Raw genomic sequence first — 40,978 nt, 5'->3', positions numbered from 1 at the left:
TCTACGGACGCACGCCCCCACTCACCGGCCCCGGAGGTCCGTCACCGCACCCACAAACCACCCGGCCCGCCGCAGGCGCAACGGCGAGCAACAACCACGGCGGGAAAGCCGAAAACGTGGGGAAAAAGGGGCTAGGCCCGCGTCCGCCCGCCGTACTGCACCGCCAGCACCACGAGCCCCGCCGCCAGCCAGACCCCGCCCACGAGCTGTGCGGTGGCGGACGCCTCGACGACCACCGCGATCACCACCGCCAGCCCCAGCAGCGGCACCAGCGCATGCCACAGCACGCTCGGCGCCCCGGCCCCGTCCCCGGCCCCGTCCCCGGGCGCCCCGCTTCGCCCCGGCCGGCGGTCTCCCCGCCGTCCCCGGATCCAGAACCAGCCAAGCACCGAGGCGTGCAGCAGGCCGAACGCCGTGAGCGCGCCCACGTTCACGATCGACGACAGCTGGTCGAGCCCGTCGTCCCTGCGGGCCGCGCCCACCGCCGCCACCAGCGTCACCAGGGCCGCCCCCAGCAGTGCCCGGCGCGGTGCCCCGCTGGCCGAGTCCACCTTCGACATCACCCCCGGCAGCCGCCGGTCCCGGGCCATCGCGAACAGCAGCCGGCCGGCCGCGGCCTGCCCCGCCAGCGCCGCGAACGCCGCGCCGACCGCCTTGCTCACCGCCACCAGATCGCGCAGCCACCCGCCCACCGCCGCGTCGACCGTGGCGTAGAACGCCGTGCCCTGCTCCGCGGGCCGGGCCGCCAGATCCGCCGCGCTCACCGGCATCAGCAGCGCCGCCAGATACGTCTGCACCGCGAACAGCACCCCGGCCACCACCAGGCAGCTGAGCAGCGCCCGCGCCACCCGGTCCGGCCCGCCCCCGGCCTCCTCCGCGAACGAGGCGATCGCGTCGAAGCCCAGATAGGACAGCACCGCCACCGACACCGCGGACAGCACCGCCCCCACCGAGAAACCGCCCTCCCCGGTCAGCGGCGCGGCCCACCCGCGCTGCGCCCCGTGCGCCACCAGCACGACGACCGCCGACACCACGAACACCGCGAGCACCACGATCTCCATCGCCAGCACCGCGAAGCCGACCCGGGCCGCGGTCCGTACGCCCGCCAGATTCAGCAGCGTCGTCACCACCACCGCCAGCGCCGTCCACACCCACGGGTGCACGGCCGGCACCAGCGCATGCAGCGCGATCCCGGAGAACAGATACGCCACGGCCGGAATCAGCAGGTAGTCCAGCATCGCCATCCATCCGGCGACGAACCCCGCACCCTCGCCCAGCCCCGCCCGCGCATACGCGTAGACCGACCCGGCCCGCGGGGCCACCCGCACCATTTGGGCGTACGAGGAGGCGGTGCAGGCCATCGCGACGGTCGCGACCAGGTAGACGGCGGTGATCGCACCGTGCGACCTGGCCTGGAGCGTGCCGAAGATGCCGACCGGCGCCATCGGGGCGATGAACAGCAGGCCGTAGACGAGCAAATCCCGGAAGGTCAGCGTCCGCCGCAGCGCCCCGGGAGCGCCGGAGTCCGCGCCCCCGCCGGTGGCGCCGTCCTCCCCGCCGTCCTCCGCCCCCTCCGCCTCACTGCCGCTGGTGCCCGGCATCCGTGCCTCCTCGCTGCGTGCCGCCCTCAGTCTGGGCCAGCGGCCGATCTTCGGGGCGAGGGCCACGCCCTTACGATGGGACGCATGACTTCCTCGCCCAGCCCGACTCCCGCCACCACCCCGGGCGAAGCCGCTTCGCGCCGCAGGGTCCTGCTCGCCGCCCCGCGTGGCTACTGCGCGGGCGTGGACCGCGCCGTCATCGCCGTCGAGAAGGCCCTTGAGCAGTACGGCGCGCCCGTCTACGTTCGCCACGAGATCGTGCACAACAAGTACGTCGTGAAGACCCTGGAGAAGAAGGGCGCCATCTTCGTCGAGGAGACGGAAGAGGTACCCGAGGGCAACATCGTCATCTTCTCGGCACACGGCGTCGCCCCGGTCGTCCACGAAGAGGCCAAGCGCGGCAAGCTCGCCACCATCGACGCGACCTGCCCGCTGGTCACCAAGGTCCACAAGGAAGCGGTCCGCTACGCCAAGGAGGACTACGACATCCTCCTGATCGGCCACGAGGGCCACGAAGAGGTCATCGGCACCAGCGGTGAGGCGCCCGAGCACATCACCCTCGTCGACGGCCCGAAGGACGTCGAGAATGTCGAGGTCCGCGACCCGGACAAGGTCGTCTGGCTCTCCCAGACCACCCTCTCGGTCGACGAGACCATGGAGACGGTGGATGCCCTCAAGGGCCGCTACCCCAACCTCCTCTCGCCGCCCAGCGACGACATCTGCTACGCCACCCAGAACCGTCAGACCGCGGTGAAGCAGATGGGCGCCGAGGCCGATCTGGTCATCGTCGTCGGCTCCAAGAACTCCTCGAACTCCGTGCGCCTCGTCGAGGTGGCGCTGGGCGCCGGCGCCCGCGACGCCCATCTGGTCGACTACGCCGAGGAGATCGACGAGTCCTGGCTGGAGGGTGTCGGCACGGTCGGCGTCACCTCCGGCGCCTCCGTCCCCGAGATCCTCGTGGACGGCGTCCTGGAGTGGCTCGCCGCACGCGGCTACGAGGACGTCTCGACCCTCACGGCCGCCGAGGAGTCCATCCACTTCTCGCTGCCCAAGGAGCTCCGCCGGGACCTGCGCGCCGAGGCCAAGTCCGCCACCGAGGACTGAGCCTCCCGCCGGTTCGCCACCCGGGGGCCACGAGTCGTCGCATCCCGGGGGCGAGCCGCCCCGTCCGCGCCTAGCCTTTTCCCATGAGGGTCTTCGGTGTGGACATCGGCGGATCGGGCATCAAGGGTGCCCCGGTGGATCTGGCGCGCGGCGATCTCGCCGAGGAGCGCCACAAGGTACTGACCCCGCACCCGGCCACCCCGGAAGCGGTCGCGGACTGCGTCAAGGAGGTCGTGGACCACTTCGGGTGGACGGGGCCGGTCGGTGCGACCTTCCCCGGTGTGGTCGCCGACGGCACGACCCGTACGGCCGCCAACGTCGACCAGGGCTGGATCGGTCTCGACGCCGACGCCCTGCTCACCGGACGGCTGGGCGGCGAGTCCGCCGGCCGCCCGGTCACCCTGCTCAACGACGCGGACGCGGCCGGCCTGGCCGAGATGCGCTACGGCGCGGGCCGCGACCGCACGGGCACGGTCATCGTGCTCACCCTCGGCACCGGCATCGGCAGCGCGGTCTTCATCGACGGCCGCCTCGTGCCCAACACCGAGCTCGGCCATCTGGAGCTGCACGGCCATGACGCCGAGAAGCGCGCCTCCACCAAGGCCAAGGAGGACGAGGGGCTGAGCTGGCAGCACTGGGCCCACCGGGTCCAGAAGTACCTCGCCCATGTGGAGATGCTCTTCTCGCCCGAGCTGTTCGTGATCGGCGGCGGGGTGAGCCGCAAGGCGGAGAAGTTCGTGCCGCTGATCGAGGGCATCAGGGCCGAGATCGTGCCGGCTCAGCTTCAGAACAATGCGGGGATTGTGGGGGCCGCGATGGCTGCGCACGCCGCTCGGGCTGGCGAGCCACCTGCCGCGGACGGTTCCCGGGCCGCGGCCGCGGCCGGTCGGCAACCCGCGACGCCGGCCGGTTCCGCTGCCCGCGCGGTCCGCTCTGCGGTCGACTCACCGGTCGGCTGGCCCGACGCCGCGCGATGAGCAGCGCCCGCCGGACGAGCGCGAGCAGCGCGCAGACCAGTGTGCCCGCGTAGAGCCAGCCCGCGTTCAGCGCGAGGACGGTGAAGAGGCCCATCAGCAGCCCCTCGAACCCGTCCCCGCCGTGCTGGATCGGCAGCGCACCCAGCGCGAAGGCGATCGGCAGGGTGACCGGCGCACAGATCAGGTCGTACGGCCTGATCCACAGCGCCGCGCCGACGCCCACCAGCAGGTACCAGACGCCGTAGGGAGCCGGTGCGCCGCCGAACAGCAGCCGGTCCACGAAGGCGAACGCCAGCAGCGCCAGCGTCGCCAGCAGCCAGCAGCCGAGCCCGGTCAGCTTGGCGGCCGGCAGCCGGCGCCGCGGGACGTCCGGCGGACCGTCCGCCGGGCGCCGGGACCCGGCCCGGTAGACGGCGGAGGATTCCGCGCCCGCCGGTGGGGCCGGGGCGTGCCCGGGGGCCGGGGAGGCCGGGGAGGCTGGGGAGGCCGGGGAGGCCGCCGGACGGGCGGGCGCCCGGAGGGCCCCGGCCGGGGAAGGCCCGCGCGGCGGGGCATGCACGGCGGCCGTCGCGGAGGAGGCCGGTACGGACGCGAACCCGGAGGCCCGCATCGCGGAGAGAAAGGCGTCGTCGGGATCGGGGGTCACGGCCTCCGCGGGGCGCGGGAGCCGGGCGTCCTGGCCCGCGGGCGGCCGTCCGGACCGCGGCGGGCTGTGCTGGGGCGTGCGCGCTTCGTGTTGCTCCACCCGGCCACGGTAGGCCGCTAAGTGGTATTAACCGGTCGCGGGACACGCGCTTTCGCCGAGCTTGCGGCCGAGTTCGCTACGGGCCGGGGCGCGGGCCGGTCCTGGGGGCGGCCACCCCGCCCCCACCGCCCCGTAGACTGGTGGATCGGCCCTCCCGGGGCCGTGCCCACCCCACCACCTCGCTCGGAAGTCGAGTCGCCACGTGTCGCTCACGATCGGAATCGTCGGTCTGCCGAATGTCGGCAAGTCGACCATGTTCAATGCCCTGACCAAGAACGACGTGCTGGCGGCCAACTACCCGTTCGCCACCATCGAGCCGAACGTCGGTGTCGTCGGCGTCCCCGACCCCCGCCTGGCCAAGCTGGCCGAGATCTTCGCCTCCCAGAAGATCCTCCCGGCCACCGTCGACTTCGTCGACATCGCCGGCATCGTCCGCGGCGCCTCCGAGGGCGAGGGCCTGGGCAACAAGTTCCTCGCGAACATCCGCGAGTCCGATGCGATCTGCCAGGTCATCCGCGCCTTCAAGGACGAGAACGTCGTCCACGTCGACGGCAAGGTCTCGCCCAAGAACGACATCGAGACCATCAACACCGAGCTGATCCTCGCCGACCTCCAGACCATCGAGAAGGTGCTGCCGCGCCTGGTCAAGGAGTCCCGGATCAAGAAGGACGTGGCCCCGAAGGTCGCGGCGGTCGAGGCGGCCAAGGAGATCCTGGAGAAGGGCGACACCCTCTTCTCCCAGGGCATCGTCCAGGGCTCGGGCAAGGAGGAGCTCCTCCACGACCTCCACCTCCTCACCACCAAGCCCTTCCTCTACGTCTTCAACGTCGACGAGGACGAGCTGATCGACGAGGACTTCAAGAACGAACAGCGCGCCCTGGTCGCCCCCGCCGAGGCGATCTTCCTGAACGCCAAGCTGGAGGCCGACCTCGCCGAGCTCGACGAGGACGAGGCCCTGGAACTCCTCCAGTCCGTCGGCCAGGAAGAGCCCGGCCTCGCCACCCTCGCCCACGTCGGCTTCAACACCCTCGGCCTCCAGACCTACCTGACGGCCGGCCCCAAGGAAACCCGCGCCTGGACCATCAAGAAGGGCGCCACGGCCCCCGAGGCAGCCGGTGTCATCCACACCGACTTCCAGAAGGGCTTCATCAAGGCCGAGGTCATCTCCTTCACCGACCTGGTCGAAACCGGCTCGGTGGCCGAGGCCCGCGCGGCCGGCAAGGCCCGCATGGAGGGCAAGGAGTATGTGATGCAGGACGGGGATGTGGTGGAGTTCCGGTTCAATGTGTGAGCGGATGAAATAACACCACGTTGGGGACCTGGTAAAGATGCAGGTCAAATGGGGTCGGCTCCTCGGGGAGCCGACCCCATGCTGTTTCCCGTGCCGGGTTTCCTGATGGCCGGTCACTCACTTGGTCCGACTCGAGGAGGTCGCTAGTGGTACGTTATTCGGTACCGCTTGATGTAGGGAGTCAGCCAATGTCCATAACCGCGAGCGAAGCCCGCAAGGCTCTCTTTCCGCTGATCAAGAAGGTCAACGACGATCACGAGGCCATCGAGATCGTCTCCAAGCACGGCAACGCCGTGCTCGTCTCGGCCGAGGACTACGCCGCACTGCGCGAAGGCTCGTACCTGCTGCGCTCGCCTGCGAACGCAAGGCGGTTGCTCAAGGCGTACGAGAACGCCCTGGGCAACATCAACGTGTCCGAGCGCGAGCTGATCGATCCGGACGCAGTGGACCCTGCTGCAGGTGCTGCGTGAGGCTCGTCTTCGAAGACCAGGGCTGGGAGGATTACACGTCATGGCTCAAGAACGACCGCAAGATGCTCGCTCGGATTAACAAGCTCATCGAGGACGTCAAGCGTGACCCCTTCACAGGAATCGGTAAGCCCGAGCCCCTCAAATACCACTTGCCCGGAGCGTGGTCGAGGCGGATCGATGATGAGCACCGCCTCGTCTACCTGGTCACGGACAAGGAAATTGTGATCCTCGCAGCTCGCTATCACTACTAGACGCATCGCTCTCGACGGGGCACATCCTGTGTCGGACCTGCTCCTTCAGGTGATGTTGGCGGCAAGGGCTGCGGAGGTGGCGAGCTGCTGCGCGAAGTCGGCGACCGCCATCCTGTCCAGATGTGCGACCCCGTCACCGAGTCGGTCTTCCCAGTCGGGACGGAATTCATATGTCAGCAGATGCCCTTCCCGGTGAGTGGACAGTCTGACGTTGAGCAGGGTCTCCAGCCCAGGCGCCGGCAAGACCACAGGGGTCTGGAAGATCTTGCGCTCCGCGGCGCCGGGGGCGAACAGGCTCTGGCCGAGCAGCAGGGCCGGATCCACCAGCCGCCCGGCTTCCTCGCACCAGATGGTCACGTGCCCGCGGACCTCTCCGTCCGGTAGGGCCATCGGCTGCTGTTGCCAGCCCGGCAGATCGAGTGGGTCCTCTTCACCCCGTGCCACCTGCAACCTGGTCGGGAGCAGCCTGCATTCCAAGCCCATGGAGCGCAGCGCCGCGGCGAACGCCAGGGCGAGGAAGGCAGAGGAGGGCGCCGCCTGCCCGCCCAGGTGATAACTGGTGGCTCCGAGCAGGCCGTACACCAAGCGCGCATCCGGGGGAACGGCCCGGGTCAGGGCCACGGCGTCGCGCCAGGAGTATTCGGACATCCGGTGTGCACCGCTGCCGCCCGACGGTGGCAGCGGGACACGAGGAGGCCCATCCTCGCCCACCGTTTCGGAGGGTTCGCCATGGGAGCTCTGCTCGTGCAATTCCAGGAACTGGCGTGCGTTGATCGCGAGCGGTACATGGGCCTGTCCCGCCGCCTCGAACAGTTCCAGACTCTCGCGCATGAGAGCACGGCACAGGTCCGGATCTCCGTCCGGATGTCCCAGCGGATGCCGAGTCCAGGCGAGAACCGCGCGCCGATTGACGACATAGGCCAGTACGTCCGGCCCGGCTTCGGTGTGAGCTCTGAGGAGGGTCTCAGCCCGGTCGATCAATGACTCCGCGGCCTGCAGGATCCAGACGTCAGTGGTCAGCTCGTGCTTCTGCCGGTTGAGGCTGCCGACCATCACAGCATGGGCCGCGTCCACCATGTGGTCCGCATGGTGGCGCATGATGTTGATGGCTACCCGCTCGGCGGGCTCGGGGACACGGGATCGTCCACCGCCCCCTCGTCGGCGTGTTCCACGATCTCGAGTGCTTCGCGCAACAGCGCCTCGCTGCGCACCAGGTCGCCGTGGATGTTCGAGATCGCTCCCGCGACGTTTGCCAGCAATGCCACGGTGTTGCCGTCCGCGTGGCCGCTGCCGATCACGTGATGCGTCACATGCACCGCATGCTCGATCAGTGCGGCTGCTTCGGTCCACCTGTGCTGCTTCTGGCAGTCCACCAACCGTTCCACCAGCTCGTACTGGAAGCGTCCTTGCATCATGTCGACGGTCTCGCCGTCCATCAGCGCGCGGACTACCTCTTGGACGATGCTATGGATTGCCAGCATGCCGTCGCGAGGATCGACCAGGGAGAACCTGCGCAGCTCCGCCACGGCACTGTAGACGCCCGACCCGGTCGGAAGGTCGAGCGTTGCGAGGTGAAGCGGAATGAAGTCCGGGGCGAGCAGGGCGCAGCGGGCGAGCAGGCCGGCGGCGAGATGCCGTCCCGAATTCTCGGGCGAGTGCAGCGACTGAGCGAGGACCTTCCCGACGCTGAGAGCCACCGCCGCCGTCAGCGTCGCACCCTCCCGGTAATCGAGCGGCACGAAGCCGGAGCCGTCGAGCAACCGGGCCCGGCAGTCGGCGAGTTCTGCTAGATAGACACCAACCGGGCATTGAGTCGCCGCGATGTAGCCGGTGGCCTGGGCGATGCCGAGCGGGATGCCCTCCACCGCGTCGACTAGTTCGGACACTTCGGTCTTGGAGACGTCCGGCAGTCGCTCCCTGGCCCAGGCGGTTGCCTCCTCAGTAGTCATCCGTTCCACGACCAGTCCGCCGTCAGCCGTGGCCCAGGCCGAGTCACGGGTGGTGATCAGTATGTGCGTGCCCTCGCAGGCTGGCAGCATCCTGCGCAGCAGCTCCCGGTTCGCGACGTTGTCGTAGACGAGCAGCAGTCGCGTGCCCAGCTGTGCGAAGAGGAGGTTGACCTGGGCGAGGACCTCCCCTTCCGTGGCCGACTCGGCTCCGTGCCGCTCCTCGGCGAGGATTCGCCGATAGGCGGCGAGTACCTCCTCCCGGGTGTCGGAGGGGATCCACCAGACAAATTCGTACTGGTCTCGGTAGCGGTGGGCATACAGGCTGGCGATGCTCGATTTGCCCATGCCCCCCCAGTCCGGACACGACCACGCGGACCTTCCCCGTGTCGCGGTCTCTTTCGAACCGCTCCCGCAGCGCACTCAGTTCCTGCTCCCTGCCGCGCACGCCCGCGGCCGAGGGGACCCCGCGGAACAGGGCGCGGCCTGGTCCCGACAGCTCGCCCGACTTCGCCCCAGGCACGGTCCGGTGTCCACGCAGGAGCCCCGGAAGCGCGTCCAGCCGAAGCGTACGTCGGGCGAGTCGACGGTCCGCAGACCACTCAAACATCTTCACGAACAACGCGTCGATGGTGCCGTCGACCTCGGCCGCTGCCATGGCGGCGGGGGACATCCGCAACAGCTCCAGCCGGGCCTGGTCGAGGACCTGTTCCCACGGGCCGATCCGGGTGTCGATCTCGAGCCGTCGCAGGAGAGCGTGGTCGTCGGCGGTGAGCGTGATCGAGGTTCGCAGGCCCGCGCACTTGGCCAGCCACCGGTCCGGTTCCGGAACGGTGCGGGTCAGTGCAGCCGCATCCCGCACGGCCTGCCCCGACGACGGGTGCACTGGAGCATCGGAAAGAAACCGCAACACCGCCGTACCTTCCGGATCGGCCTCTCCCCATCGACGGGCGAGCCGCATCAGCTCCGGGCCGGACCACGAGCCCGGCTCGATCCGAGTCTTGGCCTGGGCCGGCAAGAGCGGCTGCCCCTGTGCGTCTCGCACTTCGAAGTCGATGGCTTCGTCGGCGCCCTCAACCCGAAAGGCGTCGGCCTCCGGATACTGCCCCGGGGTGCGAATCAGTTGCAGAATGGCGCATGCTGTCTGGAACCCCATGCCCCGCGCTGTGTCAACTCCACCCACCTTTCCCCCCTCTGCCCTGAGCTGCCTCCAGGATGCAGGACCCCACTGACAGTCCTCCCCACGATCCTCGAACACCTGGGACTGATGTCGTGCGGTCGTGCAGAAGGCCATGCGGTTCTCGCCCCTGATGTGGCTGCCCAGCCTTCGAAGGAGGCAAGCGCGGTTGCCTGTACGCAAGCTGGTGTCGAGGTGTGTCTGAGCCCTGCCGTGCTGGGATGCCGCTCCCGTGTTGGACAGCGGCGGCATCTGCCCTACGACGGCTGCCGTCGGCCACGGATGAAATGCCGGGCAGCCAGGACGACGGCCGTCACCACGGCCACGGCCACCATCGCGAGCATCCAGTTGCCCCAGTAATCCAGCGGCAGCACCGAGGAGTTGGCCCTCGGTCCCGGGCGCAGCAGTACCGGCAGGGCGACCATGGTCAACGCGCCCGCGACCGTCAGGGCGCCACGGACCGGGCCGCGCACGCCATCGCGCATCCCTCCGCGCACACCACCGCGCACCACCACCATCCCCACCAGCAGCACCACCGGCGCGATCAACGCGTCGTGCAGCACTACCGCTCCGCCCAACCAGGCCAGCACGCCGGTCACTTCACGGACGTCCGTCAGCAAGGACGCCCCGACGCCCATGAGCGCCAGTCCGGTCACGCCCGCGAGGGCACGCAGGAGCTTCATGCCAGGACCTCCAGTCGGCCGACCCACTTGGTCTGGAGTACGCCGGGGCGGTTCGGGGCGATGAGGCGTGCCGGGTAGCCGTGGTCGGGGGCGAGTTCCGCGCCGTTCAGGCGTAGGGCGAGCAGGGTCAGGGGGTCGCGGGCGTGTTCATGGCCCATCTCTGACACCCGGTAGCCGCCGCGCAGTTGCAAGGACGTTACCCGGACCCGCGCGTGCGGTGGTGAGCCCGCCCGTTCCAGCAGGTCCGCGACCCGCACACCCGTCCAGTGCGCCGACTTGCTCCAGCCCTCCACACAGGCGATCGGCAGCTCCACCTCGTGCTGCGGCAGCGCGCGCAGCTCGTCCAGCGTCAGGGTGTAGCGCTGCGGACCGTCCACCACCAGGCGGTACTCCTCGTCGGCGATCCGGCCGACGCCGGCTGCGGCAGCCGTGCGGTTGACGGGCAAGGACTGCGGGCCCTGGTCCGGGTGGCGCGGTGCGAAGAGGGTGAAGTCCTTCAGCGGGGTGACGGACTGGCCCACGGTGGTCAGCGTGACGGCGCCGACCGCGGCGCCCACCGCGGCCAGCAGGGAGCGCCGGTCGGGTCCGTCCTCTACGGGCAGGGCGAGCGTCCCGGGCGACCGCCGGCTCCAATGTGCCCGGATCTCCGGGGCCTTGACCGCGAGGTGCAGCACCATCGCCCCGACGACCAGCCACCCCACGGCGTAGTGCACCGGCACGAACGAGAACGGCCACGGGTACCACTGGGCCGTGTTCAGCAGTCCCGTCGCCAGCTCGAAGACGGATCCTGCCACCAGCACGGCGATCGACAGCCGCTCCAGGGCGTGCCGGACCGACCGTAGTAGCGGCCGTTCGAACAGCCGTGGATACACGGTCCACAGTTTGGCCAGCAGCAAAGGGATCGCCGCGATGCCGGAGGCGACGTGCAGGCCCTGGGTGAGGCGGTATCCCCACGACGGGCGGCTGGGGATGCTGTTGGCCAGCCAGTCCGGCGGATGCTGCATGAGGTGGCTGATCAGTCCGGTGACGAAGCACACCGCGAACGCCGACCCCAGCCACCGGCCGATCGAGGTCGCCGTGCGGGCGTCATGGAGTCTGCCCTTGAACACCGGAGGAGAGAGACGGGATTTCATGTGTCTCAATTTCATGTGTCCCATCACAGCCGCCGTATGGGTGCTGTGGAATGCCTCGCCTCCTTACGGAACACGGACATCGGCTTGCTGTGCCCGGGCGGACACTCGGTGTGGCCTCACTGGACGACGGGGTGCGGAACCCGGTCCGGTTCTACGGGCGCTCACCAAGTGACGAACCGTCAGGACTGGCTGGGTGGCCGGATCCAGCCCAGTGCGCGCTCGACCGCCCGCTTCCAGTTCTCGTACTCCGACTGCCGCCGCTCGGGGTCCATGTCCGGCAGCCACTGGGCGGCCCGGTGCCAGTTGCGGCGCAGGACCTCCAGGTCGGGCCAGTAGCCGGCGGCGAGGCCGGCGGCGTACGCGGCGCCCAGGGAGACCGTCTCGACGGCCATGGGGCGCACCACGGGCACGTCGAGCACGTCGGCCAGGAACTGCATGAGGAGGTTGTCGGACGTCATGCCGCCGTCCACCTTGAGCACCTTCAGGGCGAGCGAGGAGTCGGCGTTCATGGCGTCGACCACCTCCCGGGTCTGCCAGCCGGTGGCCTCCAGCACGGCCCGCGCCAGGTGCTCCTTGGTGATGTACGAGGTGAGGCCGACGATCACGCCGCGGGCGTCGCTGCGCCAGTGTGGCGCGTACAGCCCGGAGAAGGCCGGGACGATGTAGCAGCCGCCGTTGTCCTCGACGCTGCGCGCGAGAGTCTCGATCTCGGGAGCGGTGCTGATCAGCCCCAGCCGGTCGCGGAACCACTGGACCAGCGCGCCGGTGACGGCAATCGGGCCTTCGAGGGCGTAGACCGCGGGCTGGTCCTCGATCTTGTAGGCGACGGTGGTGAGCAGTCCGTGCCGGGACCGTACGAGGTCGGTGCCGGTGTTGAGCAGCAGGAAGCTGCCGGTTCCGTAGGTGCACTTCGCCTCGCCGGGGGCGAAGCAGGTCTGGCCGAACAGCGCCGCCTGCTGGTCACCGAGTGCCGCGGTGATACGGACGCCCGGGAGGACGGAACGGGCGACTCCGTAGGTCTCGGCCGAGGAGTGGATCTCCGGGAGCATCGGGCGCGGGACCCCGAAGAACTCCAGCAGTTCCTCGTCCCAGTTGAGCGTGCTGATGTTCATGAGCATGGTGCGGCTGGCGTTGGTGACGTCGGTGAGGTGCAGACCGCCGGCCGGCCCGCCGGTGAGGTTCCAGATCAGCCAGCTCTCCATCGTGCCGAACAGCACCTCACCGTCCTCGGCGCGCTGCCGCAGCCCGTCGACATGGTCGAACAGCCAGCGGATCCGGGGGGCGGAGAAGTACGTGGACGGGGACAGGCCGCAGCGGCGGACGAAGAAGTCGTCCCCCGGCCGGCTGCTGAGCTCCTCGACCAGCGGGGCCGTACGGGTGTCCTGCCAGACGATCGCCCGGCCCAGCGGGGTGCCCGTACGCCGGTCCCACAGCACGGTGGTCTCGCGCTGGTTGGCGATCCCGATGGCGGCGACCTCATGGGTGCTGACCTCGGCGTGGGACAGCGCCTGCGGCACCACGCGCTGAAGCGTGTGCCAGATCTCGACGGCGTCGTGCTCGACCCACCCGGGCCGGGGGAAGTGCTGCTGGTGCTCCCGCTGGGCGACCGACACCAGCCGCCCCTGGTGGTCGAACAGGATGCATCGGGTGGAGGTGGTGCCCTGATCGATGGACATCACATACCGCTCAACCATGATCAGCCTCCCGTCGCGGGGCGTGCGGGCCTCGGGGTCTACCAGCGGGCGGCCCCCAGGTCTCTGGAGATCGCCTGGGCGGCGTGGCGCACCTGGCTGACAAGGGCCGGCAGCGGGACCCCTTTGGCGTCGCAGATCCGCTCGACCGTTCCCGAGGCGCCGATGGCGCCGACCACCAGGCCACCGTGGCCCCGTATCGGCGCGGCGATGCCGGCCTCGCCCATGGTCATCTCCTGTACTTCGGCGGCCCACCCGAGGTCCCGGACCTCGGTGAGCGCCCGGGTGAGGCGCTCCGGGGCGACCAGGGTGTGCCGGGTGCACGCCTCCAGCCCGGTCTCCACCGCCGGCTCCAGTGGCACGCTGCCGAAGGCCAGCAGCACCTTGCCGAGCGAGGAGGCGTGCAGGGGCAGCAGCGCGCCCACATCCAGGGTCTGGAGGGTGTCGTCGGGGCGGAAGACGTGGTGGACGATGAGCACCTTGCCCTCCAGGGGCGCGCCCAGACGGACCGCTTCCCCACTACGGGCGGCAAGGGCGTCGGCCCAGTTGATGGAGCGCGACCGCAGCTCGTTGACGTCGAGGTAGCTGGTGCCCAGGTGCAGCAGCGCGGCCCCGAGGTGGTACTTCCCGGTCGCCGCGTCCTGCTCGACGAAGTCGACGTTCTGGAGGGTGCGCAGAATGCCGTGGGTGGTGCCCTTCGCCAGACCGAGCGACGCGGCCACCTCACCGAGCCCGAGCCGACGGGGCCCACTGGCGAGCAGACGCAGGATCGCCGCCGCCCGTTCGATCGACTGGACCGGGCCGGCCATGAGGCAATGGTAGTCCCGCGGTCGGCAGCGGCCGGAAGGAAAGGACCCTCGGAATCCGGCGTTCGGTAATGCCGACCGCCGTTCATTGACCGCCTCCACCGTCCGCCATAGCGTCCCTCTCAGGCCCGGCGTCCAGCCGGCACCGGCCTCGGAGGTGGAGGCATGACGGCACAGCTTGACCTGGTGGTTCCGGAGGCGGACGGACACGTCTGTCCGCTGCCGCACATCCCCGAGGCCGTCTCGGTCGTACGCCGGAGGGTGCGTACGGTCCTGGCCGACTGGAACCTGGCCCCGGACGTCGCCGAGGACGCGCTCCTGGTGATCTCGGAGCTGATCACCAACGCGGTCGTGCACGCCCTGCCGCCGGCGGTGCTGCGGCTGTCACGGGCCGGGACCGGCGGGCGCGGCGCGCTGCGCGTAGAGGTGACCGACGCGGGGCCTGCGGCGGCGGACGGGCGGCCGGTCGTCGCCCCCTGCCCGGCCGAGCACGGCCGCGGGCTCGACATCGTCACCGCCCTGGCGGCCGAGTGCGGCACCCGGGTCCACCCGGGCGGCATCACCTGGTGGGCGGAGCTCCCCGCGGCCTGAACCGGCAGGCCCCGGCGCAGACACCAGCAGGCCACGGCAGACCCGGGCAGCCCCGGCAGACCCCGGCAGGAGTCGGCGGCCGTGCTCGCGCCGCCGCCCAATCCCCAGGTCAGGACGGCGCCCCCGACAGCACCTCCACCTTGCCGGTGTCCAGGGAGTAGTAGGCGCCGATCACGGCGAGGGTCCCCTTGCGTACGAGGGGGGCCAGGTCCTGGTTGGAGCGGAGGTTGGCGGCGGTCAGGGTGACCTGGGCGCGGGCCATGGTGTCGACCGGGTCGCTGCCGCCTTCCCGGACCGTCTGTTCGTAGGCCGGCCGCAGGGCGCGGGCGATGGCCTCCAGGTTGCCGGGCAGCGGCTTGCCGTCGCGGAGGGACTTGTACGACGCCTCGACGGCGCCGCAGCGCTGGTGGCCGAGGACCACGATGAGGGGGGTGCCGCTGGTCATCGGCCCGTACTCCACGGAACCCGTGACCACCGGCCCGACCGCCTCGCCGCCCGTGCGCATCACATAGAGGTCGCCCAGCCCGGTGTCGAAGAGCAGCTCCGGCGGCACCCGGGAGTCGATGCACGCGAGGACCGACCCGAAAGGCGTCTGTTTCTGGGCCACGAACTCGCGCCGGTCCGGATCCCGGTCGGGGTGCTGGAGGTCGCCGCTCACCCAGCGCTGGTTGCCCTCCATCAGGCGGGTGAAGGCCGCTTCCGGGGTGGTCGGCCGCGCGGTGGGCTGCATGGTGGGCCGCGCCTGCGGCGAGGCACCGGCTGCTGCCGGGGCGGTGCTCGTCGAGGAGCACCCCGTGAGTGCCGCCGTGGCGGCGAACAGTCCGCCGGCCAGCAGGGCTCTGCGGTCCGGCTGTCTCGCTCCGTCCATCGGTCGTTCCCCTCAGTCCGCTGAGACGTCTGCATACGTCCTGGTCAGGGGGCGATTGTTCCGGGCGGGGCGGGCGCCCGGCGGGAGGCGCAAGCGGGTGCGGCCCGCTGTGCCACCGACGGCCCACAGAACGGGCCCGGTCGGCGGCGGCCCGGCCCACCCGCTACGCCCTGTCGGTCTTCTCCCGCATGACCGTGTCCCTCGCGGAGGGCGGCGCCGGGCTCGGAACGGTCAGGGACCGGCGGACCGCGCTGCGAACGCTGCGGGAGACGGGCTTCGGCGAGGTGGTCGGGACACGGGAGGGGCCCGGCGACGTCCTGAACATTGCCTACGTGGCCCGGCAGAGGCGGTGAGCGGACGGCCGGCAAGGGGCCGGTGGCAAAAGGGGGTTGATCCATTCTGACCCGGATCGGGCGGCCGGGGCATCCTTTTTGCGGATGATCTTGTAGCCCATTTGCGGCCCTAGCGTGAGGGCATGACGAAGAGCGCGGGCGGGGATCTGGTGTGTGTGGCGGCCGACGGCGTGGAGCTCGCCGTGCGGGATCACGGCGGGGACGGCTCCGCGGTGCTGTTGCTGCACGGTGCGGGGCGGACGCTGGCGGACTGGGCGCGGGTCGCCCCGCTGCTGGCCGGGCGGCACCGGGTGTGGGCGATGGATCTGCGGGCGCACGGGCGGTCGGGGGACGGCGCGGTGCCGTGGACCTTCGAGGTGGCCGCCGACGATGTGACGGCGGTACTGACGGCGTGCGGGGCGAAGGACGCCGTGGTGGTGGGTCATTCACTGGGCGGCATGATCGCCGCGCGCTGCCTGGAGCGGGACGGCGGCGTGCCGGCGGCGGTGAATCTCGACGGCCACGGGATGGGGCGGCCGGAGCAGTACCTGGGACTGGACGCCGCGACGGTGCGGGAACGGCTCGGGGAGGCGCGGGAATTCGCCGAGGAGGCCGGCGGACGGCCCTTCCCTCCCGAGGCGTTGGACGCGGTCCTGGGTTATCAGACCGCGATGGCGGCGGAGTTGGGGATTCCGGCGGAGCTGATGGAGGCCGGCGTACGACGGTCCTTGGGGGAGACGGCGGACGGGCAGCTCTTCCTGCGGCCGGGGCGGCGGCAGGCGCGGGAGACGCAGGAGGCGATGGCGGGCATCGATCTGTTCGCGCTCTACCGGAGGGTGACCCGGCCGCTGCTGATCGCCCGTGCGCTACGTCCCAACCCGTCGGTGCCGGGCATGCCCCCGTGGTTCGACGCAATGATGGCGGCCTATGTACGGGGGCTGGCGCGCGACCTGGCCGAACTGGCGCGGACCCGGCCGCGGGTGACCGTCGCCGGAGTCGACGGGACGCACGCGATGCTGCTGGAACGGCCGGAGGAGGTCGCGGGGCTGGTGTCCGGCTTCGTCCGCGGGCTTCCCGGCAGGCCGTGAACCTCAGCGGGGGAAGAGCTGGAAGAGGGTGGCGGGACGGCCCCGGTAGCGTTCGCCGCCGTTGCGCAGCGTCTGCTCGATGAAGCTGCGGGCGTAGGCACGGGGGTCCTGGCCGGCGCCGCCCAGGCCCTTGATGTAGGTGCTGTGGGCCGCCAGCGAGTCGACCGCGCGGTCGATGCCGGGGCCGACCTCGGCGGCGTGCGTGGGGTACGGGGAGCCCGCCACGGCCACCCAGCGCACCCCGTTCCAGGGCGCCAGGCCCTGGGCGCCGGCGAGCTCGGGGAAGATCCAGCGGTTGCCGGCGTCGCCCGCCGCGTCCAGGACGGCGCGCCCCACCACCCGGTGGTCCGCGCTGTTCCACTGGACGCCGCCCCAGGTGTCGTGGTGGTTGAGGGTGACCAGGAGCTCCGGGCGGTGGCGGCGGATGGCCGCGGCCAGATCGCGGCGCAGCGCCGGGCCGGCCTCGATGACACCGTCGTGGTGGCGGTCGAGGAACTCGACGGTGTGGACGCCGACGAGCGCGGCGCCGGCCCGTTGCTCGGTCTCGCGGATCGCGGCGCACTCGGCGGGTGCGAGCCCGTCGATACCGGCCTCACCGCGGGTGACCAGGAGGTAGCTGACCTGACGGCCGCCGCCGGTCCATTCGGCGATGGCGGCCGCGGCGCCGTATTCGAGGTCGTCCGGGTGGGCGACGACGGCGAGCGCCCGCTGCCAGTCCCGGGGCATGGGGGAGAGGTGGGGTTCGGCGGGCATGGGGTCCCTTCCTTCCCGTCCGGATGCCGCGTTCCGCGTTCCTGGTGCGGCGTCTTCGTGCCGGGCCGTGCCGTGTCCGGTATGCCGTTTCGGACGTGTCCTTCGAACGTGGTCCCGTTTCGATCGTGACATGTATGGGTCGCGTCCACCCGGGTGGAAAGAACCAGTGGGGTGGCGCGGGGTGGGGATGCGGGGCCTGGTGGAGCCTGATCTCGCCTCATACACCTGCTGAGCTGGGATTCATCACATCAGGTGAACATCTGGCCCAAGGTTGCGGTCGGCAACACGCGGTTGCCACGCTGTTGCTGACTGTCAAGCTGTTGGGAGGGGCATGTGCCTTTCGGTGAGCAGCCCGCGTACCTCCGCGTCGCCGGCGACCTGCGCCAGAAGATCGTCGATGGGGTGCTGCCCCCGCACACCCGCCTTCCCTCCCAGGCGCGCATCCGCGAGGAGTACGGCGTCTCGGACACCGTCGCCCTGGAGGCGCGCAAGGTCCTGATGGCCGAGGGGCTGGTCGAGGGCCGCTCGGGGTCGGGGACCTATGTGCGCGAACAGCCCGTTCCGCGCCGTATCGCCCGCGTCGGCTTCCATTCCGCCGGTGGCTGTACGCCCTTCCGGCAGGAGCAGACGGACGAGCGGGTGCGCGGCACCTGGGAGTCCAGCAGCGAGCAGGAGGCGGCCGGTTCGGTGATCGCCGCCCGGCTGCGCATCCCGCACGGGGCCAAGGTGATGCGTACGCGCTATGTCTTCCGGGCGGAGGGCGAGCCGTCGATGCTCTCGACCTCGTGGGAGCCCCTGGAGGTGACCGGGCGGACGCCGGTGATGCTGCCGGAGGAGGGGCCGCTGGCGGGCCGCGGGGTGGTCGAGCGGATGGCGGCCATCGATGTGGTGGTGGACAACGTCGTCGAGGAGGTCGGTGCGCGGCCGTCGCTGGCGGAGGAGGCGATGACGCTGGGAGGGGTGCCGGGGCATGCGGTGCTGGTCGTCTCCCGGACGTATTTCGCGGGCGGCCGGCCGGTCGAGACGGCCGATGTCGTCACCCTCGCGGACCGCTATCGGGTCGCCTACCACCTGCCTGTGAAGTAGATGGTGTGGTGGTTCGGTGCCCTGTGTGTGTCGCCTAGACGCGTACAGCGCGCCTTTGGTTCTCAGGTTCGCGCCCCATTTCGCCCACTTTCTTGGCAAATACCGCCCGCAACCCGGTGTGGGATACCCCACAGACGTTCAACTGGGCGCGATTTTTGGCCGAGTGGGGGAAGTCGACCGTCCGATTCGCTCTTACGATGGCGAAGTTTGTGCACGGCACGGGGGAAGACCAGGAGACCAGCACGTGAGCTCGACGAAGACCCCGAGTGCGGAGCAGGGCGCGCACTCGAACTACCGTCGGTCCCTCGGGACCATCGCCCTGACCGCCACTGGTCTCGGGTCCATCATCGGTTCCGGCTGGCTCTTCGGAGCCGAGCGGGCCGCCGCCATCGCCGGCCCCGCCGCGATCCTCGCCTGGATCATCGGAGCGCTGGTCGCTCTGACGATCGCCCTCACCTACACCGAGCTCGGCTCGATGTTCCCCAAGGCCGGCGGCATGGTCCGCTACGGCCAGTACTCCCACGGCTCGCTCGCCGGCTACCTCGCGGCCTGGGCGAACTGGATCGCGATCGTCTCGGTCATCCCGGGTGAGGCCACCGCCTCCGTCCAGTACATGAGTTCCTGGGACTTCGGCTGGGCGCAGGCGCTGTACGACGGCAAGGAGCTGACCGGCACCGGTGTCGGGCTCGCCAGCGTGCTGCTGATCTTCTACTTCTTCCTCAACTGGTTCGCGATCTCGCTGTTCGCGAAGACCAACACCGCGATCACGGTCTTCAAGGTCGTCGTCCCGGCCATGACCGCGGGCGCGCTGATGCTGGCGCACTTCGACACCGGCAACATCGTTCACCACGGCGGCTTCACGCCCAACGGCTGGAGCTCGGTCTTCACCGCGGTGGCCGTCTCCGGCATCGTCTGGGCCTACAACGGCTTCCAGTCCCCGCTGAACCTCGCCGCCGAGGCCCGTAACCCCGGCAAGTCGCTGCCCAAGGCCGTCATCTGGTCGATCGTGATCGCGCTGGTCATCTATGTCGCGCTCCAGGTCGCGTTCCTGATGGCGGTGCCCGGCGACAAGCTGGCCGCCGGCGGCGGCTGGGCCGGTCTCGGCTTCAACTCGCCGCTCGCCGACCTCGCCATCGCCTGGGGCCTGAACTGGCTGGCGCTGCTGCTGTACGCGGACGCCTTTGTCTCGCCGTCCGGCACCGGCATGATCTACGCGGCCACCACCTCCCGCATGATCCACGGTGTGCAGGAGAACGGCCATCTGCCGGGCATCTTCGGCAAGGTGGACAAGAAGACCGGTGTGCCGCGCCCGGCGCTGCTGCTCAACCTCGTGATCGCCTTCCTGTTCCTCGCCGTCTTCCGCGGCTGGGGCTCGCTCGCCGAGATCGTCTCGGTGGCCACGGTCATCTCGTACATCACCGGCCCGGTCGCGGTGATGTCGCTGCGCCGCGTCTCGCCGGACCTCAAGCGCCCGGTGCAGCTGAAGGCGATGCCGGTGATCGCGCCGATCGCGATGATCTTCGGCTCGCTGGTCCTGTACTGGGGCCGCTGGCCGCTCACCGGCAAGGTCATCCTGATCATGGCCGTCGGACTCCCGGTCTGGGCCTGGTACGAGATCGGCAAGCCGCTGACCCAGGGCCGCAAGCCGTGGGCCGCGCTGCGCCCGCATCTGAAGGCCGGTGCCTGGATGGTGGCGTATCTGCTGGTCATGGCCGCGGTCTCGTACATGGGCGGCAAGGAGTTCGGCGGTAAGGGCTATCTGCCCGAGGGCTGGGACCTCGCCCTGGTCGCCCTGATCGGACTGGCCTTCTACTACTGGGGCGTGCGCAGTTCCTGGCGCAACCCGACGCTGGTGCAGGCCGAGGCCGAGATCCGCGCGGCGGAAGAGGCCGAAGCGGCCGAGGAGACCGAAGGGGACAAGGTCTCCGTCGGGGCCTGAGCCCCGCTCCCGCGCCGTCGGCGCCGATACACACGCCCGAGCCCCTCGGGCCCCACCGGCCACTCGCAGGCCGCTTCCGGTTCGCCGGGGCCCGCGGGTGGCCGGTTCGGTACCTCTTTGTGTAAATCCATATCCGCTGAGTGAAGGTCGGGCGTACGCTCGGGCATATGCGGATTGCGATTTCGGCATCAGCAGACCAGGAGCGCGTGACGGCGCGCTATCCGGCGGACGGAGGGGCGCAATGACTGAGGGTGGAGCCGTGCTCCCCTGGCTCGTCATCCGCCAGGACGAAGGGGGCAACCGCTATCGCGTGGGCCGGTATGCCACCCGAGCGGAGGCGGAGCGGGTGGCCGACCGGTTGGAGACGCGCGGCCGCCAGCAGCTCTACGTGGTCGAGAAGGCCGACCGCGCGGCGACCTGAGCGGCGACGGGCGGGAAGCGGGACCAGGGCGGGGGACGTAGGCTGCCGCGCATGACGACCGTGCGCGTAGTGGTGGGCGGAGCGGTGTGCGAGCGCGGGCGGCTGCTGGCCGCACGGCGCAGCGCACCGCCCGCGCTGGCCGGCCGCTGGGAGCTGCCCGGCGGCAAGGTGGAGGACGACGAGACACCCGAGCAGGCGCTGGAGCGGGAGCTGCGCGAGGAGCTGGGTGTCGAGGCCGCGGCCCTGGAGCGGATTCCGGGCGAGTGGATACTGCGACCCGGCTATGTCCTTCAGGTGTGGACGGCCCGTCTGCTGTCCGGGGAGCCGCGGCCGCTCCAGGACCATGACGAACTGCGCTGGCTGCTGCCCGGCGAGGAGAACCAGGTCGACTGGCTGGACCAGGACCGCCCGGCGGTCGCCGAGGCGATGCGCCGGCTGGCGACCCCGGCCGGGGCGACGGGCGTACGGCGGTAACGAGCCGCAGCCGGCCCCGCCCTGCCCGCCTCTGCCTGCGCTCTGCCCATCCCTTCCTGCGCCCTGCCCGGCCCCTGTTCGCGTCCTGCCCGCGTACACCCGGCCCGCCGGCATCCGGCCTCGCCCGCCACTCGGAGTACCAGCCCCGCAATATGTTTCATTTGTGCCACAGTGCACCGCCCTAGGCGATATGCGGGGCGGGATACCGGGTATGTCCAGATTGACCCCATCGACGCACACAAGACGACGGGGATGCCATCGGGCTGGGATGTGATCGGCGTGAGCGACAGCGCAGCGGCAGGCGTCCCTGGGCCCGGCTCCGGCAGCGCTCGCAGGCGCAGCAAGGCCGCCGGCGCAGCCACCGCTGAATGGAGCTTTCCGGCCGACCCCGGAGCGGTGCGCACCGCCCGCACGGCCGTCCGGCGGGTCATGGACGACTGGGGCCTGAACGGCGCCGCCGATATGGCCGTACTACTCGTCAGCGAGCTCGTCACCAACTCCCTGCGCCATGCGAGCGGCCCCATCGGCGTCCGTATGGTGCTGCTCAGCGCCGACGGGCTGCTCGTCGAGGTCTCCGATCCGCTGCCCGACCCGCCGCGGGAGCGTGACGCCGCTCCCGATGACGAGGGAGGCCGTGGATTGCAGCTGGTCGCATGCAGTTCGCGACGTTGGGGGACCCGGCGCGGAAAGAGCGGTAAGACAGTGTGGTTCGAGCTGTCGGTGGCTGGTTAGGAGACAGATGAAGTCCTGATCGTTGCCATCTCATCGACATTCCGTCGATGAGCTGCGATCGAGACTGTGCTGTGATCGTGAAGACCGTGTTCCGGATAGCCGGGGTATTGGATACTCGAGCTGGTCCGGTCCGGGCACGATGAGCTGGAGGGGACGGGGCTCGTGAGCAAGATGTCATCTGGCGGGGCAGAACCCGCGCAGGCCGAAGGTCAGGGCGGTGCGGACAGCCCCGGCGACCCAGGTGGCCATCCGCCCCTGCGCGAACTGCCCGGTCCGCCCGTATGGCAGAGCAGCCGGCCCGGATCGATCTACGACTACATCCGGGTGGCCTCCTTCTCGCTCGGCCCCGACGGGCGGATCGAGCAGTGGAGCGAGCGCGCGGAGCAGATGCTCGGCATCCCCGCCCGTTACGCGCTCGGCAAGGACCCCGTAGAGGCGTTCGTCCCACGGGAGTTGCGGGAGACCGGGCACCGCAAGGTGTCCGAGATACTCGACGGCCGGGAGTGGACCGGCCTGGTGCCCTACCGCAGGGAAACGAACGGCGCGGCCGACGGCCTCGCCGAGATCTATGTGATGCCGTCCCGCAACGAGGACGGTGAACGCGCCGCGGTCTGCCTGGTCGTCGATGTCCGGGCGCTGCGCGGCATCGAAACCGACCTCGCCGCCTCACAGGCCGTTTTCGGTCAATCTCCCATGGGTTTCACCCTGTTCGGCACGGACCTGAAGCTGCTGCGGGTCAACGAACGGTTCGCCTCGGTCTTCGGCGGCCCGGCGAGCAAGTACCGCGGCTGCGGTCCGCACGACTTCCTGCCCCGGTCCGAGGCCGAGCGGATGACCGCCGCGCTGCGCCGCGTCCTGGACACCGGCGAGCCGGTCGCCGAGATGCAACTGGTCGGCCTGGCCTCCGGCGACGAGGACCGCCGCCGCTGGTCGGTGTCGCTCTACCGGCTGCACGGCGCCAGCGGCCGCCCCATCGGCGTCGCGGCGCTGGCCGCCGATGTCACCGGCCGGCGCCGGGCCGAGCGCGAGGCCGCCAACGCCCGCCGTAACCTCGCCCTGCTCAACGAGGCCGGCGCCCGGATAGGCAACTCCCTCGACCTGGAGACCACCGCCCGCACGCTGCTGGACGTCGCCGTCCCGCAGTTCTGCGATCTGGCCTCGGTGGACCTCTACCAGGGCCTGCTCTCCGGTGACGAGGCCCCGCCCGGCACCAGCGACGGCAGCGCCGAACTGCGCCGGGTCGCCTTCGCCAGCGCCGTCTCGGACGCCCCGCTCGCCACCGCCCCCGGTGTCCTGGGCGACGCGCCCGGCCCGGTCGCGGTCGGCGCCGTCCACCGCTACCCCTTCAACTCCCCCTGCGCGGCCGCCCTGCGGACCGCCCGCGCGCAGATCATCCCGGGCCGGGAGAGCGACGACGGGCCGGAGCTGGGCGCGGTGGTGCACTCCACCCTCGCCGTGCCGATGGTCGCCAGGGACACCGTCGTCGGGCTGGTGCAGTTCTCCCGTACGAAGGGCAGCGAGCCGTTCGGGGAGCGCGACACCGCGCTCGCCGTCGAGCTGGCCGCGCGCGCCGCGGTCTGTATCGACAACGCCCGCCTCTACCGCCGGGAGCACGAACGCGCGCTGATATTGCAGCGCAGTCTGCTGCCGCCCGGCGACCCGGAGGCGGCCGGCCTGGACATCGCCTGCCGCTATCTGCCCGGCACCACCGCCACCGAGGTCGGCGGCGACTGGTTCGATGTCATCGAACTCCCCGGCCACCGCACGGCCCTGGTCGTCGGCGACGTCATGGGGCGCGGACTGCGCGCCGCCGTGGCCATGGGCGAACTGCGCACCGCCGTCCGCACGCTGGCGCTGCTGGACCTGGAACCGGCCGAGGTGCTCTCGGCGCTGGACGAGATCGCCCGCGGGCTCGGCGGCGACGGCAACGGCCGGTCCCAGTCCCGGTCCGCCCGCGGCCGGTCCGGAGCCGCCGAGCCCGCGCCCGAGACGGGGCGCTCCGCCCGTACCGCCGATCTCTCCGAGGTCTACCTCGCCACCTGCGTCTACGCCGTCTACGACCCGGTCACCCGGCGCTGCACGATCGCCAACGCCGGGCATCTGCCGCCGGTGCTGGTCGAGGACGGCGAGGACGCGCTGCTGCTCGACGTCCCCCCGGGGATGCCGCTGGGCGTCGGCGGGGAACCGTTCGAGGAGATCGAGGTCGAGCTGCCGGACGGTGCGCTGCTGGCGCTCTACACCGACGGCCTGGTGGAGTCCCGCCACCATCCGCTGGACGAGGGGCTGCGGGCGTTCCGTACGGCCCTCTCGGGCGCCGACCGCCCGCTGGAGGACGCCTGCGACCACGTCCTCAACGCCCTGGACACCTCGCACGGCGAGGACGACATCGCGCTGCTGATGGCGCGGGTGCAGGGGTTGCCCAAGGACGCGGTGGGCGACTGGAATCTGGCGCCGGAGGCGCGTTCGGTGGCCCGCGCCCGGGAGCTGGCCCGCGACCAGCTCACGGACTGGGGCCTCCAGGACCTGGTCGACACCACGGAGCTGCTGGTCAGCGAGCTGGTGACCAACGCACTGCGGCACGGCCACGGCGAGATCCGGCTGCGTCTGCTGCTGGACCGCTCGCTGGTCTGCGAGGTCTGGGACGCCGACCTCGCCCAGCCGCGCCGCCGCCGCGCCCGCGACACCGACGAGGGCGGCCGCGGACTCCAGCTGGTCGGGCTGCTGAGCGAGGGCTGGGGCAGCCGCCGTACCCCGCGCGGCAAGACCGTGTGGTTCGAACTCGCCCTGCCCGACGGGGAGTCGACGGCGGTGGATCCGGCGGAGGCCCTGCTGAGCCTGTTCTGAGAGGCTGAGCCTGTTCTGAGACCCGGGCGGACACGGCGCGGGGGCCGGCGGTGACACCGGCCCCCGCGCACCGCTACCGGATCATTCGGTACGGCGCCGGATCTTGTTCCCGAGCCACACCAGCGGGTCGTACTTACGGTCCGCGGCGCGTTCCTTCAGCGGGATCAGCGCATTGTCGGTGATCTTGATGTTCTCGGGGCAGACCTCGGTGCAGCACTTGGTGATGTTGCAGTAGCCCAGCCCGTGCTCGTCCTGCGCGGTGGCCTTGCGGTCGATCCCCGACGCCGGCGCCGCGTCCAGCGGGTGCATATCGAGCTCGGCGATCCGCATCAGGAAGCGCGGACCGGCGAACGCCGCCTTGTTCTCCTCGTGGTCACGCACCACATGGCAGGTGTCCTGGCACAGGAAGCACTCGATGCACTTACGGAACTCCTGCGAGCGGCCGACGTCCTCCTGCTGCATCCGGTACTCACCGGGCGCCAGCTCCGCTGGCGGCACGAACGACGGGATCTCGCGGGCCTTGGCGTAGTTGAAGGACACATCGGTGACCAGGTCACGGACGACCGGGAAGGCCCGCAGCGGGGTGATCGTGAGGGTCTCCGTACGCTCGAAGACCGACATCCGGGTCATACACATCAGCCGCGGCCGCCCGTTGATCTCCGCGCTGCACGAACCGCACTTGCCCGCCTTGCAGTTCCAGCGCACCGCGAGATCGGGCGCCTGGGTCGCCTGGAGCCGGTGCACGATGTCCAGCACCACCTCACCCTCGTGCACCTCGACGGTGAAATCCGCCAGGTCCCCGGCGTCCGCGTCGCCCCGCCACACCCGGAAGTGCGCCTGGTAGCTCCCGGACTGCTGCTCTGTCTGCGCCTGGCTCACCGGCTCAGCTCCTCGTCGGTCAGATACTTCGCCAGCTCGTCCTTCTCGAACAGTTCCAGCAGATCGCGGCGGATCGGCGGGTTCTCCCGGCGGGACAGCCGGATCTGGCCCAGCGCCGGGTCGGCGGCCCGGGAATCGCCCTGCGGATCGGCGAGTTCACAGACCAGGTTGAGCTGCCGCCAGTGCCGGTCCATCGCCGGATGATCGTCGCGGGTGTGCCCGCCCCGGCTCTCCTCGCGCTCCAGCGCCGCCCGCGCCACACACTCGCTGACCAGCAGCATGTTCCGCAGATCGAGCGAGAGATGCCAGCCCGGGTTGTACTGCCGGTGCCCCTCGACGCCGGCCCGCCGGGCCCGTACCCGCAGATCGGCCAGCCGCTTGAGCGCCTCGAACATCTCGCTCTCCCTGCGGATGATGCCGACCAGGTCGTTCATCGCCTGCTGGAGCTCCTGGTGCAGGGTGTACGGGTTCTCCGCCGGGACCCGGCCGGCGCCCACTGTATCCCCGATGGCCTCGGTGTCCTCGGCGCTGAACGGGCGCAGCGCCTCCGCCTCCGCCGCGTCGATCTGGACCGGATCGGGCACCGGCCGGTCGGCCTGCGACGCCGCGTACTCGGCCGCGTGCAGCCCGGCCCGCCGGCCGAAGACCAGCAGATCGGACAGCGAGTTGCCGCCCAGCCGGTTGGAGCCGTGCATCCCGCCGGCCACCTCACCGGCCGCGAAGAGCCCGGGCACCCCGGTCGCCGCCGCGGTGTCCGGATCGACGTCCACCCCGCCCATCACGTAGTGACAGGTCGGGCCGACCTCCATCGGTTCGGCGGTGATGTCCACATCGGCCAGTTCCTTGAACTGGTGGTGCATCGAGGGCAGCCGACGCTTGATCACCTCGGCCGGCATCCGGGTGGAGACATCCAGATAGACACCGCCGTGCGGGGAGCCGCGGCCCGCCTTGACCTCGGCGTTGATGGCCCGCGCGACCTCGTCGCGGGGCAGCAGCTCGGGAGGGCGGCGGTTGTGCTCGGGGTCCTCGTACCAGCGGTCGCCCTCGTCCTCGGTCTCCGCGTACTTCTCCTTGAAGACGTCCGGGATGTAGTCGAACATGAAGCGCTTGCCGTCGCTGTTGCGCAGCACCCCGCCGTCGCCGCGGACGGATTCGGTGACGAGGATGCCTTTCACGGACGGCGGCCAGACCATGCCGGTGGGGTGGAACTGCACGAACTCCATGTTGATCAGCGGCGCCCCGGCCAGCAGCGCCAGCGCATGGCCGTCGCCGGTGTACTCCCAGGAGTTCGAGGTCACCTTGAAGGACTTGCCGATCCCGCCGGTGGCCAGCACCACCGCGGGCGCCTCCAGCACGAAGAAGCGGCCGGACTCCCGCTCGTAGCAGAAGGCGCCGGACACCCGGTCGCCGTCGGGGGACTTCAGTACCCGGGTGACCGTGCACTCCTGGAAGACCTTCAACCGGGCGTCGTACGCGCCGAATTCCTTCTCGTCCTCCTGCTGAAGCGAGACGATCTTCTGCTGGAGGGTGCGGATCAGCTCCAGGCCCGTACGGTCGCCGACATGCGCCAGCCGCGGATACTCGTGGCCGCCGAAGTTGCGCTGGGAGATCCGGCCGTCGGCGGTGCGGTCGAAGAGCGCGCCCCAGGTCTCCAGCTCCCACACCCGGTCGGGAGCCTCCCGGGCGTGCAGCTCGGCCATCCGCCACTGGTTGAGGAACTTGCCGCCGCGCATGGTGTCCCGGAAGTGGACCTGCCAGTTGTCATGCTCGTTGGCGTTGCCCATGCTGGCCGCGATCCCGCCCTCGGCCATCACCGTATGGGCCTTGCCGAACAGGGACTTGCAGATCACGGCCGTCCGCATACCGGCTTCGCGGGCCTCGATCGCGGCCCGCAGTCCGGCGCCGCCGGCGCCCACCACGACCACGTCCCATGCCTGCCGGTCCACATGCGCCATCAGGGGGCACACCTTTCCTTAGGAGTTGTTGTCGTCAGAAGAAGCGCGGGTCCGTGAACGCCCCGCTCGCCAGCAGGAAGACATAGAAGTCCGCGGCGGCCACGCTGATCAGCGAGGACCAGGCGAGCAGCATGTGCCGCTCGTTGAGCCTGCCGACCCAGCCCCACATCCGGTAGCGCACCGGGTGCTTGGAGAAGTGCCGCAGCCGGCCGCCGATGATGTGCCGGCAGGAGTGGCAGGAGAGGGTGTACGTCCAGATCAGCACGATGTTGACGAGGAAGATGAGGGTGCCCAGGCCCATGTGGCCCCAGGCGTAGTTCTCGTCACGGAAGGTCAGCGCGGTGTCGTAGGTCAGCACGCCGGCCACCAGCACCGCGAAGTAGAAGAAGTAGCGGTGGATGTTCTGGAGGATCAGCGGGAAGCGGGTCTCACCGGTGTACTTCTTGTGCGGTTCGGCGACCGCGCAGGCCGGCGGCGAGGCCCAGAAGCCGCGGTAGTAGGCCTTGCGGTAGTAGTAGCAGGTCAGCCGGAAGCCCAGCGGGAAGATCAGGATCAGCAGGGCGGGGGACAGGCCCCACCAGCTGCCGAAGACCTCCCAGTTGGGGCCGCCGCGCATGGTGTGGCAGTTCTCCGCCAGACAGGGCGAGTAGAACGGCGAGACATAGGGCGCGGCGTAGTAGTCGGCGTTCGCGAAGGCCCGCCAGGTCGAGTAGACGATGAACGCGAGCAGCCCGGCGGCGGTGCAGGCCGGCGCCAGCCACCAGCGGTCGGTGCGCAGATGACGGGCGGGGATGGCGGCGCGCGAGGCGGCGTGCACGCCGGTTGCGCCCGCTTGCGATGAGGGTTCGGTGCCAGTGGCCAACGTCGGTCTCCGTGAAGGGCGCTCCGGCCGAATGCTCCATGCTTTCACCGGGGCGGCAACGGGGTAGGGGTCTGAGTGGGGCGAAGCCACCCCCTAGGGGTCCTCCACCAGGGGTTTTCCCCTACGGCGCGTGGCCGTGCCTGGAGCCGAGTCCCTCGTCCTGAGCGTCGGTCCACAGCGCGGAGTTGTAGGGGGCGTCGGAGATCGGCACCATCTCGACCTCGGGCGTGCGCCGGTGGGCGGGGGGAGCGGCCGCCACGCTCTGCTTCAGCAGGGTGAGACTCTCGCGCAGATGGTCGGTGTCCGTACGGACCCGGCGGATGTCCAGGCCGGCGCCGAGCTGCGTCTCCAGTTTTCCCACCGACCGGATCAGGTCGTCCAGGCTGCGCTCAACCGCCGTCATTGCGTCCTGTAGGGACATATAACGTGCCCTCACTTTTGAAGGTGTGGTGGGCGATCTCATGCGCCCGAGAGTGTCGCGCGTCACAGTAGGCGTTGGGAAGGGGTCCAACGCGATTACGACTCGAACCGGTGCGTTCCGGCAACCATGCGCCCCGGCGTAGGTCGAACGCCGTTACGAGAGCGGGCGGCGGCGGACGGCGGCCGGCACCCCCGCGACCCCCGCCGTGACCCGCGCCGGGAGCCCCGTGTTGGGCCGGGCGGGTGGCCTTGGTGCGGTGGCCGCCGTGTCGGACTGCCGGTCCGGGCGCGGTCGCTTTCAGTAGGGGTGCCATAGATGTGATGAGCCGCAAAGTCGGCCGAACGTGGTGCGCCGGTCAGCCCCAGGCGGTGCTCGGCGCGGCGCGGGCGAGCCCGGAGGTAACCGTCATGACCGACCACGATCACCTTGCAGGCCGCCGCGCGGTGTGCCGCGGACGCCGCTGTGCCGCGCTCATCGCGGCGGGGGTGCTGCTCCCGCTGCCGGCCCTGACCGGATGCAGCGAAGACGGCCGGGAGGCGTCCGTCGCGGCGTCCCAGGACATCGCCCCGGCACCTCGCGGCGACCTGAAGAGCGGCGGCACCCTGCGCTGGGCCGTCGATGCGATGCCCGGCACCTTCAACGCGTTCCAGTCCGACGCCGACGCGACCACCGCGCGGATCGCCGGTGCGGTGCTGCCCAGCATGTTCACCATCGACGCGAGCGGCAGACCGCAGCGCAACGCCGATTTCCTCGATGCCGCGGACGTCAGCAGCCGGGACCCCAAGCAGGTCGTCACCTACAAGATCAATCCCAAGGCGCGCTGGAGCGACGGTTCGGCGATCACCGCCGCCGACTTTGTCGCCCAGTGGACCGCGCTGCGCGGCAAGAACAACGCCTACTGGACCGCCCGTAACGCCGGCTACGACCGGATCGGCAAGGTCGCCCAGGGTGCGAACGCCCATGAGGTCAAGGTCACCTTCGCCCGCCCCTATGCCGACTGGCGGTCCCTGTTCACGCCGCTTTACCCGAAGAACGTGATGGGCAGCCCCAACGCCTTCAACGACGGCGCCCGGGAGCAGCTGAAGGTCGGCGCGGGCCCGTTCCTCGTCCAGCAGCGGGACGCCAAGGAGGGGCGCGTCGTCCTCGTCCGCAACCCGGGGTGGTGGGGCGACCGCGCCAAGCTCAAGCGGATCGTGTTGCAGTCCCTGCCCGGCGACAAGCGGGCCGCGGCACTGGCCGAGGGGAGCGTCGATGTCGCCGCGGTCGACCAGGTCGCCGCGAAGCGGGTCGCCTCCGCCCGGGGACCGGCCGCCTCCGGCTCGCCCAGGACGTCGGCCGACGGCCACGCGGGCCCGCAGGGCGAGGGCGCCCGTACCGGCGCCCGGGCCGCCGCGGCGGAGAACACCGCCCTGCGCGGCTACACCATCCGCAAGGCGCTGGAGCCCGCCTACACCCAGCTCGCCCTCAACGGCAGCAGCGGGCCGCTGGCCGACGACCGGGTGCGCCGGGCGGTGGCCCGTGCCCTGGACCGGCAGGCGCTCGCGGACACCGTCCTCAAGCCGCTCGACCTGCCCTCCAAGCCGCTCGGCAGCCATCTGCTGATGGCCGGGCAGTACGGCTACGCGGACCACAGCGCCGCGCTCGGCGAGCCGGACTCCGGGGCGGCCAAGGCGCTGCTCGCGGACGCCGGCTGGAAGAGCGACGGCGCCGGCCACCAGCAGGCCGGCGAGAATCCGGGCGCGCCGGCGTCCGACGGATACCAGGACGAGGACGGCGAGGGGCAGCCCGACGACCGGTACGCCGAGGACGGGTACCGGGACGACTCCGCGGAGGACGGGCCGGACGGCTCCGACGACCGCAACCCGGCCCGGGCCGGCCGCGGCCACGCCGGTGCGCCCGTCCGGGGCGACCGGCCCGCCGCCGCCGAGGCCCCGCTGTCCTTCACCGGCGCGGTCGGCTCGGAGGTCCAGCAGTCCGCCCTGCTGCGGCAGAGCGCCTCGTTCTACAAGCAGGCGGCCGCCAGTGAGAAGGCCGACGCGGACGGTGACACCGGGTCCGCGGCGTACGCCAAGTACAAGCGGTACAAGAAGCGGGCGGCGGAGGCGCTCGGTGCCGCCGAGCGGGTCGAGACCGGACAGACCGGGCCGCTGCCGGGGTCCGGCGGGCACCCGGGTGCCCGGCACGCCGCCGTCGAGCGCGCCGCCGACGCGGCGGCCGCACCGCAGCCGGCCGACGGCAAGACGTCCCGGATCGCCGCCGTCAAAAAGAACGGCAAGCCGCTCACCCTGCGCTTCGTGCTCCCCGACGGCGCCGGCTCCGAGCAGCTGCGCACCGTCGGACGGCGGATCGCCTCGATGCTCGGCAAGATCGGCGTCCAGACCTCCCTCCAGCGGGTCTCCGACGCCAGCTACTTCCAGGACCACATCGCCTCCGGTGACTACGACCTGGCGCTGTACTCCTGGCCCGGCACCGCCTACCCGGCGACCGACGCCCGCCCGATCTACGCCAAGCCGCAGCCCGCGCCCGACGGCTCGCTGACCGTCGAGCAGAACTACACCCGGGTCGGCACCGACCACATCGACCAGCTCTTCGACCAGGCCGCCTCCGAGCTGGACGAGGGCGCCTCGCACACGCTGGTGGCGCAGGCCGACGCCCGGATCTGGGCGGCCGCCGGTTCGATCCCGCTCTACCAGCGGCCCGAGCTGGTGGCCGCGAAGAAGTCGCTCGCCAACGTCGGCGCCTTCGGCTTCGCCACGCCCCGCTTCCAGGACATCGGCTACCAGAAGTAGGGGTGGAGTGCGGGCGAATAAATGGTAAGAACCCGCAGGTCATAGCGCATATGTACGGGCCGCGGCGGCCAATGCTGCCGCGGCCCCGTACGATGGGGTGAGGCCGTGGCTTCGTTATGCCCGGCGGGCGCGCGTACCGAATGGACGCGTCGCCACCCACGATTCCGGGAGAAGCGCCGCCAGTATGCCCACCCGCCACGACATTCGTAACGTCGCCATCGTCGCCCACGTCGACCACGGGAAGACCACCCTCGTCGACGCCATGCTCAAGCAGGCCGGTTCGTTCGCCGAACACGCCGCCGAGAAGCTCGACGACCGGATGATGGACTCCAACGACCTGGAGCGTGAGAAGGGCATCACGATCCTCGCCAAGAACACGGCGGTGAAGTATCACCCCAAGGACGGCGGGGACCCGATCACGATCAACATCATCGACACCCCCGGCCACGCCGACTTCGGTGGCGAGGTCGAGCGCGGTCTGTCGATGGTCGACGCGGTCGTCCTGCTGGTCGACGCCTCCGAGGGTCCGCTGCCGCAGACCCGCTTCGTGCTCCGCAAGGCCCTCGCGGCCCGTATGCCGGTCATCCTGTGCATCAACAAGACCGACCGTCCCGACTCCCGGATCGACGAGGTCGTCAACGAGACCTACGACCTGTTCCTGGACCTGGACGCGGACGAGGACCAGATCGAGTTCCCGATCGTCTACGCCTGCGCCCGTGACGGCGTGGCCTCGCTGACCAAGCCGGCGGACGGCACCGTCCCGGCCGACAGCACCAACCTGGAGCCGTTCTTCACCACGCTCCTGGAGTCCGTCCCGGCCCCCCAGTACGACGCCGACGCCCCGCTCCAGGCGCACGTCACCAACCTGGACGCGGACAACTTCCTCGGCCGTATCGCGCTGCTCCGCGTCGAGCAGGGTGAGCTGGCCAAGGGCCAGTCCGTCGCCTGGATCAAGCGGGACGGCACCATCGCCAACGTCCGCATCACCGAGCTGATGATGACCGAGGCGCTCACCCGCAAGCCCGCCGAGAAGGCCGGCCCCGGTGACATCTGCGCGGTCGCCGGTATCCCCGACATCATGATCGGCGAGACGCTGGCGGACCCGGAGAACCCGGTCGCGCTGCCGCTGATCACGGTCGACGAGCCGGCGATCTCTATGACCATCGGTACCAACACCTCGCCGCTGGTCGGCCGGGGCGGCACGGGTAAGGGCGCGGACGCCAAGACCGCGGTCAAGGACCGCAAGGTCACCGCCCGCCAGGTCAAGGACCGCCTGGAGCGCGAGCTGATCGGTAACGTCTCGCTGCGCGTCCTGGAGACCGAGCGTCCCGACGCCTGGGAGGTGCAGGGCCGCGGTGAGCTGGCGCTGGCCATCCTGGTGGAGCAGATGCGCCGTGAGGGCTTCGAGATGACCATCGGCAAGCCGCAGGTGGTCACCAAGCAGGTCGACGGCAAGACCTACGAGCCCGTCGAGCGCATGACCATCGACGTGCCCGAGGAGCACATGGGCGCCGTCACCCAGCTGATGGGTGTCCGCAAGGGCCGGATGGACAACATGTCCAACCACGGCTCCGGCTGGGTCCGGATGGAGTTCGTCGTCCCGTCCCGCGGTCTGATCGGTTTCCGTACGGAGTTCCTGACCAACACCCGCGGTACCGGTATCGCGCACTCGATCCACGAGGGCCACGAGCCGTGGTTCGGCACCCTCACCACCCGTAACAACGGCTCCCTGGTCGCCGACCGCTCCGGTGCCGTCACCGCCTTCGCGATGACGAACCTCCAGGAGCGCGGTGTGCTGTTCACCGACCCCGGCACCGAGGTGTACGAGGGCATGATCGTCGGCGAGAACTCCCGCGCCGACGACATGGACGTGAACATCACCAAGGAGAAGAAGCTCACCAACATGCGCTCCTCCTCGGCCGACTCGTTCGAGGCGATCGTGCCGCCGCGCAAGCTGTCGCTGGAGCAGTCCCTGGAGTTCTGCCGCGACGACGAGTGCGTCGAGGTGACCCCGGAGGCCGTGCGCATCCGCAAGGTCGTCCTGGACCAGAAGGAGCGCGGCCGCACGGCTTCCCGCGCGAAGCGGTAACGCTGCCGCCGGTATCCCGGCCCGGAACGATGGGGCGCCCCTCTGTGCGAGGGGCGCCCCTTCGTCGTCGGTGGCCGGCTGGTCCGTGCCTCCCATAGGGGGATCTCCGGGGGCGCCCCGGGGTGGCCCCGCTTCCTCCCCGCTTCCTCCCCGATCGGGCATCCGAGGGGTTTCTCAGGGTTCCGGAGCAGTGGCGGACGCCGCCGGAGTGCGGTACGTCCCGCTTTGCGGTCTTATGTGGCCCTAGGCATGATCCCGGAGCTGAGGAGGCGTCATGCGGAGAGCCACGTGCGCGAAGTGGGGCGCATGCGCCGTCACCGTCGCCGTCGTGGCCACGGGGTGCGGGGGCGGGAGCGCCGCGAACCGTTCCGGGGTCGTCAGCGCCTCCTGGGGAGACCCGCAGAACCCGCTGGAGCCGGCGAACACCAATGAGGTCCAGGGCGGCAAGGTCCTGGAAATGCTGTTCCGGGGGCTCAAGCGCTACAACCCGAAGACGGGCGCCGCGGAGAATGTGATCGCGGACCGGATCGAGACGAAGGATTCGCAGAATTTCACGGTGACCCTGAAGGACGGCTGGACCTTCAGCAACGGTGAAAAGGTCACCGCCAAGTCCTTCGTGGACGCCTGGAATTATGGCGCACTGCTGACCAACAAGCAGAAGAACGCACCGTTCTTCCAGTACATCGACGGCTTCGATCAGGTGCATCCGGACAAGGGGAACCCGCAGGCCAAGACCCTGTCGGGGCTGGCGGTGAAGGACGACAAGACCTTTACCGTCAAGCTCAATCAGAAGTTCTCCACCTGGCCGGACACCCTGGGCTATTCGGCCTTCATGCCGCTGCCGCAGGCGTTCTTCCGGGACCATGACGCCTGGATCGAGAAGCCGGTCGGAAACGGGCCGTACACCGTGGACTCCTACGAAAAGGGGTCGGTGCTGCGGATGCGGAAGTGGGACAAGTATCCGGGGGATGATCCGGCGCGTAACGGCGGAATCGATCTGCGGGTCTATACGGACAACAACACGGCCTATACCGATCTCCAGGCGGGCAACATCGACCTGGTCGACGATGTGCCGGCCGCGCAGCTGAAGAATGTCCGGGCGGATCTGGGCGGCCGTTACATCAATCAGCCGGCCGGGATCATCCAGACCCTCGCCTTTCCCATGTACGACAAGCGGTGGGCGCGGCCGGGCGCGGAGAAGGTACGCCGGGGCCTGTCGATGGCGATCGACCGGGACCAGATCACCCGGGAGATCTTCCAGAAGACCCGGACGCCCGCCACGGACTGGACCTCGCCGGTGCTCGGGCCGGAGGGCGGCTACAAACCCGGACTGTGCGGCGAGGCCTGTGAGTTCAACCCGGCCAGGGCGAAACAGCTGATCAAGGAGGGCGGCGGACTCCCCGGCGGCAGCATCACCCTCGCGTACAACGCCGATACGGGCTCCCACAAGGACTGGATCGACGCCCTCTGCAACAGCATCAACAAGTCGCTGGGAGAGGACCAGGCATGCGTCGGGGCCCCCGTCGGCACGTTCGCCGACTTCCGCAACAAGCTCACCGCCCGGCGGATGAGCGGGCCGTTCCGGGCCGGCTGGCAGATGGACTATCCGCTGATCCAGAACTTTCTCCAGCCGCTGTACTACACCAACGCCTCCGCCAACGACGGCAAGTTCAGCAATGCCTCCTTCGACAAGCTGGTGAACCAGGCGAACGCGGAAACGGACCAGACGAAGGCCGTCGCGGCATTCCAGGACGCGGAGAAGATCCTCGCCACCCAGATGCCGGCCATTCCCCTCTGGTACCAGAACGGCAGCGGCGGCTATTCGGAACGGATCAGCAATGTCGCCCTGAATCCGTTCAGCGTGCCGGTCTACAACGAGATCAAGGTCAACTGACCGTGCCCACGCGCCGCGGGGCGAGAGAGGCCGGTGCTTCATGGGCCGCTATGTGATCCGCCGGCTGCTCCAGATGATCCCGGTGTTCATCGGCAGCACCTTTCTCATCTTCTTCATGGTGTACGCCCTGGGCGACCCCGTGGCCGCGATGTTCGGCGACCGGGCGCCCGACCCCGCCACCGCCGCGCAGATCCGCCGCGAGCTCTACCTCGATGAACCGCTGTGGAAGCAGTATCTGCACTACATGGGCCAGATCTTCCAGGGGAATTTCGGCACCGCCTTCAACGGCCAGTCGGTCACCGAGCTGATGGCCGCCGCCTTCCCCGTCACGCTGCGGCTGACCCTGGTCGCCGTCGTCATCGAGATGCTGGTGGGCATCGTGCTGGGGGTGTTCAGCGGGCTGCGGCGCGGCCGGGACATCGACACCACGGTGCTGGTCCTCACCCTCGTCGTGGTGTCCATCCCGACCTTCGTCAGCGGATATCTGCTCCAGTTCCTGTTCGGGGTGCAATGGGCCTGGGCCGCGCCGTCCGTCGCCCCCGAGGCGCCGCTGAACGAACTCCTGCTGCCGGGGCTGGTGCTGGCGCTGGTCTCGCTCGCCTACGTCACCCGGCTGACCCGGACCTCGATCGCGGAGAACGCCCGCGCCGACTACGTCCGCACCGCCCTCGCCAAGGGCCTGCCCCGGCACCGCGTCATCACCCGCCATCTGCTGCGCAATTCGCTGATCCCGGTCGTCACCTTCATCGGCACGGACATCGGCGCCCTGATGGGCGGCGCGATCGTCACCGAGCGCATCTTCAACATCCACGGCGTCGGATACCAGCTCTACCAGGGCATCCTGCGGCAGAACTCGCCGACCGTCGTGGGCTTCGTGACGATCCTGGTGCTGGTCTTCCTGCTCGCGAACCTCCTCGTCGACCTGCTGTACGCCGTCCTCGACCCGAGGATCCGCTATGCCTGAGTCCTACGTCCCCAAGGAAGCCATCGGCCACGGCGACGGCGGGTCCGCCGCACTGGCCATCGGCGAGGCGGAGTCGCTGGAACGGCGGCCCGGCGCAGCCCCGCCCGGCGCCGGACCACCCGGACCCGCCGTCGGCAAGCCGCGCAGCCTGTGGAGCGACGCCTGGCACGACCTGTACCGCAACCCGGTCTTCGTGCTCTCCGCGCTGGTCATCGTCTTCCTGGTGGTCATCGCGATCTGGCCGCAGCTGATCGCCACCGGCAACCCCTACCGCGCCGACCTCGCCAAGGCACAGCAGGGCTCCCAGCCCGGCCACCCCTTCGGCTTCGACACCCAGGGCCGGGACGTCTACACCCGGGTCGTCTACGGCGCCCGTGCCTCCATCACCGTCGGCGTCTGCGCCACGACCGGTGCGGCGCTGCTCGGCAGCCTGCTGGGCGGACTGGCCGGGTTCTTCGGCAGCTGGAGCGACACCCTGCTCTCCCGGCTCGCCGACATCTTCTTCGGCATCCCGGTGATCCTCGGCGGCCTGGTGTTCCTCTCCATGGTCACCAGCACCACCGTCTGGCCGGTGGTCGGCTTCATCGTGCTGCTCGGCTGGCCGCAGATCTCCCGTATCGCCCGCGGCTCCGTCGTCACCGCCAAACAGAACGACTACGTCCAGGCCGCGCGGGCGCTGGGCGCGGGCAACCGGCGGCTGCTGCTGCGGCATATCGCGCCGAACGCCGTCGCGCCGGTCATCGTCGTCGCCACCATCGCCCTCGGCACCTTCATCGCGCTGGAGGCGACGCTCTCGTACCTGGGCGCCGGCCTGAAGCCGCCCACCGTCTCCTGGGGCATCGATATCTCCACCGCCTCCACCTACATCCGCACCGCGCCGCACATGCTGCTGTGGCCGGCGGGCGCGCTGAGCATCACGGTGCTGGCGTTCATCCTGCTCGGCGACGCGGTACGCGACGCCCTCGACCCCAAGTTGCGCTGAGGAGCCGGACGATGACGAACGAGGACGCGCGGTCCGCGGGCGCCGGTACGGCCCTGCTCGACGTGCGGGACCTGCGGGTCGAGTTCCGTACCCGGGACGGCGTGGCCAAGGCCGTCAACGGCGTCAGCTACCGGGTGGCGCCCGGCCAGACGCTGGCGGTGCTCGGCGAGTCCGGCTCCGGGAAGTCCGTCACCGCCCAGGCCGTGATGGGCATCCTCGACTCGCCGCCGGGCCGCGTCACCGGCGGCCAGGTCGTCTTCCAGGGGCGCGATCTGCTCACCCTGCGCAAGGACGAACGGCGCAGGGTCCGCGGCGCGAAGATGGCGATGATCTTCCAGGACGCGCTGTCCGCGCTGAACCCGGTCCTCAGTGTCGGCGCCCAGCTCGGGGAGATGTTCCAGGTCCATGAGGGGATGTCCCGTAAGGACGCCCGCGGCAAAGCGGTGGAACTGATGGAGCGGGTCGGCATCCCCGCGGCCAGGGAGCGGGTGGGCGACTATCCGCACCAGTTCTCCGGCGGGATGCGCCAGCGCATCATGATCGCGATGGCGCTGGCCCTCGGCCCGGACCTGATCATCGCGGACGAGCCGACCACGGCACTCGACGTCACCGTGCAGGCGCAGGTGATGGACCTGCTGGCCGAGCTCCAGCGCGAGCTGACCATGGGACTGATCCTGATCACCCACGACCTGGGGGTGGTCGCCGACGTCGCCGACACGATCGCGGTGATGTACGCGGGCCGGATCGTCGAGACCGCCTCCGTCCACCAGCTCTACCGGGCCCCCGCCCACCCGTACACCCGCGGTCTGCTGGACTCCGTCCCACGGCTGGACCGGAAGGGCCGCCGGCTGTACGCGATCCAGGGCCTGCCGCCCAGCCTGACGGCCATTCCGCCCGGCTGCCCCTTCCACCCGCGCTGCCCGCTGGCCCAGGACATCTGCCGCACCGATCCGCCGCCCCTGTACGAGGCCGGCCCCGGCCGGGCCAGCGCCTGCCACTTCTGGAAGGAGACGCTCGGTGACGCACGATGACGGCGGCAGCCCGGCGGCCGCCCCGGGGACCCCGATCCTGGAGGTCCGCGACCTGGTCAAACACTTCCCGTTCACCCGGGGGGTGCTCTTCCGGAAGCAGGTCGGCGCGGTCAAGGCCGTGGACGGGGTGTCCTTCGACCTTCACCAGGGCGAGACGCTCGGCATCGTCGGCGAATCGGGCTGCGGCAAGTCCACCGTCGCCCGGCTGCTGGTCGGCCTGGAACGTCCGACGTCCGGTCAGATCCGCTACCGGGGCGAGGACATCAGCACCCTCTCGGCCCGCGCGCTGCGGGCCGTACGCCGCAACATCCAGATGGTGTTCCAGGACCCCTACACCTCCCTGAACCCCCGGATGACCGTCGGCGACATCATCGGCGAGCCCTACGAGATCCACCCCGAGGCGGCCCCCAGGCGGGACCGCCGCAGAAAGGTCCAGGAACTCCTGGAAGTGGTAGGGCTCAACCCCGAGTTCATCAACCGCTATCCGCACCAGTTCTCCGGCGGCCAGCGCCAGCGCATCGGGATCGCCCGCGGCCTGGCGCTGCGCCCGGAGATCATCGTCGCCGATGAGCCGGTCTCCGCGCTGGATGTCTCGGTCCAGGCGCAAGTGGTCAATCTGCTGGAGCAGTTGCAGCGGGAGTTCGCGCTGTCGTACGTCTTCATCGCCCACGATCTGTCCGTCGTACGGCACATCTCCGACCGTGTCGCGGTGATGTACCTGGGCCGGCTGGCCGAGACCGGCACCCACGAGCAGATCTACGACCACCCCACGCACCCGTACACCCAGGCCCTGCTGTCCGCCGTGCCCGTCCCCGACCCGGACGCCCGCACTCACCGGGACCGCATCCTGCTGGCGGGCGATGTCCCGTCACCCGCGAACCCGCCCTCCGGCTGCCGCTTCCGCACCCGCTGCTGGAAGGCCCGGCAGCTGTGCGCCGACGTCGTACCGCCGCTGGACGTGCCCGCGGAGTTCCGCGGGACGGCGAGCCCGGCCGGGCACGCCTCGGCCTGTCATTTCGCCGAGGAGCGGCACGTGGTGCCGAGCGAGTAGCCGTACGGGCCGGACGGCCGTGCGCGGCCCGTACGGGCGCGGACGCCGAGAGCCCGCCTCCCCCTGGGGGAAGCGGGCTCCGGCTCCGGACGGAGGGCTACTTGGCCGTGTCGCTGTCCTCGGCCGCCGCGGACTCCTCGATCGCGGCCAGCGCCGGGTCGAGGATGATGTCCTCGCCGCGGGCCGCGGTCGTCGGCTCCTCGGGGAAGTGGCAGGCGGTGAGGTGCCCGGCCCCGTTGCCGCCGATCTGCACCAGCGGCGGCTCCTCGGTGGCGCACTTGTCCTGCGCCTTCCAGCACCGTGTACGGAACCGGCAGCCGGAGGGCGGGTTGACCGGGGAGGGGACGTCACCGGCGAGGCGGATGCGCTCGCGGTCCTCCTCCTCGTCCTCCACCAGCTTGGCCTCGGGCACCGCCGAGAGCAGCGCGTGGGTGTAGGGGTGGCGCGGCCGGTGGTAGATCTCGTCGCGGGTGCCGACCTCGACGATCTTGCCGAGGTACATCACCGCGACCCGCTCGCTGAAGTGCCGCACGATCGCCAGGTCGTGGGCGATGAACAGGAACGCGATGCCCAGTTCCCGCTGGAGCTTCTGGAGCAGGTTGACGACCTGCGCCTGGATCGAGACATCCAGGGCGGAGACCGGCTCGTCCGCGACGATCAGTTTCGGCTCCAGGGCGAGCGCCCGGGCCACCCCGATGCGCTGGCGCTGACCGCCGGAGAACTCGTGCGGGAAGCGGTTGTAGTGCTCCGGGTTGAGACCGACGGTCTCCAGGAGTTCCTGGACCCGCTTCTCCCGGCCGCCGGGCGGGTTGATCCCGTTGATCTCCATCGGGCCGCCGATGATGGTGCCGACGGTCTGCCGCGGGTTCAGCGAGGCATACGGGTCCTGGAAGATCATCTGGATCTCGGAGCGGATCGGCGCCAGCTCCTTGCGGCCCGCGTGGGTGATGTCCCGGCCCGCGTAGGTGATCTTGCCGGAGGTCGGCTCCATGAGCCGGGTGAGCAGCCGTCCGGTGGTGGACTTGCCGCAGCCCGACTCACCGACCAGCCCGAAGCTC

The 40,978-nt window shown here is 70.5% G+C and carries 35 protein-coding genes and 1 pseudogene (1 of these 36 only partly in view); 21 read left to right on the top strand and 15 right to left on the bottom strand.

Annotated elements, in window-relative coordinates; all coding sequences use genetic code 11:
- Nucleotides 1-131: 131 nt before the first annotated feature.
- On the bottom strand, nt 132-1,601 hold the full coding sequence (locus AC3EUV_RS28300; RefSeq protein WP_432147091.1) for an APC family permease: 1,470 nt from the start codon (nt 1,599-1,601) through the stop codon (nt 132-134).
- Nucleotides 1,602-1,685: 84 nt separating this feature from the next.
- On the opposite strand from AC3EUV_RS28300, the gene AC3EUV_RS28295 reads away from it, so the two are divergent.
- On the top strand, nt 1,686-2,705 hold the full coding sequence (locus AC3EUV_RS28295; protein WP_432147092.1) for a 4-hydroxy-3-methylbut-2-enyl diphosphate reductase: 1,020 nt from the start codon (nt 1,686-1,688) through the stop codon (nt 2,703-2,705).
- 83 nt (nt 2,706-2,788) lie between these two features.
- Nucleotides 2,789-3,682 carry a polyphosphate--glucose phosphotransferase gene (gene ppgK, locus AC3EUV_RS28290; RefSeq protein ID WP_432147093.1) on the top strand — a complete coding sequence of 298 codons (894 nt, stop codon included), beginning with the start codon at nt 2,789-2,791 and terminating at the stop codon, nt 3,680-3,682.
- A 10-nt stretch (nt 3,683-3,692) separates the two neighbouring features.
- Here the strand turns inward: ppgK and AC3EUV_RS28285 are convergent.
- Nucleotides 3,693-4,292: pseudogene (locus AC3EUV_RS28285) on the bottom strand (DUF6542 domain-containing protein); the annotation flags it as partial.
- 337 nt (nt 4,293-4,629) lie between these two features.
- Here AC3EUV_RS28285 and ychF point away from each other — a divergent pair.
- The 3 genes from ychF to AC3EUV_RS28270 all read left to right on the top strand — a co-directional run bounded on the left by ychF (nt 4,630) and on the right by AC3EUV_RS28270 (nt 6,439).
- Nucleotides 4,630-5,718, top strand: a complete 1,089-nt coding sequence (ychF, locus tag AC3EUV_RS28280) for a redox-regulated ATPase YchF (protein ID WP_432147094.1) — start codon at nt 4,630-4,632, stop codon at nt 5,716-5,718.
- 188 nt (nt 5,719-5,906) lie between these two features.
- A complete protein-coding gene (locus AC3EUV_RS28275) occupies nt 5,907-6,188 on the top strand; it encodes a type II toxin-antitoxin system Phd/YefM family antitoxin (protein ID WP_251084127.1) in 282 nt (93 codons plus the stop codon).
- Nucleotides 6,185-6,439, top strand: coding sequence for a Txe/YoeB family addiction module toxin (locus AC3EUV_RS28270; RefSeq protein WP_009321768.1), 255 nt, complete (start codon nt 6,185-6,187; stop codon nt 6,437-6,439). Before AC3EUV_RS28275 ends, AC3EUV_RS28270 begins: the two co-directional genes overlap by 4 nt.
- Nucleotides 6,440-6,484: 45 nt before the next feature.
- On the opposite strand, the gene AC3EUV_RS28265 is transcribed toward AC3EUV_RS28270, so the two are convergent.
- From AC3EUV_RS28265 to AC3EUV_RS28240, 6 genes are all read right to left on the bottom strand, one after another.
- Nucleotides 6,485-7,516, bottom strand: coding sequence for a hypothetical protein (locus tag AC3EUV_RS28265; protein ID WP_435604167.1), 1,032 nt, complete (start codon nt 7,514-7,516; stop codon nt 6,485-6,487).
- 32 nt (nt 7,517-7,548) lie between these two features.
- Complete coding sequence (locus AC3EUV_RS28260) at nt 7,549-8,733, bottom strand: hypothetical protein (RefSeq protein WP_435604166.1); 1,185 nt, start codon at nt 8,731-8,733, stop codon at nt 7,549-7,551.
- Between the two features lie 1,086 nt (nt 8,734-9,819).
- Nucleotides 9,820-10,245 carry a hypothetical protein gene (locus tag AC3EUV_RS28255; protein WP_432145467.1) on the bottom strand — a complete coding sequence of 142 codons (426 nt, stop codon included), beginning with the start codon at nt 10,243-10,245 and terminating at the stop codon, nt 9,820-9,822.
- Nucleotides 10,242-11,378, bottom strand: coding sequence for a molybdopterin-dependent oxidoreductase (locus tag AC3EUV_RS28250; protein ID WP_432145466.1), 1,137 nt, complete (start codon nt 11,376-11,378; stop codon nt 10,242-10,244). The genes AC3EUV_RS28255 and AC3EUV_RS28250 overlap by 4 nt, the downstream gene beginning before the upstream one ends.
- A 179-nt stretch (nt 11,379-11,557) precedes the next feature.
- The gene (gene glpK, locus AC3EUV_RS28245; RefSeq protein WP_435604165.1) at nt 11,558-13,072 is read right to left on the bottom strand and encodes a glycerol kinase GlpK; all 1,515 of its coding nucleotides are present in this window, start codon (nt 13,070-13,072) and stop codon (nt 11,558-11,560) included.
- Between the two features lie 38 nt (nt 13,073-13,110).
- A complete protein-coding gene (locus tag AC3EUV_RS28240; protein WP_435604164.1) occupies nt 13,111-13,878 on the bottom strand; it encodes an IclR family transcriptional regulator in 768 nt (255 codons plus the stop codon).
- A 162-nt stretch (nt 13,879-14,040) separates the two neighbouring features.
- On the opposite strand from AC3EUV_RS28240, the gene AC3EUV_RS28235 reads away from it, so the two are divergent.
- Entirely contained in the window at nt 14,041-14,466 is a 426-nt protein-coding gene (locus tag AC3EUV_RS28235) for an ATP-binding protein (RefSeq protein ID WP_435604163.1), read from the top strand.
- Between the two features lie 109 nt (nt 14,467-14,575).
- Here the strand turns inward: AC3EUV_RS28235 and AC3EUV_RS28230 are convergent, their stop codons facing one another.
- On the bottom strand, nt 14,576-15,334 hold the full coding sequence (locus AC3EUV_RS28230; protein ID WP_432145462.1) for a carbonic anhydrase: 759 nt from the start codon (nt 15,332-15,334) through the stop codon (nt 14,576-14,578).
- A gap of 188 nt (nt 15,335-15,522) precedes the next feature.
- Between AC3EUV_RS28230 and AC3EUV_RS28225 the strand changes: the two genes are divergently transcribed.
- Nucleotides 15,523-15,687: a hypothetical protein gene (locus tag AC3EUV_RS28225; RefSeq protein WP_432145461.1), complete on the top strand. Its 165-nt coding sequence runs from the start codon at nt 15,523-15,525 to the stop codon at nt 15,685-15,687.
- A gap of 122 nt (nt 15,688-15,809) precedes the next feature.
- Nucleotides 15,810-16,754 (top strand): alpha/beta fold hydrolase, encoded by a 945-nt coding sequence (locus tag AC3EUV_RS28220; RefSeq protein ID WP_432145460.1) that lies wholly within the window; start codon nt 15,810-15,812, stop codon nt 16,752-16,754.
- A 3-nt stretch (nt 16,755-16,757) separates the two neighbouring features.
- On the opposite strand, the gene AC3EUV_RS28215 is transcribed toward AC3EUV_RS28220, so the two are convergent.
- A complete protein-coding gene (locus AC3EUV_RS28215) occupies nt 16,758-17,507 on the bottom strand; it encodes a PIG-L deacetylase family protein (protein WP_432145459.1) in 750 nt (249 codons plus the stop codon).
- 333 nt (nt 17,508-17,840) lie between these two features.
- Between AC3EUV_RS28215 and AC3EUV_RS28210 the strand changes: the two genes are divergently transcribed.
- The 6 genes from AC3EUV_RS28210 to AC3EUV_RS28185 all read left to right on the top strand — a co-directional run bounded on the left by AC3EUV_RS28210 (nt 17,841) and on the right by AC3EUV_RS28185 (nt 25,003).
- Nucleotides 17,841-18,593 carry a GntR family transcriptional regulator gene (locus AC3EUV_RS28210; RefSeq protein ID WP_432145458.1) on the top strand — a complete coding sequence of 251 codons (753 nt, stop codon included), beginning with the start codon at nt 17,841-17,843 and terminating at the stop codon, nt 18,591-18,593.
- A gap of 244 nt (nt 18,594-18,837) precedes the next feature.
- Nucleotides 18,838-20,532, top strand: coding sequence for an APC family permease (locus AC3EUV_RS28205; protein ID WP_432145457.1), 1,695 nt, complete (start codon nt 18,838-18,840; stop codon nt 20,530-20,532).
- Nucleotides 20,533-20,773: 241 nt separating this feature from the next.
- Entirely contained in the window at nt 20,774-20,953 is a 180-nt protein-coding gene (locus AC3EUV_RS28200) for an SPOR domain-containing protein (RefSeq protein ID WP_018089368.1), read from the top strand.
- Nucleotides 20,954-21,004: 51 nt separating this feature from the next.
- The gene (locus AC3EUV_RS28195) at nt 21,005-21,427 is read left to right on the top strand and encodes a (deoxy)nucleoside triphosphate pyrophosphohydrolase (protein ID WP_235465514.1); all 423 of its coding nucleotides are present in this window, start codon (nt 21,005-21,007) and stop codon (nt 21,425-21,427) included.
- A 270-nt stretch (nt 21,428-21,697) separates the two neighbouring features.
- Complete coding sequence (locus tag AC3EUV_RS28190; RefSeq protein ID WP_432145470.1) at nt 21,698-22,159, top strand: ATP-binding protein; 462 nt, start codon at nt 21,698-21,700, stop codon at nt 22,157-22,159.
- A gap of 171 nt (nt 22,160-22,330) precedes the next feature.
- Nucleotides 22,331-25,003, top strand: coding sequence for a SpoIIE family protein phosphatase (locus tag AC3EUV_RS28185; protein WP_432145469.1), 2,673 nt, complete (start codon nt 22,331-22,333; stop codon nt 25,001-25,003).
- 81 nt (nt 25,004-25,084) lie between these two features.
- Here AC3EUV_RS28185 and AC3EUV_RS28180 read toward each other — a convergent pair whose 3' ends face one another.
- The 4 genes from AC3EUV_RS28180 to AC3EUV_RS28165 form a co-directional block, all read right to left on the bottom strand.
- The gene (locus AC3EUV_RS28180; RefSeq protein ID WP_432145456.1) at nt 25,085-25,882 is read right to left on the bottom strand and encodes a succinate dehydrogenase/fumarate reductase iron-sulfur subunit; all 798 of its coding nucleotides are present in this window, start codon (nt 25,880-25,882) and stop codon (nt 25,085-25,087) included.
- Nucleotides 25,879-27,837, bottom strand: coding sequence for a fumarate reductase/succinate dehydrogenase flavoprotein subunit (locus AC3EUV_RS28175; RefSeq protein WP_435604162.1), 1,959 nt, complete (start codon nt 27,835-27,837; stop codon nt 25,879-25,881). The genes AC3EUV_RS28180 and AC3EUV_RS28175 overlap by 4 nt, the downstream gene beginning before the upstream one ends.
- A gap of 34 nt (nt 27,838-27,871) precedes the next feature.
- Nucleotides 27,872-28,699: a hypothetical protein gene (locus AC3EUV_RS28170; RefSeq protein ID WP_432145454.1), complete on the bottom strand. Its 828-nt coding sequence runs from the start codon at nt 28,697-28,699 to the stop codon at nt 27,872-27,874.
- Nucleotides 28,700-28,820: 121 nt separating this feature from the next.
- Nucleotides 28,821-29,120: a hypothetical protein gene (locus AC3EUV_RS28165; RefSeq protein ID WP_432145453.1), complete on the bottom strand. Its 300-nt coding sequence runs from the start codon at nt 29,118-29,120 to the stop codon at nt 28,821-28,823.
- Between the two features lie 407 nt (nt 29,121-29,527).
- Between AC3EUV_RS28165 and AC3EUV_RS28160 the strand changes: the two genes are divergently transcribed.
- The 7 genes from AC3EUV_RS28160 (at nt 29,528) to AC3EUV_RS28130 (ending at nt 39,920) form a co-directional block, all read left to right on the top strand.
- A complete protein-coding gene (locus tag AC3EUV_RS28160) occupies nt 29,528-31,909 on the top strand; it encodes an ABC transporter substrate-binding protein (protein ID WP_435604161.1) in 2,382 nt (793 codons plus the stop codon).
- 184 nt (nt 31,910-32,093) lie between these two features.
- Entirely contained in the window at nt 32,094-33,998 is a 1,905-nt protein-coding gene (gene typA / locus AC3EUV_RS28155; protein ID WP_432145451.1) for a translational GTPase TypA, read from the top strand.
- 274 nt (nt 33,999-34,272) lie between these two features.
- On the top strand, nt 34,273-35,892 hold the full coding sequence (locus AC3EUV_RS28150) for a peptide ABC transporter substrate-binding protein (RefSeq protein ID WP_432145450.1): 1,620 nt from the start codon (nt 34,273-34,275) through the stop codon (nt 35,890-35,892).
- Nucleotides 35,893-35,932: 40 nt separating this feature from the next.
- Complete coding sequence (locus AC3EUV_RS28145) at nt 35,933-36,856, top strand: ABC transporter permease (RefSeq protein ID WP_432145449.1); 924 nt, start codon at nt 35,933-35,935, stop codon at nt 36,854-36,856.
- Nucleotides 36,849-37,838 carry an ABC transporter permease gene (locus AC3EUV_RS28140; protein WP_432145448.1) on the top strand — a complete coding sequence of 330 codons (990 nt, stop codon included), beginning with the start codon at nt 36,849-36,851 and terminating at the stop codon, nt 37,836-37,838. The genes AC3EUV_RS28145 and AC3EUV_RS28140 overlap by 8 nt, the downstream gene beginning before the upstream one ends.
- Nucleotides 37,839-37,849: 11 nt before the next feature.
- Entirely contained in the window at nt 37,850-38,869 is a 1,020-nt protein-coding gene (locus AC3EUV_RS28135; RefSeq protein WP_432145447.1) for an ABC transporter ATP-binding protein, read from the top strand.
- Nucleotides 38,856-39,920, top strand: coding sequence for an ABC transporter ATP-binding protein (locus tag AC3EUV_RS28130; RefSeq protein ID WP_435604160.1), 1,065 nt, complete (start codon nt 38,856-38,858; stop codon nt 39,918-39,920). The genes AC3EUV_RS28135 and AC3EUV_RS28130 overlap by 14 nt, the downstream gene beginning before the upstream one ends.
- 97 nt (nt 39,921-40,017) lie before the next feature.
- On the opposite strand, the gene AC3EUV_RS28125 is transcribed toward AC3EUV_RS28130, so the two are convergent.
- Nucleotides 40,018-40,978, bottom strand: the 3' portion of a protein-coding gene (locus AC3EUV_RS28125; protein WP_432145445.1) for an ABC transporter ATP-binding protein. Its footprint extends 179 nt past the window's final position; 961 of the gene's 1,140 nt are visible here — the last part of the coding sequence; its start codon lies beyond the right edge, outside the window; the stop codon is at nt 40,018-40,020.

It is taken from the genome of Streptomyces sp. bgisy130 (genome assembly GCF_057708345.1).
Note: the sequence above shows the minus strand (reverse complement) of the source record. Positions and strands in the feature narration are given on the sequence as shown.

Excerpts from the sequence above, each read along its gene's own strand:
- AC3EUV_RS28140 (WP_432145448.1), top strand. The coding sequence starts at position 36,849 with ATGCCTGAGTCCTACGTCCCCAAGGAAGCCATCGGCCACGGCGACGGC.
- AC3EUV_RS28160 (WP_435604161.1), top strand. The coding sequence starts at position 29,528 with ATGACCGACCACGATCACCTTGCAGGCCGCCGCGCGGTGTGCCGCGGA.
- AC3EUV_RS28250 (WP_432145466.1), bottom strand. The coding sequence starts at position 11,378 with ATGAAATCCCGTCTCTCTCCTCCGGTGTTCAAGGGCAGACTCCATGAC.
- AC3EUV_RS28145 (WP_432145449.1), top strand. The coding sequence starts at position 35,933 with ATGGGCCGCTATGTGATCCGCCGGCTGCTCCAGATGATCCCGGTGTTC.
- AC3EUV_RS28200 (WP_018089368.1), top strand. The coding sequence starts at position 20,774 with ATGACTGAGGGTGGAGCCGTGCTCCCCTGGCTCGTCATCCGCCAGGAC.
- AC3EUV_RS28295 (WP_432147092.1), top strand. The coding sequence starts at position 1,686 with ATGACTTCCTCGCCCAGCCCGACTCCCGCCACCACCCCGGGCGAAGCC.
- AC3EUV_RS28255 (WP_432145467.1), bottom strand. The coding sequence starts at position 10,245 with ATGAAGCTCCTGCGTGCCCTCGCGGGCGTGACCGGACTGGCGCTCATG.
- AC3EUV_RS28300 (WP_432147091.1), bottom strand. The coding sequence starts at position 1,601 with ATGCCGGGCACCAGCGGCAGTGAGGCGGAGGGGGCGGAGGACGGCGGG.
- AC3EUV_RS28275 (WP_251084127.1), top strand. The coding sequence starts at position 5,907 with ATGTCCATAACCGCGAGCGAAGCCCGCAAGGCTCTCTTTCCGCTGATC.
- AC3EUV_RS28135 (WP_432145447.1), top strand. The coding sequence starts at position 37,850 with ATGACGAACGAGGACGCGCGGTCCGCGGGCGCCGGTACGGCCCTGCTC.
- AC3EUV_RS28150 (WP_432145450.1), top strand. The coding sequence starts at position 34,273 with ATGCGGAGAGCCACGTGCGCGAAGTGGGGCGCATGCGCCGTCACCGTC.
- AC3EUV_RS28215 (WP_432145459.1), bottom strand. The coding sequence starts at position 17,507 with ATGCCCGCCGAACCCCACCTCTCCCCCATGCCCCGGGACTGGCAGCGG.
- ppgK (WP_432147093.1), top strand. The coding sequence starts at position 2,789 with ATGAGGGTCTTCGGTGTGGACATCGGCGGATCGGGCATCAAGGGTGCC.
- AC3EUV_RS28165 (WP_432145453.1), bottom strand. The coding sequence starts at position 29,120 with ATGTCCCTACAGGACGCAATGACGGCGGTTGAGCGCAGCCTGGACGAC.
- AC3EUV_RS28260 (WP_435604166.1), bottom strand. The coding sequence starts at position 8,733 with ATGGGCAAATCGAGCATCGCCAGCCTGTATGCCCACCGCTACCGAGAC.
- AC3EUV_RS28175 (WP_435604162.1), bottom strand. The coding sequence starts at position 27,837 with ATGGCGCATGTGGACCGGCAGGCATGGGACGTGGTCGTGGTGGGCGCC.
- AC3EUV_RS28235 (WP_435604163.1), top strand. The coding sequence starts at position 14,041 with ATGACGGCACAGCTTGACCTGGTGGTTCCGGAGGCGGACGGACACGTC.
- AC3EUV_RS28225 (WP_432145461.1), top strand. The coding sequence starts at position 15,523 with ATGACCGTGTCCCTCGCGGAGGGCGGCGCCGGGCTCGGAACGGTCAGG.
- AC3EUV_RS28220 (WP_432145460.1), top strand. The coding sequence starts at position 15,810 with ATGACGAAGAGCGCGGGCGGGGATCTGGTGTGTGTGGCGGCCGACGGC.
- AC3EUV_RS28185 (WP_432145469.1), top strand. The coding sequence starts at position 22,331 with ATGTCATCTGGCGGGGCAGAACCCGCGCAGGCCGAAGGTCAGGGCGGT.
- typA (WP_432145451.1), top strand. The coding sequence starts at position 32,094 with ATGCCCACCCGCCACGACATTCGTAACGTCGCCATCGTCGCCCACGTC.
- AC3EUV_RS28265 (WP_435604167.1), bottom strand. The coding sequence starts at position 7,516 with ATGGTGGACGCGGCCCATGCTGTGATGGTCGGCAGCCTCAACCGGCAG.
- AC3EUV_RS28240 (WP_435604164.1), bottom strand. The coding sequence starts at position 13,878 with ATGGCCGGCCCGGTCCAGTCGATCGAACGGGCGGCGGCGATCCTGCGT.
- AC3EUV_RS28195 (WP_235465514.1), top strand. The coding sequence starts at position 21,005 with ATGACGACCGTGCGCGTAGTGGTGGGCGGAGCGGTGTGCGAGCGCGGG.
- glpK (WP_435604165.1), bottom strand. The coding sequence starts at position 13,072 with ATGGTTGAGCGGTATGTGATGTCCATCGATCAGGGCACCACCTCCACC.
- AC3EUV_RS28230 (WP_432145462.1), bottom strand. The coding sequence starts at position 15,334 with ATGGACGGAGCGAGACAGCCGGACCGCAGAGCCCTGCTGGCCGGCGGA.